This window comes from Collinsella sp. AM10-26 (assembly GCF_003472525.1).
GTDB lineage: Bacteria > Actinomycetota > Coriobacteriia > Coriobacteriales > Coriobacteriaceae > Collinsella.
Window position 1 is genome coordinate 1 of the sequence record NZ_QRMC01000010.1, and the last position, 50,711, is coordinate 50,711.

Here is a 50,711-nt window from a genome sequence, read left to right on the forward strand (position 1 = left end):
ATCGCAAGAAGATGACGGGGCGGAATGTCAATCCTGGTCTAACAGAGCCTTTTCTATTAATCAAGTTGCACGTAATCTTGCTCTCTAGCTAATCAAGAATCGGTATAATTTTGATTAGCTAGAGAGCAAGATTGGAGAATCATGGCATTCAACGACTTGATCGCCCAGAAAATAAAGGACTTTGAACAGCAGGGGGTTCCACAGGTCTTTGAGCGAGACCTTGATCTGGGAAACCCACAGGAGCCAAAGCGCGACAACATCGTAAATGTGGTTGTGGGGGCCCGCCGTTGTGGAAAGACGTATCGCCTGTATCAGGAGATGCTGCGGCTTCGGGGCCGGGGCGTCGAGCTTGACCGGATGCTTTACTTTAATTTTGAGGACGAGCGCTTGCGCCCGTATGAGCCATCGCTGCTGGCGGACGTGCTCGACACGTTCTATGCGCTGCATCCTGCTGCTCGAACCGAGGGCGCTTACATTTTCTTTGACGAGATCCAGGAAATTCCCGAATGGGGTGCGTTTTTGCGGCGTGTAGTCGATACGGAGAAAGCGACCGTCTATGTGACGGGATCTTCTTCTAAGATGCTGTCCTCAGAACTTAAGAGTGAGTTCAGGGGTCGTTCTCTTATACGAGAGCTTTTTCCGTTGAGCTTTTCGGAATACGTTCGATATAAGACGGGGAGCGTTTTCGAGCCAGATGCGACCTTTTCCCCAAGCGATGCAGCGCTGCTTCGACATCATCTGATCGGATATCTTGAACGAGGGGGATTCATCGCGACGCTTGAGCAGACGCCCGCAGACGCGATTCAGCTGCTACAGGAATATGCTTCGCGAACGGTCGCTATGGACGTCGTTGAGCGTTACGACGTCAAGAACCCTCGCCTGGCATCGCTGTTCCTAACGCGGTGTATGGCATCTTCGGGACGAGAGCTGTCGGTGAACAAAGTGTACAACGAGTTCAAGAGCAGGCAGATACCCGTCAGTCGTAATTCGCTCAGCGACTTACTTGAGTATTATGAGGATGCCTACCTGCTGTTCTCCGTGCCGGAGTTCACGCGTTCACTGGCAAATAACATGCGGTCTGCGTCTAAGGTCTACGCTGTCGATCCCGCGATGTTTGGAGCATTCTCTCCCGCATCGGCATTGGACCAGGGCCAGAGGCTCGAGACCGCAGTGTTCAACGCGCTAAGAAGAAGGACTCCCGCGGTGAGGATCGGATCGGTCTGCCGCCTGCTGATCAAAGAGAAGAGCAAAAGCCATGAGGTGGACTTTGTGGCTGGGGACGCACTTCTCATGCGGGCTTATAGCCTGATCCAGGTTAGCGTGGAGATGGCAAGTGAGAAAACGCGCGAGCGCGAAATTGCCGCGCTTGATGCCTCGATGGCCCAGTTCGATCTTGGTGAGTCGGCAATCGTTACCATGGATGAGCAGGCCGATATTCCATGCGAGCACGGTGTGGTACACGTTGTTCCCGCATGGAAGTGGCTCCTTGCCTAATCATCTACGGATCTGTGGGGCCAGGACCTCCTGGCCCCTTCATCACGGTTGGGGAGCACCATGATGCGCCCGGCTAGTCCTGGGCCTTGATGCTCGGCAGCAGAATCTGGGCGAGGTAGTCGCACTCGAGCTTGGTGGCAGCGTCGGCCTTGCCGTCTTTGCCGACCAGCATGTTCTTAATCTGGCTGTAGGTGTAGCGGTTGCCGGTCGTGAGCTCGACAAGCTCAATGGCCGTGTCCATGGGGTAGGTCGACACGGGATTCTGCGTCCGCCCGTTGATGGTCTGGGGCACCACATACGGATAGACGGGGCCGCTGGCGTAGACCGTGTAGCCGTTACCAAGGTTTGCCGTGCCCAAAACCGTATCGCCCTCATCGGGCGTAAAGCTCTCGCCGTCGCGCACCGCGACGAGCGTCACGATCGGCGTATCGCTGTCGCCGGCAAGATAGATGCATAGCGTGCTGCCATTCTGCCAAGTCTCGACCTTGCCGTACCACTCAACGGGAATATCGAGCTGATACAGGTTCGTTGCCTTATGCCGAGCATCGGCGTCGCGGGCTGCCTGCGCCTCGCTTGCGCTCACGGCGTTGGCGGCGGCATCACGGCGAGCGGTTGCCGCCTGCTGAAGTATCTTGGCGGCCGCGGCAGAGCTACAACCGCCCTCCTCGGCATATTTGGCGGCGGCATCGATCTGGTCGTCGGTTACCGTGTCGGCCGAAGGCACCTTGAGCTTAAAGGTAGCCTGGGCACTTAAATCCTGTCCATCGCTCTTAACGGTGACCTGCGTCTTGGTGGTCGGGACGGTATAGATGGTGCCGTCGGCCGCGATGGGGGAGGCAGCGATGGAGAGCGTGTAATCGCCGGGCAGCAGTTTGATGCCGCGGCCGTGCTCGTCAACATAGAGCGTTTCGCTCACGGAGGAGGCGTCAGAATCCTGCCCACTCACCTGTACGGGAATCTTGGAGCCAGTGGAACAGTCGAGGCCAGCGGCATGCACGCCAATCTGCACTGACATCATCGTGTGGGCATTGGCGGCGACAGCGGCAGCCTGCTCTTGTTGATATCCGTTCCAGGCAGCATAGCCTGCACCGCCGGCGACGAGCGCGACGGCCACAACGCCGGCAACCATTAGGTTGCGGCGCTTGGGCGACATCTTGCGATGACGAACCTCGGCTTCGCGTGCCGAGGGAACGGACGGCAGGGGAATATCGCCCATGGCGATGGTCTCGTCCACGGCTGGTGCGGAACCTAGGCCAGGAAGCTCACGGGTCAGCGAATCCTCGGCCGGCAAGCTGTTGAGCAAGACGGTTTCCTCGCCCGTGTCGGATTCGGGCTGGTTGCCGGCCTCGCTTTCGGTGTCTTCGTGATCTGCCTCATCTTCGGCAGGCTCAACATCGTCTGCATCCTGATCATCGAACTGCGCCTCGGCTTCCGGCTCATCCTGCACGTCAACGCCCGAATCGTCAAACGCAATCTCGCCAAGCAAAACTCGGTCTAGGCTCTCCAGGGCCTCGGCACATGCCTCTGCATCTTGGGCCGAGTCCTCTTGGCCCCTCGTCTCATCTTTCATATATCCCCCAAGCTCAATATCGGGACAACAATGTACCCAAAAACAGGGTCATATAGAGCTGCCAGGCAATTGGAAATCTGATTTTATCTGTGCGAGAGGTTTTGAATATGTGCGTGAATGCACGCGCGGCAGCAAAAAGCCCCCGGAAAGCGGACGAATCGCTTTCCGGGGGCATGCAATACGTTGCATTGCGCGGAGTCGGCCAGGCGACTTCACATTCAAGCGGCGTTTGCGTCAGGCACGTTACTCGGCGTGCGCGTAATCGACCTTGGCGCGGCGGGCGGTAGCCTTCTCCCAGTCGCTGGTGCCCTCAAAGACATCCTGCTTGTAGGGATTGCGGCCGAGCTTCTTGGCGCGGTAGGCGATGTAGATGATCGCGGCGATGTTGGCGATCAGCGCGACGACCGAGACCGCGGTGGCGACGCCTGCGTCGAGCGTGGAGTGGGTCACAAAGATGGACTCCTCCTGGAAGTAGGGGAACACCTGGGCAAACATGCACCAAATAGCCAGCGTAAAGGCGCGGTTCTGAATCCAGCCACCCTTGTTCCAGATAAAGGCGGCGACGGTGGGCGCCAGCAGCAGCGCAAAGCCGCAGAACCAGGAGTGGGTGGGCAGGCAGTTGTAGGTGTAGCAGAAGTTCCAGATATCGTAGGCGATGATGTAGACCCAGGTCATGTCGGGCCACAGCATGTCGGTCTGGTCTTCGGAGGCGTAGACGCTCCACCAGCCGGTCATGCAGAAGATGTTGATGATGCCGGCGATGCCGTTGAACACGTTGTTCCAGCCGGCAAGCTGCGTGGCACCTTCGGAGGTGACCCAGGTGGACTCGCCCAGGACAAAGAAGTGATAGGCGCTCTCAAAGTCGGACACGACGGCGATCATGATGTTGATGGCGACAATCACAAACGGCCATGCGCGGAACCAGTGCGCCTTGCCGATCTTGCCCCACTGGTACTTAATGGCAATGAAGCCCCAGCAGCCGGCGAGCGCTGCGTACACCTTGGCGTAGTGGAACCAGCTGTTCTGGTACACATGAGTGGGGTTGGTGAGCGCCCACTCGGCACCCTGCGAAACGCCGATGGCGATGGCGACGCAGTAGATGGTCATGGCCAGCGGAGCCACGCCAAAGATGATGGCCGCGCCGAGCTTGGTGCGGCGGCCGACCTCGTTGAGCACGATGAGGCCAATAAAGACCATGGCCCAGCCGGCCCAGTGGATAAGGGTATTGCTACCCCAAACATCGAACAGCATGCTGCTCTCCTTTCACACGCCCGCGGCCCTTCTTCTGATCGCGGGCAGTTTGGCCAAATGTCGTCAGTTCTGGGGCTTGCGCTCCGGATACTTGGCGGTATAGCCCTCGATATGGAGTGTCGAGGCGATGATTTCCTTGACCGTCTCGTCGGGCACATCGGGGTGCGTGCGGATATACATCAACAACCCCATGATGAGGGTGTAGAACGTCTCGTAGACATGGTCAATGCGGAGCTCATGATGGGCGACAAAATCCACCACGGTGGTGTCGCAGATGTATTGCGCCACGCGCTGGACCACGTTGTGCAGAAAGCCGCCGTAGAGCGCGCCGCTGCTGGAGGTCAGGGTGCTCGGCAACTCGTGGCCGCTCACGACCAGGCGTTTAAAGAGCGGAGCGACGGTGTCGAGTGCGCCTTCGATGTCGCCAACCGTGCGGCTGGCGTTCCACTGTTCGAGCTCGGCGATAAAGCCGTCGATTGCCTCGTCCATAACGGCGGTGACGGCGGCGTCCATATCGGCAAAGTAGTGGTAGAACAGTGAGCGCGTGCAGCCAGCCCGCTTGGTCACGGCCGATACCGAAAGATGGGACACGCCCAGCTCAGCGCTCACGGCGCTCACGGCGGCGAGAATCTCGCGTCGGCGCTCGTCACCCGTCAGGCGCTTTGCCGTGCTGTCGGACGCGAGGACGGCATCAGCGACAGAGATGTTTGCCGTGTTATCGCTCATACGTTTGCCGCCTTTCATCCGTTTGGGCCCGACCGTTCGCCTAACAGTCTTGATTATTGTTGACGGTTCGTCAATACTGTTTTTGACACAATGTCAACAATAGCGGGTGAACGGCATGGGGGCATGTCGAGCCCGTACAAAGAGGGGCGCCGCGGTCTCGCCGGGCTGTGGCAAGAGAAGGGACGACTATGATTCTCAACGGACCGGGGATTAGCTATACCGAGCCCGATATCGGAGCGGAGTTTGTGCCGCCGCTGCCGGAGCATCCGCGCGAGGCTATCGTCAAACTGTGCGAGCACTGCACCAACCGCCTGTTGCACCGCGACGAGCTGCTGGGCTACGAGTACTGGTCGTTTGCCGAGGCCGCAACCGACGAGCAGGCCGAAGTGCTCTGCAAGATGAAGATGCGCCGTCCCTATACGCTGCCCGAGATGGTCAAGCTCACCGGCATGCCCGAAGCCGATATCGAGAAGATGCTCGACGACATGAGCTACACGGGTCTGCTCGAGTACAACTGGGAAAATCCCGAGCGCGCCAAGCAGTGGGTGCTGCCCATGCTGGTGCCGGGTTCTGCCGAGTTCCTCAACATGCGCATGGGCCAGCTCGAGGAGCATCCGGTCTATGCCAAGTTCTTTGAGCAGGCGTCCAAGGGTCCGCTGTCCCGTGCTACGCCGATGGTGCCGCCCGGAGGCGCCGGCATCGGCATGCACGTGATTCCCGTCGAGAAGGCCATCGACGCCACGAGCACCTCGGTGCCGATTGAGCATATCGAGCACTGGCTCGATAAATACGACGGCAAGTATGCCGCGAGCACCTGCAGCTGCCGCGCGAGCCGTCGCGTGATGGGCGAGGGCTGCGCCGACGATCCGCGCGACTGGTGCATTGCCGTGGGCGATATGGCCGACTACGTGGTCGAGACCGACCGCGGCCACTATGTGACGCGCGAGGAGGTCTACGACATCCTGCGCCAGGCCGAGGACAACGGCTTTGTGCACCAGATCACCAACATCGACGGCGAGAACAAGATCTTCGCCATCTGCAACTGCAACGTTAACGTGTGCTACGCCCTGCGCACCTCGCAGCTGTTCAACACGCCCAACCTGTCGCGCTCTGCCTATGTCGCCAAGGTCGAGAAAGACAAGTGCGTGGCCTGCGGTCGCTGCGTCGAGGTATGCCCGGCCGGGGCCGCCAAGCTCGGCCAGAAGCTCTGCAGCAAAAAGGCGGGCGGACAGGTGCCCGAGTATCCGCGCCAGGAGCTGCCCGATGCCACCAAGTGGGACCACACCAAGTGGTCGCCCAACTACCGCAACGACAACCGCATCGAGACGCATGAGTCCGGCACGGCGCCCTGCAAGACGGCCTGCCCCGCGCATGTCGCTGTTCAGGGCTATCTGAAGCTTGCGGCGCAGGGTCGCTATGACGAGGCGCTGGCGCTCATCAAGCGCGAGAACCCGCTGCCCGCAATCTGCGGCCGCGTGTGCAACCGCCGCTGCGAGGACGCCTGCACCCGTGGCCGCGTGGATGCCGCCGTGGCGATCGACGAGGTCAAGAAGTTTATCGCCCAGCGCGACTTGGATGCCGCGACCCGTTATGTCCCGCCCGTGGTGACGCCGACGCGCGCCGGCGGCTTCGATCAGAAGATCGCCATCATCGGTGCCGGTCCGGCCGGTCTGTCCTGCGCCTTCTATCTGGCCGAGAAGGGCTACAAGCCCGTCGTGTTCGAGAAGAACGAGCGCCCGGGTGGCATGCTCACCTACGGTATTCCCAGCTTTAAGCTGGAGAAGGACGTTATCGAGGCCGAGGTCGAGGTTATTCGCCTGATGGGTGCCGAGTTCCGCTATGGCGTGGAGGTCGGTCGCGATGTGACGCTCGACGAGTTGCGCGAGCAAGGCTTTAAGGCCTTTTATGTGGCCATCGGCTGCCAGGGCGGCCGCCTAGCCGGTATTCCGGGCGAGGACGCCGAGGATGTGACGGTGGCCGTCGACTTTTTGCGCGAGCTCAACAGTGGCAAGATCGACGCACTACTCGGTCGCACCATCGTGGTGGGCGGCGGTAACGTGGCCATCGATGTCGCGCGCAACGCCTGCCGTCTGGGATCCGAGCATGTTGAGATGTTCTGCCTGGAGAGCGAGGCTCAGATGCCCGCCAGCGAGGAGGAGCGTCGCGAAGCCATCGAGGATGGTGCTCACATCAGCTGCGGCTGGGGTCCCAAGGAGGTTCACCTGGACGATACGGGTCGTGTGTGCGGCATCACCTTCAAGCGCTGCACGCGCGTCTTTGACGACGAGGGCCGTTTTGCGCCCGAGTACGACGAGAACGACCTGCGCCGCGTCGATGCCGACCGCGTCGTCATGTCGATTGGCCAGTCCATTGTGTGGGGCGACCTGCTGGCTGGCTCCAAGGTGGAGCTTGGCCGCGGCCAGGGTGCTCTTGCCGATCCGCAGACGTACCAGACCGCTGAGCCCGACATCTTTGTGGGCGGCGACGTCTACACCGGCCCCAGCTTTGCCATCGACGCCATCGCCGCCGGTCACGAGGCCGCTGTGTCCATCCATCGCTTTGTGCAGCCGGGCTCCACGCTCACCATCGGCCGCAACCAGCGCCGCTACACCGCGCTCGACCGCGACGATGTTGTGATTGAGAGCTATGACAACGCGAGCCGCGAGGTGGCACGTGTCGACCGCGAGCGCGAGAAGGCTGCGCCCTTTAGCGAGTACGTCGAGACCTTTACCGAGGAGCAGGTGCGCGCCGAGACCGCTCGCTGCCTGGGCTGCGGTGCCTCGATCGTCGACCCCAATAAGTGCATCGGCTGTGGTCTGTGCACCACCAAGTGCGCGTTCGATGCCATCCATCTGGATCGCGACCGCCCCGAGTGCTCCACGATGGTCAAATACGAGCAAAAGCTCCCCAGCCTCGGCAAGTACGCTTTGAAACGCGCGATCAAGATTAAATTTGGGAAGAAGTAAAAGAAACTAACAAGTTAGTGAGCGGCGCGGAGCGTCGCTCACTGACGTTTAGTTGACATTGCATCAACCGTTGTTGAAAGGTTTCTACCTTGCACGAATTGGGAATCGTTTATCACATCATTCGCGATGTCGAGAATGTGGCGCGCGCCAATGGTGTGAGTCGCGTTTCGAGCGTGACGCTGCTCCTGGGCGAGGTCTCGGGCGTCGTTCCCGATCTGCTGCTTGACGCTTGGCGTTGGGCGGCAGATAAAAAGCCCATCGCGCAGGGCGCGGAGCTTATCGTGGAGCCCGTCGAGGCCGTGACGCATTGCGACGCGTGCGGCTGCGACTACGCGACGGTCGAGCACGGCAAGACCTGCCCCCATTGCGGTAGCGGCGAGACCTATCTGCTGCAGGGCCAGGAGGTCATGATCAAGCAGATCGAGACCCCCGACGAGGACCCAACAGACGCTGCCCCCGACGGCCTCTCCGATGCCCCCGATGCCGTCGACGCCGCCAACCCCCTTCACATCGCCTAACTTAGTCGTTGGGGACGTTCTTAAACGACTAGTCATTAAAGAACGTCCCCAACGACTACTTTGCTAAAGCATATTTCTTACCATTAGTCAAGCACCATCTGTTTAAACGAAATGGCCTCAACCCGAGCACATTTATGTCTGTTTAAAACCGGCAATAATGAACAGCGTGCTCAATTCGGTCATGTAAATAGATCAGCTATCAATCCTCAGCAGCAAATCAGTCAAAATACTGGAATGTAATCAGCTTGTAACAAAACAAGACGTTTAAACAAATAATGCTAGCTTTTGCAGTTTTTCATATAATTCTGCTGTATTTGCAGCTATACTCTTTTTTGTCGTGTAGGAATTACGTAGACAAAAAGGAGGTTATGTGATGGTAAGTATTGTTCTTGCTAGCCATGGTGACTTGGCGGCTGGAATCAAGCAGACGGGCTCGATGGTCTTTGGCGATCAGCCGTCTGTAGCCGTGGTCTCGCTCGAGCCGAGCATGGGCCCCGACGACTTCCGCGCCAAGGTCGAGGAGGCAATCGCTTCCTTAGAGGACCAGGAGCAGGTGCTCTTCCTCGTCGATCTGTGGGGCGGCACGCCCTTCAACCAGATCAGCGGGCTCATCGAGGGCCACGATTCCTGGGCTATCGTCACCGGTGTCAACCTGCCTATGCTCATCGAGGCATATTCGCAGCGCTTTGACGCAAAGAACACTGCACATGCGATCGCAAAACATCTCGTGACTGAGGCTAAGGCCGGCGTGCGCGTCAAGCCCGAGTCTCTGGAGCCCGAGGAGAAGAAGCCGGCTGCGGCCGCTGCTGCTCCTGCAGGCGCCATCCCTCCGGGAACGGTCATCGGCGACGGGCACATCAAGATCGCCCACGTCCGTATCGACACCCGTCTGCTTCATGGTCAGGTGGCCACCACGTGGACCAAGCAGATCAACCCCAACCGCATCATCGTGGTTTCCGACGGCGTTGCTCACGACGAGCTCCGAAAGACCATGATCGAGCAGGCTGCCCCTCCGGGAGTCCATGCCAACGTCGTGCCCATTAAGAAGATGGCCGAGGTCGTCAAGGACACGCGCTTTGGTGACACCAAGGCCATGCTGCTCTTTGAGAACCCGCAGGATCTGCTCAAGGCCATCGAGGCCGGCGTCGATATCAAGGAAGTCAACATCGGTTCCATGGCTCACTCCAAGGGCAAGGTCGTCGTCACCAACGCTGTCGCTATGGGCGATGACGATGTCAAGACCATCGAGGCTCTCAAGGCCAAGGGCGTCAAGTTCGAGGTCCGCAAGGTTCCTTCGGATTCCTCCGAGGATCTCGACGCCATGTTGAAGAAAGCTAAGGCCGAACTGGCCGCTCAAGCATAGTAAAGGAGGGTCCGATACATGTCCGCGCTTACTATTGTTCTAATCGCGATTATCGCGCTGCTTGCCGGTATGGAAGGCGTTCTGGATCAGTTCCAGTTCCATCAGCCGCTCGTTGCGTGCACGCTTATCGGTCTCGTAACCGGTCACCTTCAGGAGGGCATCCTCCTGGGCGGTTCGCTTCAGATGATGGCCCTTGGTTGGGCTAACGTCGGCGCCGCCGTCGCACCTGACGCCGCCCTGGCTTCTGTCGCATCTGCCATCATCATGACACTTGCCCTCAACGGTGGTGTTACTGATTCCGGCAAGGCCGTTACCGCCGCCATCGCCGTCGCCGTGCCTCTGTCCGTCGCCGGCCTGTTCCTGACCATGATCTGCCGTACCCTTGCCACCGCTATGGTCCACGGCATGGACGCCTGCGCCGAGAAGGGCGACTTCGCCGGTATCGAGCGTTGGCAGTACGCTGGCATCCTCATGCAGGGTGTTCGTATCGCCATCCCGGCAGTGCTTTTGTGCATCATCCCGGCGGAGGCCGTTACCAACGCGCTTAACGCTATGCCCGACTGGCTGTCCGGCGGCATGGCTGTCGGCGGCGGCATGGTCGCTTCCGTCGGTTACGCCATGGTCATCAACATGATGGCCACCAAGGAGACCTGGCCGTTCTTCATCCTCGGCTTCGTCCTGGCTGCCATCCCTCAGCTCACGCTGATCGCCCTGGGCCTCATCGGCATCTCCCTCGCCCTCATCTACCTTGGCCTTAAGGACCTGGCCAAGCAGGGTGGCGGCATGGGCGGTGGCTCCGGCGACCCGCTCGGCGACATTCTGAATGACTACGAGTAGGAAGGGAGTGATACATATGGCAGAGAACAAGATTCAGCTTTCTAAGTCCGATCGTCAGAAGGTTTGCTTCCGTCATCAGTTCCTTCAGGGTTCGTGGAACTACGAGCGTATGCAGAACGGTGGCTGGTGCTACTCGATGATCCCTGCGATCAAGAAGCTCTACACCAGCAAGGACGACCAGATTGCCGCGCTTAAGCGCCATCTGGAGTTCTATAACACTCACCCCTATGTTTCCGCCCCCGTCATTGGCGTTACCCTCGCCCTCGAGGAGGAGCGCGCCAACGGTGCTCCGATCGACGACGTCGCCATCCAGGGCGTCAAGGTCGGTATGATGGGCCCGCTCGCCGGCGTCGGCGACCCCGCCTTCTGGTTCACCCTTCGCCCGATTCTGGGCGCTCTGGGCGCTTCCCTGGCCCTGTCCGGCAGCATCGCCGGTCCGCTGCTGTTCTTCTTCGCGTGGAACATCATTCGTTACGCCTTCCTGTGGTACACGCAGGAGTTTGGCTACAAGGTCGGCTCTTCCATCGCCAAGGATCTCTCCGGCGGTCTGATGGGCAAGGTCACCGAGGGTGCTTCCATCCTGGGTATGTTCATCATCGGCGCCCTGGTCGAGCGCTGGGTGTCCATCTCCTTCACCCCGGTCGTCTCCAAGGTCACGCAGTCTGCTGGCGCCTTTATCGACTGGGCTAACCTGCCCTCCGGTTCTGAGGGTGTCAAGGAAGCACTGACGATGTATAACTCCATCGGTGCTAACGCCCTTGATCAGGTGAAGGTCACCACGCTTCAGGCTAACCTCGATCAGCTCATCCCCGGCCTTGCTGCCGTGTGCCTGACCCTTTTTGTCTGCAAGCTCCTCAAGAAGAAGGTCAGCCCGATCATCATCATCCTGGCTCTCTTCGCCGTCGGCATCATCGGTCGCGTCTGCGGCTTCATGTAAGCACGCTTCGGCTTAAGACCGAGAGTTGCTAGGCAAGGGCTTTTAAGCCATTGAAACGGACCGCACCCGGTGGGTACACTGGATGCGGTCCGATTGTTTTATTTGGAGGGCGAGGCGCGCATGGCGCAATCTCAGAACAGCACGGTCGATCTAGCAACGCCGGCAACCTGCCTGATGGGTCTTACCAGTCACGGTAACGTAATGGTGGGCAATAAGGCGTTTGAGTACTATAACGAGCGCAATCCCGAGGACTTTATTCAGATCCCGTGGGACGAGATCGACTATATCGCCGCCGAGGTTTTGCGCGGCACCAAGAAGATCACGCGTTTTGCGATCTTTACCAAAGAGAACGGCCACTTTACGTTTTCGACGCGCAATGACAAGGAAACGCTACGCGCGGTGCGTAAGTACATTGACGAGGACAAGCTCGTTCGTTCGCCCGATTTTATCGACGTGACCGCTAAAGGCGCCAAGAGCATCCCCTCCGTCATCAAAAACCTCTTCCACAAAGGCAACTAGTCATTGGGGACGTTCTTAAACGACTAGTCATTAAAGAACGTCGCAGATGACTATCTCGAAGAGCGGCTATGCGCTGCATGGTAGTGGCGCAAATCTGCTACACTAATACAACATGCCTCCGTAGCTCAGGGGATAGAGCACCGCTCTCCTAAAGCGGGTGTCGACGGTTCGAATCCGCCCGGGGGCACCAGAAGTAAATGCAGGTCAGACGGTATAAATCGTCTGACCTGCTTTCTTATATAAGGGCATCGTTAACGTCAGTTGGGTAGAATTTGGGTAGAAAGTTTTTTGTGAAGGGCTATGCCCAAAGTCCGGTTTCCAACCCTTCCCACAGCCTACGGGCTTATAAGAAGCCCTTCGGCCATGGAAAGCGTTGAAAACCTAGGATGACGTTGCTGTGAGATGGGCGAGTTTCCAACAGCCCCCGGCGTCTTCGGGTTTCGCCTGGGACCCTGCGACACCGTGGACCGTCGAAAACTCGCCCTTCCGCTTGGAAGAGGGCTTTTACCCCTTAAAATTGTCCGAAAGTGACAACGACGCAGGAGGTCCGGTATGCCTGCCAGCAAGAAAGAGGCAAAAGAGTTCGTCAAGCGGTGGCAGAAGCGCCTTGCCGCCATCCCCGCGGGCTCCAACAACGAGTAGCAGGACACGCAAAAGTTCTGGGTCGACCTGCTCATCAACGTCCTGGGCATCCCGTCCAACACCATAGACAGCTTCGTTGACTTCGAGCGGAAGGTGAGAGGCCGTCGCATCGACGTGTTCGTCTCTGACCACAACTTTCTCTGCGAGCAGAAGTCGTGGGGCATCGACCTCGATAAGCCCGAACCCAGGAACGGCGGCATGGAGACGCCGCTCCAGCAGGCCATGTGGTACGCGCGGCACCTGCCGTACTCCGAGCGCCCCCGCTGGGTGATGACATGCAACTTCGAGACCTTCCGTCTCTACGACCTCGACAACGAGAGGCCCGAGGACACCGTGCAAGAGTTTTCCCTCGAAGAGCTCCAGGACAGTCTGTATCTCTTGTCCTTCCTGACCTCCAACGAGACGAGCCGCCTGCACAAGGAGCAGCAGCTCTCCATCGAGGCCGGGGCCTACGTCTCCAGGCTCTACGATGCCCTCGCCAAGCAGTACCACTACATCGAGGAGAAGGACGAGCGCGCGCAGGAGGAGCAGCGCTCGCTCAACGTGCTCATCACCCGAATCATCTTCTTGCTCTACGCCGAGGACGCCGACCTCCTGCAATCGCACCAGGCGTTCGGTAGGTACTGCGAGGGTGACCCTGCCAAGCTCCGCCGCAAGCTGGTGGACCTGTTCGAGGCGATCGACACGCCCCTGGATAAGCGGGACGAGTACATGGACGAGGACCTCGCGGCCTTCCCGTACGTGAACGGCGGTCTGTTCGCCGACTCCTCCATCATCGTCCCGCAGATGACCCCGGAGATCCTCGAGGCCATCACCGACGCGTCCCAGGACTTCGACTGGCGCGAGATCTCGGGCGTAATCTTCGGCGGCGTGTTCGAGGGAACGCTGAACCCCGAGACCCGCCATGCCGGGGGCATGCACTACACGAGCGTGGAGAACATCGAGCGCTGCCTCAGGCCGCTCTTCCTCGACGAGCTGTGGGATGAGCTGCACGAGGCCGAGGGCGAGAGGACGGCGGCGAAACGCAAGCAGGCCCTGGCGAGGCTGCACGACAAGGTTGCCTCCATCACCATCGGCGACCCCGCGTGCGGCTCGGGCAACTTCCTTACCGAGGCGTACCGGCAACTGCGCACCATCGAGAACCGAATCATCGAGGACGAGCTCAGCGAGGAGACCGGCAACGCGGGGCAGACGTCCCTCGTCATTGCGCAGGACAGCCCTGTCCGCGTGTCCCTGGACCAGCTGTACGGCATCGAGATAAACGACTTCGCCGTCTCGGTCGCTAAGACCGCCCTTTGGATCACCGAGGAGCAGATGCTCCGAAAGACGCAGGAGATATACGTCGACTATGACTTCGACTTCCTGCCGCTCAGGAGCCTCAGCAACCTTCATGAGGGCAACGCCCTCAAGACCGATTGGTCCGAGGTGTTTCCCGATGACCTCACGTACCTCGTGGGCAATCCGCCCTTCCTTGGGGCCCGTAACCAGTCCAAGGAGCAGAAGGCAGAGCTCCTTGAGGTCTTCGATGGTGCGAAGAACGCAGGCAACATCGACTACTGCGGGGCCTGGTACATGAAGGCTGCGAGGTTCACGCAGGGAAAGCGCACGCGCTGCGCCCTGGTTTCTACCAACTCGATATGTCAGGGCGAGCAGGTCGCCAACCTCTGGAAACCCCTGCACGACCTGGGTATCCACATCGACTTCGCGCACAACACCTTCCGCTGGGACAACGAGGCAGCAGACAAGGCACACGTGTTCTGCGTCATCGTGGGCTTCTCGCGCGAGGTTGGGGCCAAGACGCTCTTCTATCACGCAACGCCCGATTCTGACGAAGAGCAGATTTCCGTGGCCCGAATCAATGCTTATCTTAAAGACGCTCCGGACGTTTTTGTCTACAGCAGAAGTAAGCCATTATCAGATGTTCCAGAAATGGGAATAGGCTCCCAGCCTATAGACGACGGCAATTACCTTTTCACTGATGAGCAGAAAATCGAATTCTTGCAAATTGAACCTGGTGCAGAGAAATTCTTTCACAAGTGGCTTGGATCACAAGAATTTATCCGTGGCAAAAGCCGTTGGTGTTTATGGCTTGGGAACGCAAATTGGGATGAGCTAAAGAATCTGCCTAAATGCAGGGAAAGGGTTGAAGCGGTGCGCCGGTAACGGCTCAAGAGCAAGAGAAGTCAGACCGTTAAGGCTGCAGAGTGCCCTGCCCATTTTGGAACTGAAATCCTGTCGGATACAGATTCAATCTTGATACCAGAGGTTTCATCAAGCCGAAGGCGATACATCCCAATGGGGTTCGTCGATGCTGAGGTCTTTTGTAGCAATAAAGTTCGTCTTATCCCAAATGCAACTCTCTATCAATATGGGGTGTTGCAGTCCCAATTTCATAATGCATGGGTTAGGGTCGTGACCGGAAGACTGAAAGATGATTATCAGTACTCGGCTGGTATTGACTACAACAACTTCGTCTGGCCCGAGCCCACGGAATCCCAACGCGAAGAAGTTGAGCGTTGCGCCCAAGCCGTGCTCGACGCCCGGGATGCCCAAGAAGGTGCGACGCTCGCGGACATGTACGATCCCAAGAACGAAACGTTCTTCCCCGAGCTGATGTCTGCGCATAAGGCGCTCGACGCTGCTGTCGAAGCTGCCTATGGCGTCGACTTCGGTGGGGATGAGGAGAAGATAGTCGTCCATCTTTTCAACCTGTACGCCAAGAAGGTCGGTGAACTATAGTGCCAAATTCCATCTATAACCCCATATCGCTGGAGGTTGGTAACATCCTGAAGGACGTTCAGACGGGCAAGATCGGTCTGCCCGACCTGCAACGACCCTTCGTGTGGGGCAACGAAAAGGTCCGCGACCTGCTTGATTCCATGCTCCGCGGATACCCTATCGGCTATGTGATGCTGTGGGACTCTCCGAGCGACAACGCGGGCAAGAAGTCTGCCATAGGCTCGAACCAAAAGGTGTATGCCGTCCCCAAGTCCCTTGTCATCGACGGACAGCAGAGACTCACCGCTCTCCTGAGCTCGCTGTACGGCGTGTCCGTGCGAGACAAGAACTTCAGGGAGCGTACGGTGAAGGTCGCCTACGACCCCATCGCACGCTCATTCAAGAATGCCGACGCCTCGACCGAGAAGGATTCGCGCTATGTGCCGGACGTATCCGAGGCCTTCGCGGCGAACCACGACAACAAGCTGAGCGCCTATCGCAGGGCGTTCATCAAGCGCCTTAACGAGGCGAATGCCAAAAAGGGAGAACCCGAACTCGACGATGACGGCGAGGATGCCGTCGAGAGCGGGCTCAACGCATTACTCGGGCTTGAGCGTTATCTTCTGCCGACGCTGGAGATTTCCGAATCGGCTGACGAGGAGACCGTATCGGACATCTTCGTGCGTGTGAACTCGCAAGGGCAGGCGCTTAAGCAGGATGACTTCATCATGACCCTGCTTTCGGTCTACGAACCTGCCATGAGGGAGCGTATAGAGGAGTTCTGCGCCATGAGCCATGCGCCCGCAAAGGGCACCTCGTACAACCCGCTCATGACCGTCTCGCCGACGCATATCATTCGCGCCACGGTGGGCGTGGGGTTCAAGAGGGGTCGCCTGCGTTATGCCTACCAGATTCTTCGCGGGCGAGATCTCAAGACAAAGGAAACGACGCCCGAGACGCGGGCCGAGAACTTTGCCACGTTTGGTCGCGCCCTCGATCTCGTGCTCGACTTGAACAACTGGCATGCCTTCATCAACACGCTGGCGGAGGCGGGCTACGTCTGCTCTGACCAGGTGGGGTCGGGCAACGCGCTCATGTTCTGCTATGCGTTCTACCTTATCGGGCGCTATGAGTTCGACATGGAGCCACTGGCTGTGCGCGGGCTCGTGCGGCGCTGGTATTTCGCCGCAGCCATAACGGGGCTCTATGTGGGGTCCTTCGAATCCGAGTTCGAGCAGCAGCTTAACGACGTCTCGCGCCTTGAGACCGCCGATGAGTTCCGGGCGTACTTCGACCGTAGACTCGCTGCCATCATGACGGACGATTATTTCTCCATCACGCTGCCCAGCTCCCTCGACGCAAACGAGGCGACGGGCCCGACCTGGTGGGGCTTCGTCGCGGCTCAGGTCGTGCTCGGTGCCAAGGCGCTGTTCAGCACGGCCCCTCTTTCTCAACTGCTGCTTACCGGCTCATCAGGTTCCAAAAAGGCTCTGGACAAGCATCATCTGTTCCCAGATAACTACCTGAAGGCCAAGGGCTACCTTTCACAGCGCAGCAACCGAGGCAACTTCACCCTTGTTGACTACCAGAACAACATCTACATCTCGGATGATGCCCCGAATGAGTACGTCAGGAGGTACCGTGAAGCCCTGGGCGAGGACGAATACCGCCGCAACTGCGAGGAACACGCCCTGCCCCTCGGATTCGAAGAGCTTGATTACGAGGACTTCCTCGGTCAGCGCAGGAGGCTAATGGGTGAGCTCGTGAAGAGGGCATATGAGCGACTGTAGATTTCGGACTAGTCTTTGGGGGTCATGTTGACTAAGGTTTTCATATCCTACGCATGGGAAAGCGAAGAACACCGCGAATGGGTAAAGGCGCTGGCCGACCGCCTTCTGTCGGACGGGATCGATGCAGTCCTGGACCAATATGATCTCGAGCTGGGTGACAGGTTGCCGCAGTTCATGGAGCAGTCGGTCAGGTCGTCGGACTATGTTCTTATCGTCTGCACCCCAGCATATAAGCAGAAGGCCGATGCGAGAATCGGCGGGGTTGGATACGAGGGCCATATCATCAGCGGAGAACTGTTCTCTGGGCATAATGAGAGGAAGTTTATCCCGGTAATAAAGGAAGGGGGCGTTGAGGAAAGCCTCCCGACCTTCCTCAAGGGGAAATTGGCGGTCGACTTGGGCGATGGGGTCGAGTCTCGTGGCTATAACGATTTGCTTGCGACTCTTTATGGGGTCAAGAAGAAGCCGTCGGTTGCGCCCAAGCGCCGCATCGCTCAGACGTCTTCGAAAAAACGCGAAGAAGAGGGCGAGGGCTCTGAGCCCATCAGAATCGTCGGTATTGTGGTCGATGAGGTGGGAGAACCGAGGAACGACGGAACGAGGGGGAGTGCCCTGTACGAAGTGCCGTTCCGATTGTCGAGACGCCCCAGCTCTCTGTGGTGCGAGCTCTTCTTGAAGTCCTGGGACTTGCCGCCAAGATTTACCACCATGCATAGGCCACATATCGCATCGGTTGCCGGTGACGAAATAGTCCTCAACGGGACCACCATCGAAGAGGTGAGGGACTACCACCGCGACACCCTCATCCTGTGCGTGGAAGAAGCCAACAGGCTTGAGGCCGAATACCTTGAGAGGGAACAAAAGCGTCGAGCGCGTGAAGATGCCTCCCGGGCAGCCTATAGGAAGAACGTTGAGAACGTCGCCGGGACGATTGATTTCTAGCTCGGCCGCTTGCGCGAGGGCGTAGCCATCGGCCTCGCGGCCGATGGGTCCCGCTTATGGGCGGCCCCTGCGACGCGCGGAATCGCTCTCGTTGTGGCTCTCTGTAACGCTCCCATGGGTCGCATTTCGTCTAGCTCCGCTCGCGCCACCCTTCCCGTCGCCCGCATCATCAGGGCTGCATCGGTTAGAATCGTGTGTGCGACGCATTCCGTGCGCGGGCGGCCGAAGACTTGATCGGAGGTCCCCAATTGCTGAAATTCCTTAACGCGCTCGCCGCCCTTGCGACGGTCGGCACGTTCATCATTGCGTTTCTTGATTCGTATGAGGTTCGGTTTAAGGTCCGTAGGCGCACGCGCGGTGCGGACGGTTCTCGGCGTTTGCGCCGCAAGCGCAAATAAAAACGGCCGGGGTTGCAGCCCGGCCGTTTAACACGTTAGAAAACTAGGCCGCCCGCGCTCCTTAACACTTACGCGGGATGCGTCGTTTTCTAAAAACATTCTACCCGTCCGGCTGCGGGTTCGTCTACATTTTCCAAATCAAATCACCAGATGCCTACTGAGAAACGCAAAGCGCCCGCTTGCTGGGGGAGCAAGCGGGCGCCTGTGAGCGAATATGTTTGCGGCGAGAGCCGTAATGAGCGGTTGGGTGGCGACTAGTTGGTCGTACCGGAATCGTCGCCCGTGCTCGTGCCCGAACCCGAGCCCGAGCCAGAAAGTGCAACCGTCAGCGTAATCGTGCTGTCGGTGGACTGCTTGCCGGTGGGGGAGACGCCCGTAACGGTGGCATCCTCGTTACCGCTCACGGGATTGCCGTTCTGGTCACAGAAGCCAATGTTATAGAAACCGGCGTTGTTGAGCGCGGTGACGGCGGCAGAGATGCTCTTGCCGTACAGGTTGCCCGGAACGCTGGCCTTGCCGGACTTCTTGGCAATGACGACGGTAATCGTGGCACCGGGCTTCTGCTTGCCGCTGGGGTTCCAGCTGATCACGGTGCCCTCGGTAACCGAGTCGTTCTCCTGGTAGCTCACGTCGACGCCAAAGCCTGCCATATCGAGGGCGTTTCGCGCCTGGGCCTCGGTCATGTCGGTCAGGTCGGGGACGGACGTGGTATCCGGGCCGCTCGAGACCTTGTACGAGATGGTCGTGCCCTTCTCGACTTCCTTACCGGCTTCGGTGCCCTGCTCAAAGACCTGGCCCTCATCGGCCTCGTTGGCCTCCTCGGTGGCGTTGCCCTTTAGGCCAACGCTTGCCAGTGCCGCCTCTGCCTGGTCCTTGGTTAGACCGACAAGCTGGGGAACCTCAACCTTCTCGGAGGGCTTGGGGCCCTTGGAGATCACCAGGTTCACCTTGGTGCCTTTGGGCTTCTTGGTGTTGCCGTTGGGGGTCTGCTCGGCAACCTTGCCCTCGTCGACATCGTCGTTATAGCTCTGGTCGATGGTGCCGACCTCAAGGCCTTCCTCCTTGATCAGCTCGACGGCAGTCTGCTGGTCCTTGCCCAGCACGTCGGGCACGGTGACCTGTTCGTCGCCAAAGAGTCCTGTGGCAAAGGCCACCACGATGCCGATGACGGCAACAGCTGCCACCACGGCGGCGATGATCTTGTTTTTGTTGGACTTGGGCTTTTCGACCTCGTAGGAGCCGGTGGAGCCCGAAACCGAGCTACGGGCGGTATTCTGGCCGCTCACGCCCGAGACGGGACGCACCATGGCGCGCGTCTGATCGGAAAGCTCGCGAGTCTTGGTGGCGCCAAGCTCACCGGGGGCACCGATGATGCGCGTGGGCTCTGAAATGTTGACGGCACGACCGGACAGGTAGCTGTTGAGCACCTGACGCAGCTCGTCGGCGGTCTGGAAGCGGTTTGCCGGGTCCTTCTCCATGCACTTAAGGATGATGCGCTCAAGGTCGGCATCGACACCGGAGTTGATCTGGCTCGGCGGAATAGGCAGCTCGTTGACCTGCTTGAGTGCGACCGAGATAGCGTCGTCACCGTCAAAGGGAACGCGGCCGGTGGCGCACTCATACATCACGACGCCCAGCGAGTAGATATCCGAGGTGGGGCCGAGGTCCTGACCGCGGGTCTGCTCGGGGCTGACGTAGTGGGCGGTTCCCAGCACGTTGTTGTCTTGCGTGAGGTGGCTGTTCTTGGCGCGCGCGATGCCAAAGTCCATGACCTTGATGTTGCCGTCGGGCAGCACCATGATGTTCTGCGGCTTGATGTCGCGGTGGATGATCTCGTGCTTGTGGGCGACCGAGAGTGCAGAGCTGATCTGCGATCCGATCTGGGCGACCTTCTTGGGGTCGAGGGCACCGTGGCTCTTGATTCCGCTCTTAAGGTCGGTACCGCGCAGGTACTCCATGACGATGTAATAGGTGTCGCCGTCCTTGCCCCAATCGTAGACGCCCACGATATAGGGGGAGGAGAGACCGGCTGCTGCCTGGGCCTCCTGCTTAAAGCGTGCGGCGAAGGTTGCGTCGCCAGCATACTGCGGCAGCATGATCTTGACGGCTACCGTGCGGTCGAGGACCTGGTCCTGTGCACGGTAGACGGTCGCCATACCGCCTGTCCCCACCTTATCCTTGAGGAGGTATCTTCCCCCGAGGACCCTCTGTTCCATTCCTGCTCCTAACATAACTATTCGCTCAACGATGTGTGTAGTACCTACGATGTGGCCGCTGGGGCCGTGTGGCGCGTTGCCGCTAACTCTTCGGCCGCGGTGCGCCTCGGGTGTCCGATTCGATCATGGGCATCACGCTCCCTGTGCGGCGAGCGCCGCGGTCAGGACGATGCCGGCAATCTTGGCCGCCTTGACGTCGTGTTTGTCGTAATCCTCCAAGGCCACCGAGATGGCGACCGTGGGTGAATCGTAAGGTGCAAAGCCAACGAACATCGAGTTGACGTTGGTGCCGCCGATCTCGGCCGAGCCGGTCTTGCCGGCGACCTTGACGCCGGGGATCTGGGCATCGGTGCCGCTACCGGACTGGACGACGGCGAGCATGGCCTGCTTGACCTGGTCGGCCGTGGCAGAGCTGACAGCCTGGCCCAGCGAGCGGGACTGCGTGGTCTTAACCACGGTTCCGTCCGGGGCGAGTACCTGGGCTACAAAGTACGGGTCCATGACCACGCCACTGTTAGCGATGGCAGCGGCAATCACGGCGTTTTGCATGACGGTGGTCTGCGGGCCGGGCGTGTGGTCCATGCCGACAGGCTGGCCGGCGCCGGCCCAGGCGGTCTCCCACTCGGTCATGAGCGACGGGTCGGCCATGATGGAGGCCGTGGAGGTCAGGTCCTGGCCGAGCTCTTGGCCGTAGCCAAAGGCGTTGGTAAACTGCACGAGCGTGTTTGCACCAACTTCGTTTGCCACCTGGCCAAAGACGACGTTGGAGGACACGGCAAAGGCCTGCTGCAGGCTGATGGTGCCGTAGTTCTCGTTGGCATAGTTGATGACCGGTGCGTTGCCGATGTCCATGGAGCCGGGCGCCTGGTAGGTGCTGGTAAGGCTGGCGGTACCGGTCTCGAGTGCCGCGGAAAGCGTAACGACCTTAAACGTGGAGCCCGGCGTGTACAGCGCGTCCATGGCGCGATTGTACATGGAGCCGTCCTCGCCGCCGCCCGCCTGCAGCAGGGCGTCGATGTTGGTGTTGTCGTAGGTGGGCGAGCTGGCACATGCGAGTACCGCGCCGGTACGCGGGTCGATGACCACTACAGCGCCCTTAAAGCCCTTGAGTGCCTGCTCGGCAGCTGTCTGGATACGCGAGTCGATGGTGAGCTTGGCGGTGTTGCCCGGCTGGGTCTGGCCCGCGAGCGACGCGATGGCGTTGTTCCAGCTGGAGTAATCCTTGGAGCCGGTGAGCGTGTCGTTCATGACACTCTCGATGGCGGTGGTGCCAAACTGCTGGCTCACGTAGCCAACCACGTGCGCTGCCAGGTTGCCGTTGGGGTAGGAGCGTACGTAGGTGCCGTCCTCCTGCTGCAGCGACTCGGCCAGCGTCACGCCGTCGGACGTGATGATGGAGCCGCGCTGGATGTACTTGGAGCGGGCGATGGTGTGGTTGTTGGTCGGCATATCCTGATAGTCCTTGGCCTTGATGACCTGGACATAGGTGAGGTTGCCGATAAGGATGGCAAACAGCGCCGTAAAGGCTAGCACCGCACGGGTTAGACGGTTGGCGAGCGCAACGCGGCCGAGCACACCGGATTCAGGCGTGTCGAGCAGGCGGCGGCGCATGCGCGAGCCGACGGAATGGCTGCCACTGCCGTAGGAAGACGAGGTGGCAAAGCGCGTGCCCGTCGGGGCGGCGGCAGATGCGACCTGATCATCGGTGATGGCGGCCATGGTGCCGGTGCCGGTAAGCTCGGCCTCGCGTCCGGTTGCCTCGTCACCGGCGCGCAGCAGAAGCGCGACGATGATAAAGCTCGCCAGCAGCGAGGAGCCGCCCTGGCTCATAAAAGGCAGGGTGACGCCGGTCAGCGGGATCAGGCGGGTTACGCCGCCAACGATCAAGAAGGCCTGGAAGCTGATGGCGGCCGTAAGGCCCGTGGCACTAAAGGCTGCGAGGTCGGATTTAGCGCGGGCAGCCGTGGTGAGGCCACGCACGGCAAAGAGCATAAACAGGATGAGCACGGCGCCGCCGCCCAAAAGGCCCATCTCCTCGCCGATAGCCGAGAAGATAAAGTCGGACTCGACGACGGGGATGTTGTTGGCCATGCCGTTGCCGATGCCAACACCGACCAGACCGCCATCGGCAAGCGAGAAGAGCGACTGGACGATCTGGTAGCCCTGGCCCTGGGCGTCCTTAAAAGGATCGACCCAAACCTGGAAACGTACCTGAACGTGAGACAGGAACTTGTAGGCGCCCACGGCTCCAACGGCTAAGAGCGCGAGGCCGATAACGACATACGAGAATCGTCCCGTGGCAACGTAGAGCATCAGCAAGAAGATGGTGTAGAACAGCACGGCCGAACCCAGGTCGCGTTCGAAGACGACGACGAGCAGGCACACACCCCACACGGCAAACAGCGGCAGCAGCAGTCGCAGGCGAGGGATCTTAAAGCCCAGGATCTTGCGGTTGGAGATGGAGAGCAGCTCGCGGTTCTCGGCCAAGTAGCCGGCCAGGAACAGCACGATAAAGACCTTGGCGAACTCGCCGGGCTGGATGGTAAAGCCCGCGATGCGAATCCACAGCTTGGAGCCCGAGATCGTGGTGCCGATAAAGATGGGCAGCATCAGCAGAATGATGCCGATAATGCCAAAGGTGTACTTGTAGCGCATGACCACGTCGAGGTTTTTGACCAGTGCAAGCGTTCCCACCATGAGCGCCACCGAGACAAACAGGATGATGAGCTGTGAGATGGCGAGAGCGGGGGCGAGGCGTGTCACGAACGTGATGCCGATGCCCGAAAGTATAAATACGATGGGCAGGATGGCGGGGTCGGCGCCAGGCGCCAAGATGCGCACGGCGATATGTGCTGCGGCGAAGGCGGCGAAGAGGCCGATCGGTACGGCGAGCGTCTCAAAGGAGATGGCAGCGCCCGCGGTGAGGACGTACATCGCATACAGCAGGATGACGGGGAACGCCGAGGCGATGAGCAAGAGCAGTTCGGTGTTGCGGCGACTCATAAGCGGCACTCCCTTTCTAATTCTTATCGGAGGCTTCGGCCTCGGCGGACTGTTCGGCGGTTTTCTCGGAATCTGATTCGGAGGTCGATCCCTGGTCGGTGTTGTCGCGAATCGTTTGCGCGTCGATCACCTGGCGGGTCTGCTCCTCGTCAATCTGGTGGCGGTACTTGGATATCGTGTCCTGCGCATCGTCGACACTTGTTTGCGGAATGCCCGCCTTGAGGCGGTTTTGCGTGTCTTCGGGCAGGTCGGACAGCTTGATACTGGTTTCGCTTTCGAGCCAGTGGAGCTTGAGTCCGAGTGGCTTGCCGGGCAGGCCGCGCCAGACGGCGACATTGCCCTGGTAGGTACCCAGGTAGTACGAGCCGGTGACACCCGTGTAGGCCCAGATGGCAGCCGCCAGCACCAAGACGAGACCTAAGACGACGCCGATGGTGACGTTGCGGCGACGCACGCGTTGCGCCTCGCGCATAACGCCATCGTCAACCAGGTCAACGACTACTACGGTCACGTTGTCGTGGCCGCCGGCGGCAAGCGCCGCGTCCACTAGGTTGTCGACGCAGATTTGCGCGGTTGAGGACTGCGTGGCGATGTTCTCGATATCGCTATCGGGAATCATGCTCGAAAGGCCGTCAGAGCACAGGATCAGGCGGTCGCCTTCCTCGATATGCAGAGTGAAGTGGTCGGCATACATGGCGGGGTCTGAGCCCAGCGCACGGGTGATGACCGAACGGTTGGGGTGGACGCGAGCCTCGTCTGCCGTTATCTCGCCGGCGTCCACGAGCTCCTCCACGTAGGAGTGGTCGCGGGTCACGCGGATGAGCGTGCCCTCGTGGAGCAGGTAGGCGCGAGAGTCGCCCACGTGGGCGATGGCGAGCGTGTCGTTTTCGATATAGGCGCAAGTGGCTGTGCAGCCCATGCCGGGCTTGCCTAGGCCGTTCAGGGCGGCCTCGATTACGGCGGCGTTGGCTGCCTCGACGGCTGCGGCCAGGCGTGCTGCGTCGGCGGACTGCGGGGCCGTCTTGGCAATAGTCTCGACGGCGATGGAAGAGGCTACCTCGCCGGCGGCGTGACCGCCCATGCCGTCGCATACGCAAAAGAGCGGCGACTGCACCAGGTAGGAATCCTCATTGTGCGGGCGCACACAGCCAACGTCGGAGCGGGCACCCCACATGAGTTGCGTGGTGGTGCCGGCATCATAGGTCGAGTCGGTCTCGATGCGCTCCTCGGTCAGGGGCTCAAAGCTCATGGTCGAGCCGGGGTCTTTGAGCTTGGCTTCAACGGCGGCTACGTCGATCTCGGCTGTGTCACCGGGAGAGACGGTGTCGGTCTCGGCGTTTGATTCGGAATCGCCGGTGTCCGGAGAGTCGGGCTCCTCGGGCACGCGGGCGGTCGACTCGTCGTCTTGCGGGCTGACGTCTATAGGCTCGGGTGTCGCAAAGTGCGACGGCGCGGGCGTGCTTTGCGACTGGGCGGCGGGCTCGGCCACGGCATCGGACTCGCTTGCGGGCGCAGGCTGCGGGGTCTTGGGCGCAGGGCCGTCCTCGGGGGATGGCCCTGCCTCGGGCGCCGGCGTAGACGCGGGCGCAACCTCGGATGACGGGGCTATGGGAAACGCCGGCGCGGCGGGCTCGGGTGCCGCAAACACCGCAGCGCTCTCGTTGATTGCCGCGGCGACGGGCTCTGCAAAGTGAGCTGGCGTCGGGGTTGCTTCGGGCGCTGTGGGCTGATCCGCAGCATGTGCGCCGATGGGCGCCGCTACGGCATTCTCTTCGTCCTCGTTATCGGCGAGATCCGAAATATCATGCGTTACATGCGAAAGAGGCAGGGAGAATACGGTGTCCTCGGGTTCCACGGGTGCGGAGCCCGCCGGAGCGGCGTGGGCCGGCGCAGCTGTGGCGGCAGCCGGTGCCTCGGTCATAGTTGCGGACTTGTTCTCCTCGTCGATCATCGACGGTTCACCTTCATGACCACGTCGCCAATCTGGACTTCGTCGCCCTCACGCAGCGTTGCAGGCTCCACAAGCTGGCGGCCGTTGACGAGCGTGCCGTTAAGCGAGTTGAGGTCCTCGATGATGAGCGCCGGGCCCTGCAGCGAAAAGCGCGCATGCGAGGCCGAGACGAACGGTTCGTTGATGCAGATGTCCGAAGATGGCGAGCGACCGACGATGACGGGGCCGAGCATGTCTACGTGGATGCCACGGATGCCGCGCGGGCCCTTGTCCACATCGATCGTCCAGATAGCCGAGTCGCGGCGCTGTCCGCGCACAAGTCCCACGCCGGTCTTCATGACGGCGAACAGGAAGATATAGAGCAGGGCGACCAGGACGATGCGGCCTGCAAAAAGGACGATATCGATGTTCATAAGCGACTATCCCCTAAATTCAAAGGTGCTCAGGCCAAACGTCAGCAGATCGCCGTTGCGCAGCGGGCAGCGCGTAATGCGGCGGTTGTTGACGAGCGTGCCGTTGGTGGAATTGAGGTCCTCGATCGACCAATCCGAGCCCGTAAAGGTGAGCTGGGCGTGGCGGCGCGACACGTTGGGGTCGCGCAGGGCAATATCGGAAACTGAGCGCTCGCGACCGATAGTCACCTGTGCGGAGGTGATGCTATGGCTCTCGCCGCTCACGACGTCGACGAGCTGGGCGAGCGGGCGCTGCGGGGCGCGAGTGCTCGCCATGTTGGAGGCGATGCCGGCTGCGGCGCCTAGGCCCACGGCGGCACCGGTCGCGGCGGCTCCGCCCATGCCGGCAAGCGCGTCGCGCGAGACGGTCTGCGGCACCGGGATAGGAGCGGCGGGGTCGGGGACGCTAGGCGCGAAGGGATCTGCTACGGCAAGCGGGTCGGGAGCGGCGGCGCGAGGCGTCGGCTGCTGCTGGGGCATGGCGGCGGGGCGCTGCTGCTGCGGGGCAGCAAACTGCTGCTGGCCGGCGCGCGGGGCGCTGGCGGCACGGCTTGCGGCGGAGTTGTTTTGGCCCAGACCGTTTTGATAGGCGCGCTCTTCTTCGTACAGGCGGCCGAGCGTGGGGGCATCGACGTTCTCGGCAAAGACCGAGAACTTGCCGGCACGCAGCTGCGGATCGATCATAAAGCGCACGAGGGGCTCGCCGACAAAGACATAACGGCGCTTTTCGGCCTGCGCCTTCACGAACTCGCGGACCTCACGCGAAAGCTCGGGGTAGTACGGGGCGAGCATGGGGTCGTCGTCGGCGGCGATCAGGATGGTATAGAGTGCCGGCGCCGTGTTGACGCCATTGATCACCAGAGTCTGATCCTCCATGTCGCGAGCGGCCTGCTTGGCAAGCTTCTTAAAGGAGAACGGGGCACGGGTGGCACCGAAGATGCCGGCCACGTGGTCCTCGAAGATGTTCAGGAAGTTCACGAAAGATCACTCTCCGTATAGGTTCTTTGGTATCCGAGCAAATATAGGCATATCCCAACGATTATAGAGGATAGGGTTCCCGCAACCGCCGCCTTGGCGACGACCGCGGCTGCAAGGCTGGCAATTTCCATATGGTGTGCAAGACAGGACGCCGCTGCGCAGCCGATGCCGGTGAAAGCGATGGCGGCGATTGCGGCAAGGTTTGAGCCCTGATCGGCACGCTTGGCATGGGCATTGAGCAGCGCAGATGACGCCGCGGCAGTTGCCGCTACCAGCACAAAGGCAGCCCAAAGGAGTGGGTCTCCCAGCGCTGCGGCAACGTTACCGAGCCCCAGCACGCCTCCGGCTGAAAGCGCGACCGTGGCCAGACGGGCAAAAAGTGCGCCCATGCCCGTTGCCGCGGCGGCGCTTGCCGGGCCGAGCCAAAATGACGCGACGCCGGCGGTGACCGCAGCTGCCAGGAAGGTATTGCCGGTCAGACAGCCAAGCGCGAGTGCACAGGTGAGTGCGGCGCTCGCGGCAGCCTCGGTGCGACCCCAGGCGATCCACCAACCGGACATAGCGGCGGCAAAGATCACCGCGACGGGCAACATCGACAGGATACCCTGTGCCTGCATGGTGGCGTTTGCCATGAGCACCAAAAAGCCCACAGCCGAGATGGCCGAGCCAATCTGGGGGGCCAGGCCGGCCGCCGCTCCGATCGCGATAGCCGCAATGACCAGGCCGGGAAGCGCCGCGACCCCAGCCGTTTGCATCAGCAAAAAGCTAAAGGTGCCGCACGCTAGCGCCGAGATAGCGCGCATGGTGTAGTCGCGCGCATGGTTCCAGCGCGTGCCCGCCCAGCCGAGTGCGGGGTCGACCTCGATGGCGTCGTCCTCGTAGTACGACGGCTCGATATCGTCGAGCTCCTGCTCGTCATCCGAAAGCTCGCCAACCATTTGCTCCAAGCTGCGACGGCCCTCGCGTACGCTGCCCAGACCGGCAAGGAGCTGGTCGCAAAATGCCTCGATGCTGCTGGGGCGGTCCTGCGGCATGGGGGAGAGCGCGCTCATGAGCGTGGCCTCGGCTCCCGGGGGGAAGTGTGGTATCAGCTCGCTGGGATAGGTGGCGCCGCCGATGATACGGTCGAGCGAGTCGGCGGGCGTGGCCGCCATAAAGGGAGCGCTGCCGCACAAGCCCTCATAGATAACGCAGGCAAGGGCAAAGACATCAGCGCGTTCGTCGACCGTGCCGGTCTCGATATCGAGCTGCTCGGGCGGCATGTAGCCGATGGTGCCGCCGCGCGAGCCGCCAAAGCCACCGGCGGACGACAGCCGCGCCATGCCAAAGTCGGTGAGCTTTACATTGCCCGAGTGGTCGATGAGCACGTTAGCGGGCTTAATGTCTAGGTGGAGCACGCCATTGCTATGGGCGAAGGTAAGCGCCTGGCCCAGCGCGTCGGCAATTGCCGCGGCCTCGTCAAAGGTGAGCGAATGGCCGTCAACTCGATGCAAAAACTCGGCCAGCGACATGCCGTCGACATACTCCATAACCAGGTAGGCATAGGCTGTATCGTGCGTAAAGTCGATAACCTGCACGATATTGGGATGTTGAAGCATAGCGGCAGTGTGCGCCTCGCGCAGGACATCCATGATGTCGCTGGCGGGCATGCCGGAACCGTTGATAAGGGGGATGCGCTTAATGGCGACGCGGCGGCGCAGGTGCGTGTCGCGGCAGATCTCGATGGAGCCAAAACCGCCGGTCGCAAGCGTCTCGAGCGGCTGGTACCGCTTGAGCAGCTCGCGAGAGCTGGTGCCCTCCAAAGGAACGTCCGGCGAGAACCGGGCGGTATGTTGCGAGAAAAGCGGCATGGCCAACCCTCGTGCGTTTAAAGTTCGTTTGCGAGCGGCGGGCGCGGGGCCAAGCCGTTCGCGGTGGCATAGATGCTGCTAGTGTAGCACGCTCGGGCAGATGGCGAGGAAACGGGGATGAGGTGGCCCGATCGGTTCGGGTCGTTTCGGCTCGTTCGGAAAGTGGGGGACCGGTTTTCAACCAAATAATGGGATGCGCTTTCCAAAGGGGGCAGCTTGCGGAAGCTGCATCCCAGAATAATGGCCTGGAACGGGACGGACTTTCCGAACCGGCGCTCAAAAGGAAACCGCATCCCATTTTGGAGCGGGGGCTGCGGACAAAAGCTGGACCGTGATCTGGCTCGGATTGGAGTTCGCCTGAATCGTTGATGCTGGCTGGTGTGGGAACAGAGATAAACGAGCGGCTCGAGCGATATAATGACACGCTATGGAGGCCATATGCTTTTTTCCCGCCGTTCTGCTACATCTGCCTGCGCCATTGCGCTTGTCGTAATGGCGGTCACCCCTTATCACCGGTTTTCATCTTCAATCGGCCTGGCGTCAGGTGCAATGACCTGGCTCGTTATCCTGGGCGCATGCCTCGCGGCGTTTGTTCATGGTGCTGCGCTATGCAAGGGGGGAATGAGACGGCCGAGGCATCTCGGTGCTATCGGTGTTTTCCTTGGTGTTATTGCAACGGTTCCCGAGTGGGTTGACTTGGCCTTCTATGCTCGCGGAGATTCTATTCCATTCGTGTTTGCACCGATCTGGCTGTTGCATGGCGTTTCGTGCGTCTCGTGCTTTGCTGGGGCGTTGCTCCTCTCATATGTTATTTGGGACACGGCGGGCTCTCCTTTGACGCAGGGGGCGACGCCGACCGACGAAAGAGAGAATCGTCGCCTGCAGAACGCGATTTTTACAGAAACAATAGCCGTCCTGTCTTGCCTGCTGTTTTGCTGTCGAGTTTCATGGAGAATTGTCCCCGAGCCATGGGGGATACCCTCTGTTTCGGCCGCATCAATTGGCCTTGCGCTTTTAATTCCGTTGGTCTATCTCGCATTGGCTGTGGCCCCGCTGTTTCGCTGCTCCCGCGCCTTTGGTCGGGGGCAGAGCGACGTGTTTGCCCGTTCTGTGCTCGTGGCAGTCCCTATTGGCCTTGTTCCGGCTGTTGAGGCGGCATACTTCGCAAGCGATGCCGCGATCATTGCATTGCTTGCGATGGGGTCTGCTATCGCCGCTGCTTTCGTATGCATGTTACTAAGGAGAAAACGGGACAACAATTCGGATATCGCCCACGCGTCTGACCCATTCGATGCGGAGGCGTTTTCCCCTGCCCTGTCGCCTAGAGAAGAGCAGTTTGTTCGACTGCTGCTCAAAGGGAAAACGCCGGCGGAAATTGCCAAGGAGACGGATACGAAGCCATCGACGGTGCGAACAACGCTTCACCGAGCATACGGGAAGGCGTCAGTTGCGGGCTCACGCGAGCTCGTGGCGTTGTTTGCGGGTGAGGGTGATACTGTAGGGCCTGAGCTGCCGCAGCGGCATGCTGACGATATGTTGGCATCAGCTCGAACGCGCCGGCTGTTTCGATACCTGCTCACATTATTTTTTATCCTCCTTGCGGCTGGACCGTTGGTAATGGCGGATAGCGATTGGGGATCCGGTGTTTCGTGGGCTGTCGCTTTTTCTCTCTCAAGCTATGCATTGGGTCTCGGACTGCTTCTGTCGCTACGCTACGCGGGTGGAAAACCGAATCGTGAAGCTGCGCTGGATAGAGCAGGTGAGGCGATTGAGCTCGGAGGTCCGTGCATGTGGGCGATACTGTCTGCTGCGGAATGGTCTTTTATCTATATCTCGGCATGGAGGTGCATACGCGTTCCGTTGATGGCTGTGCCGGTCCTGTTTTGCGGCGTGGCGTCTACAGCTTCGCTCGCTGTTGGGCTGCGTCCGTTTAAGGTGCATGCCCGTGCTCGGGCTATCGTGCCATTGGTGTCAATAGGTGTCGCTGCTTCAATCTATGCGGCCAGTAGGGGGCGAATTCATGGGTTCGTGGTGCTGGCGGGGATGCTGCTCACATATGTAGTGCTGCGAAGCTGTCCGCAGCGCAAAATGCTTGGGGTATGGATGCTTTGCTTTGGGGCGACGGCTCCTGTCTGGGCCGTCTTGCTCAACATGGCGCAGGATCTGATGGTTTTCGAGCCGCTGTTCCTTGCGTCGCTGTTGGGGCATAGTTCGGCTGTCAATGTCGTCGTGGCAACGGTGGTCGTCTGCTGGTCTGTGCCCATGTTCGTCACGCACATCGCGCTCGCCCACTCGGTTGAGAACGAGAGGGCCGTCTTGGAGTACCGTGCGAATGGGTTCGCCGAAACGGCTCGCGTGCGCCAGCTGGCTTTGCTTACATCGCGCTCCCTTTCTGATGTTCAGTCGCAAATTTTGCTGATGACGGCAGAGGGCGCAACGACAAAGACCATTGCGGAGGACGTAGGTTATGCTGCATCTACGGTGCAAGCGTTGCGATCCGCATCTTATCGCCAGTTGAAGATCAAGAACAAAGCGGAGCTTATTTCATTGTTATCGCAGGTGGATAACGTGTAAACGCCTGGATTATCAACTCAATAGCGAGTGTTTACAGACATCTTTCTCCATTCATGCAAAGGTTGCCGTGCGTCGACGCATTGTTAACCGCTTTTGATTGGAGAAGGCCATGATTAAGTTAAAGAACGCCATTGGCCGCATCGGAGTGAGCCTTGCGATTATTGCGGGGCTTTCCCTGGGGGCTCCTATCGTATCGTTTGCTCAGGAGGAGTTTGACACTTCTCAGGTTTCAAGCGTTACGCAGAATGCCGACAGCGGAATAGCGACTTGTGTTAACAACGCGGATACGGGATTTAGTTTCCAATGTTCCGGGACAAGCGCGACGGGCTATCGCCGGAAAGACAATTCTTCCTCGCTCTATATCAACATCTTGGGGTATTCGGGCAAGCCACTTCGTTTGTATGTGGATGGAGCTTACAACACAAACGGTAGCGGTGGCGCAAATTGCACCGAGGGCGTATATCGTTCCAACCATTATGGAAAGTGGGAGATGTACAACCAGGTTCGCGAGAGCGGGCGTTCAGCGGCTCGTCTGACGGCTTGGGCTGAGTCTGGCTATGGCACCGTTAATGGAGTCTGGAGTCCTGATTGCGTTGGGCGCTTCTCGAAGTTGCCGGCGTAGTTTGAATGGATACCCGCCCGGGCCAGCGGGCCTGGGCGGGAAGGAGGATTCATGATTAACAATAAGGGAGTCCTGCGGCACGAGCTGCACAAGACGTTCCGCTGCCCGCTGTTTGCTGCCTCCCTCGTCATGGGCGTTTTGATCGCGTTGGCGGCTGCTGTTGAGTCGTGGTGTTACCTGAATCAAGAGCGGAATAATCTACTCTCTTTCGGTTATGGGCTTGGCCTGCAAGCGCAGCACTATCTTGGACAAACGCGCGAGAGTAGTTTCGGCAACTGGATAGTCGTGAGCGCAAATGCGCCACTATCGGCGACTATTTTTTTCTACATCTTGCCGCTGCTCGCTCTCTTGGCGGGATCCTGGTCATGTCTGGCTGAGCGGTTGAACGGTTACGACGCCCAACTATGTACGCGCGTGTCGAGGAGGCTTTATATCAACGTGAAGCTCATCTCGTCATTCCTCTCGGCATTTGTTGTAACTGCCGTACCGCTCGCCGTTAATTTTCTCATCGTATCGATGTTGTTTCCCGCGTATATGCCCCGGGTCGATGAAACGACATACGTTGGCCTTTACTTGCACAGCTATTTTTCTCTTCTTTTTTATACTCAGCCCTTGCTCTACGTATTGGTTTATACGCTGTTCGATGCAGTGACGCTGGGGGTTTTATCCATGGCCGTGACCGGTCTGTCGGTTGTGTTTCGCAGCAGAGTCAAGGCTGTGATCGTTCCGTATCTACTCATGGTTGCGTGGCACTTTGTTAATGACTGGATTTTTAGCGTCTTGCAGTGTATTGGATTCAACTGCAACATTCTCAACAGCATTAGATCGGAATCGCTCAATAACTGGCCCGACATTCGAGCGGGGATTGTAGAGATCGTAGCCCTGCTTATTGTTTCGCTGTTTTTTGCGAAGGTGTTGGAGAGGCGCGAGGTGATTTGATGTTGTTTCGATTGCTCGCGGCGGATTTGAGAACCGTATTGAAGAGGAATGCTGTTGCTTTTATTGCAATGGCGGTCATGTCGATTGCGAACTTGGTCTATGCGTATGGACTGTCCGTGATATATGGTACTAAAACGGAAATATTGGGGTTTGCAGATAATTTCGCGCTGGTTTTTGCCGGGTCGACTCCGTTTGAGTTTAGGCCGGGGGCCATGTTCGTTCCTCCACTTGGCTGGCTGTTTCTCACCCTGCTCATTCTCTATACAACCCTCGATTATTCAGTCGAATCATTGCGGGGGTTCGGCTTGCAGACGCTTGTCCGGTGCCGTACGAGGTGGCTGTGGTGGGTGTCGCGGTTTGTTTTGGTTACGGTGGTAACGACAATCTCACTGCTCGTGGTGGTCTGCTCTGTTGTGCTTTGGAGTTTGGCAACGGGCGCCTCTTTTAGCACGGTTATACATAGCGAGTCGCTTCAACTTGTAAGCTTAGGCAAGGATTTTCTTACATCGAGCGAAGCGGATGGACTGCCGTTTTTCGCGGGTCTATTTCTTGCTTTTGAATCGCTTGCCTTTATGCAGCTTGCAGTTGGATTTGCATTTGGGCCATCGGTCGCGTTTGTGACGCTCGTGAGTTATTTGATTTGCTCGGCATATACAAGTCATTGCGCGTTGTTGGGAAACGCATTGATGCTTCTGCGCTGGGACGGAATGGTGAAAGGGGGCGTCTCGGTGGCTTCGAGTGCGCTGGTCTCACTTGCGATCATGGCGGCTTGTTTATTGATGGGCGGATTTTGGTTTTGGCGAGCCGATTTTATAGAAAGGAAGGGCACGGTATGGCTGTAAACGTTAAAAACGTATCGAAGCGAATCGGTAAAATTGACGTTTTGCGCAATGTGTCTATCGAGATAAATCCGGGCACCGTTGTCGGGCTTCAGGGCATTAACGGCTCGGGCAAAACCATGCTCATGCGAGCGGTTTGTGGACTAATTAAGCCAACTAAAGGCGAGATTATTATCGATGGACAAAGGCTTGGAATGGATATTTCGTTTCCGCCAAGTCTGGGAATGCTGATCGAAGCGCCTTCTTTTATGGGCTACCTATCCGGCTATGACAACTTGGAGCTCATCGCCAAGATCAAAGGTGTTGCTGCCGATGAGGATATCCGTTCTGCTCTGCGACTTGTGGGGCTTGATGCTGACGAGAAGAAGAAGTTCCGGACTTACTCGCTCGGCATGAAACAACGTCTGGGGATAGCTGCGGCAATTATGGAAAAGCCGAAGCTGCTTGTTCTCGATGAGCCAACGAATGCCCTCGATGAAGCGGGCGTTGAAATGCTCAAGCGCGTCGTCTCGCTGGCAGCTTCAGCGGGCCGTGAGGTTCTTTTGTCTAGCCATGACGGGGAAGTGCTCGCGGAACTTGCCGATAGGGTTTATTGCATGCGCGATGGCGCCATCGCCGAAGTGCGGGAAAGGCTGTGAGTGAGATGGAATCGGCTCTTTTGACGAGGAGATCCGCGCTCGCGCTCTGCGGTTGCGCTGTAATTGGTGCGGTTGGTGCAAGGATAAGCGCTGTTAACGCCAATAGAACGGTGATTCCTGAGAAGTATTATCCTGCGGGGAAATGGCTTTCGATGGATGGTGCATACTTTGGTTCGAAGGACAGCCCAACTTCGGGATATTCATTCTGCGTGGATGATGCGGCGTTGATGACGCCACGGGAATATCTTAGACGGTCTCATGACGACTATTCAAAATACGGAGACGTGAATGTTGAGACGAGCCTGAAGGACGCTAATTGTAAGTGCGTCATTGCGGTTAAAATGCGCGTGCGGAACAGGGATAACGAAGACGGTGGAATCAAAACGTACCTTTGGCATCTTGTGCCAGAGTCTTCTCCAAATTACGACTTTGTGGTCAATACGGATTTAATTTGTCAGGCGATGCCGGTTTTAGGCGGGTCTCCAGCATTTGCCGTGCAGGTGGGGGCAGAGAACGAGTTGCTTGTCCCGTTTATGATGCAAAATACCAACGACTACTTTGAAGATTACGAAACCGTCCGTTTTGAGAAGGCGTTTCCTGGGACTTATACGATGAAGATGACCGATCTGCCGGAGCGAAGGCTCTTTAGGTTTGATGTGAAATAGCTCGAGAGCTCGGCGAGATGGGTCCATCGGCGGTGCTCGCGCTCGGTTCCGCGCGCGTTGTCCCGGAATGACGCGGGACGGGCGCCTTCGGTGTCGGCCGACCCTACCGCTTCTTCTTGCTCTTCTTCTGCTTGCGCTGCTTGCCCTTGTTGTCCTGAGGCTTGTCGGCCTTGTCGCCCTGCTTGGCCTCGGCTGCGGCCCTCTCGGTCTTCATTTTCTTCTTTTTGGTCTCGATGCGGAGCTTTTTGTTGATGCGCGCCTTCAGGAAGGGGCCAAACTGCTCGGCATCGCCGCGAACAAAGGTGTCCTTGGGGATCGTCACGCCCTGGTCGGCGAACATGGCCACAAAGATGCGCTCGCCGTCGAGCACGTGGTCGAGCTTCTCAAACGGGAAGAACTGCGATTTGCCGCTCTTGCCCCAGACCATCAGGCCGGTCTCGTTGGCGGCGACGCGGCGATAGCGGCCGCCCATGGACTCGTCGGCCTCGACGGCATCGATAAAGTCGCGGGCGAGCGTGTGGTGCAGGTTTTTGCTCCACCAGGCCAAAAAGGCGCCGAACACGATCAGGACGACGCCAAACTTGATCCAGTTGCCGCCGGCCACCAGCATGCCAACGCCCAGCAGCGCGGCAATTGCCGCGGCGACATACAGCGAGCCGCGACGCCTGGGCGAGGCGACCAGACGGGCGAAGTCGGTGACGAGGTCGTTTTCGTACTGGTACTCGTTGAGGTACAGGATGCCGTCATCGGCTGCTGCCTGCTCCTCGAGCGCGACCTCGATCTGGTCGGCTGCTTCGGAGGGAACGAGGTTACTCTCTGCGTCTGCCATGCTCTTTGGACTCCTATCGCGGCGGGCTCGCCGTACGGGTTATTATGAATGCAGTATGCCGTGCGACCGTATGGCCGTCGCGGCAACAAGACTCAGTATACCCGGGGGAGCACCCATGGAATCGTTGTACCGAAAGTATCGCCCGCTCACCTTCGACTCCGTGGTGGGCCAGCAGCATATCGTCTCGACGCTCGAGCACGCCATCACCGAGGGGCGCCTGTCCCACGCCTACCTGTTCTGCGGACCGCGCGGCACGGGCAAGACCACCATGGCGCGCATCCTTGCCAAGGCACTGCTGTGCCGCAATGCCGAGGCAGCGCGCGCCGAGGGTGCAAGCGGCTGCATGCCCGACGGCACCTGTGAGGAGTGCGAGCTCATTGCCGAGGGTAACCACCCGGATGTCTACGAGCTCGATGCCGCAAGCCGTACCGGCGTGGACAACGTGCGCGAGGAGATCATCAACTCCGTCAACTTTGCCCCGGTGCGTGGCAGGTACAAGATTTATATCATCGACGAGGTCCACATGCTCACGACGGCGGCGTTCAACGCGCTGCTCAAGACGCTCGAGGAGCCGCCGGCACACGTGATCTTTGTGCTGTGCACTACCGACCCGCAAAAGATTCTGGAGACCATCCTCTCGCGCTGCCAGCGTTTCGATTTCCATCGCATCGGCAACGAGGATATTGAGCATCGCCTGGCATACGTGTGCGAGCAGGAGGGCTTCGATTACGACGATGAGGCGCTGGCTATCGTGGCGCGCCATGCCAAGGGCGGCATGCGCGACGCGTTGTCCACGCTGGAGCAGCTGAGCGTCTTTGGCAACGGTTCTGTGCATGCGGACGACGCCCGCTCGCTTTTAGGCGAGGTTTCGGACCAGATTCTGGGCGAGTTTTCCCGCGCCATTGCCGATCGCAACGTTGCCGAGCTCTATGGACTGATTCGTGCGCAGGTCGAGGAGGGCAATGACCTGCTGGAGCTGACGCGCGACCTGGTGGCGCATGTGCGCGACGTGTACGTGGCATGCGTTGCCGGCGCCCGTGCCGAGCTGTTTGAGGGCGGCTCCGAGCAGGCCGAGGCGCTTGCTGCCGAGGCCGCTGCCTTTGGCGAGCATCCTGCCGACCGCCTGGCCCGTGTGCTGACGGTGCTCGACGATGCTGCGCTGGAGATGAGGGGCGCGAGCGACGTACGCCTGGTGCTCGAGATTGCCTGCACGCGTCTGGCACGTCCCGAGGCTGATTTAACGATTGAGGCATTGGCCGAGCGCATGGCGCGTTTGGAGGCCATGGTTGCCAACGGCGCCGTGCCGGCGAGCGTGGCTGCTGCTCAGGCCGCCGCGCCTGCAGCATCCGTACCCGCTGCTGCCCAACAGCCGACGCTCATTTCGGGCGCCCGTGCTGCCGCTCCGGCGGCATCCGCTGCCCCTGCTGCTACGTCCGCGCGCCAGGGTGGCATGCCTTGGGACCGCGGAGCTGCTGTTCCGACTGCCCAGCCTGCGCCCCGTTCTGCGTCCGTGTCAGTCTCCAAGCCTGCAGCGCCTGCGCCTCAGCCCGTTGCGGCCCCCGCGCCTGCCACCGCTCCGGCACCTAAGCCCCAGTCCAACAATGCCGCCCAGGTTGCCGCCGCCGGTGCTGCCGAGACGCCCGCGGTCGAGGATGCCGGAGAGCTGCAGCGCAAATGGGCCGAGGTTGTCGAGCGTGTCAAGGCGCGTCAGGCTTCCTACGCAGGGCTTTTGCTCAACGCCCGCGCCACGGCCGACGACGGCTCCAAGCTCACGGTCTCGTTCCCCGCGGGCTCGACTTTTGCCATTAAGATGCTCGGTCGCGCCGATACGCAGTCGGTGGTTCTGCCGACGGTCTGCGCGGTCTTCGGTCGTCGTACCGTCGACTATGTCCTGGATGGGGGTGGCACGCCGGCTCCTCAACATGAGGAGCATTCTCCATCTGCACGGGCTGCGGCATCTGCGGACCCGCAACCCGTGTCCTCGGCGGCCCCTGCATCCTCGAGCGCCAGCGCAACGCAGCCAAAAGCAGCACCGGTAGCGGCACCGACCCCGTCGGCGCCTAAACCCGTCACGGCCAAACCGGCTGCTCCGACACCCGCGCCCAAGCCCGCCTCGCCCGCGCCCAAGTCATCCGACCTGGGCAAGGCCCCCTGGCTGCGCTCGGACAATCCCGCCGGCGCTCCTGCCACGGGCATGCTCCCGACCGAGCCTGCGCCCCGCGCTCCCGAGCGCGCGTCCGCTCCCAAGGCTCAGCCGTCCGTGCCGTCTGCACCGTGGGAATCCGAACAGGTACCCTACGACGACGCCATGGTTGGCGGTTTTGCCGCCGACACGGGCGGGGACGATCTGCCCCCGTTCGACGTGCCGGGTGCGGCGTCCGCGCCCAAGTCCGCTGCAACTGCCCCCAAAGAGGAGGACGCTCCTGCAGCTCCCTGGGAGTCCAACCCCGGCGCCGGCAGCCCCTTCGGCCATCAGGGTGCAGCCCCGAGCATCCCGCAGACCGAGGACGAGGCCAAAGCCCTCATCCGCAGCGTCTTCGGCCAGTCCACCATCTTCAAGCCGGTGGAGTAGCTGCGCAGGCGGGTATACTGCTCAAGAAGAGAACCCCTTGCCCGGGCGCATCTGTATTTCGGACATGTGTAGTGTGGTGCCGCGCATCTCGCATTCGAGCAGACAGGTACGCGACGGTCGTCCTAGGGTGCTGAGGTCGACACGATACGTCGCACGACTGTCTGTGTACTCGACTTGCATGTCGTTGGCAACTGCTCCGATTGTCAAAAAAGAGCCTGGCTCGGCATCAACAATCTTGGAATCTTTTATCTTGACCTTGAGCTCTTGGTAAAGGGACGGGCTGTTGTAGTAAACGGTCCGGGTCCCGTCGGTGCACTCATCGGTCGCTTCCCATTTGACGACGGGCTGGTCCGAGCTGGCTATCAGCAGTTCTGCTCCAAAGGCTATAGCATGGGTGATGACAACCAGTAATGCCCAGCCGACAAAGAGATAGAGAACCACATATGCAACGGGGTGTTTTGAGCGGATGTTTTGGAGCGCGTCGGGGGCATTCATGGGGGCACCTCCAAATTGCTGTCTGTGACAATCAAATTATACCCTGCCATCATGAGCGCCGCCTCGAGCAGCGGTTCGGCATTTAGCCATTTAGTGGTACGCAGAAAATGTCGGATTCCGGCTCTACAAGATTTAGCTTTCAATAATATGCAGATGCGAATTATTCAACTTCGCATAATCTTTGGGTGCGGCTTGCACTCCAGGACATGTATATCGACTGAGGGAACACGTCCGCCCCGCTCGCTGGCCCCGCGCCGTGGTACGATTTTTGAGTTTGAAAGTCCCGCCGTGCTCCGGCTGCCCTTGCAGCTCGGCGTGCGGCCGCACGTAAAGGAGCCATCATGGCCGGTATGAACATGCAGCAGATGATGAAGCAGGCTCGCAAGATGCAGGAGCAGCTTGCCGCCGCGCAGGAGAACCTCAAGTCCCAGACCGTCGACGCCTCTGCCGGTGGCGGCATGGTCAAGGTGACCGTTAACGGCGAGATGGAGCTCGTCAACCTCACCATCGATCCCGATGCCCTCGATCCCGAGGACGTCGATATGCTGCAGGATATGATCATGGCTGCCGTCAACGAGGCCGTTCGCGGCGTCAACGAGCTCGCCAACAAGCAGATGGGCGCCATCACCGGCGGTCTCAACATCCCGGGCATGCCGTTCTAAGACGCGCATATATATGAGTGCCAACCATAGCCTGCAAAAATTGCTCGATGAGCTGGGTCGCCTGCCGGGCATTGGCCCCAAGTCGGCTCAGCGCATCGCCTATTACCTGCTCGAGGCCGATGCCGAGGAGGCGCGCCGCTTGGCCGAGGCCATCCTGGAGGTTAAGCAGGAGGTTCATTTTTGCAGCCGCTGCTTTAACTACGCCACGGCCGACGAGTGCTCCATCTGCCAGGATTCGATGCGCGATACCACTCGCATTTGCGTGGTGGGCGAGCCGCGCGATGTCCAGGCGATTGAGCGCACGGGCAGCTACCATGGTCTCTACCACGTATTGGGCGGCGTGATTAGTCCCATGGACAAGATCGGCCCCGAGCAGCTGCACATTCGTGAGCTGCTGGCACGCTTGGGCCACGAGGACATCCACGAGGTCATCATCGCCACCAACCCCAATATTGAGGGCGAGACCACGGCGAGCTACCTGGCCCGCACTATCAAGCCGCTGGGCGTCGAGGTGTCGCGTCTGGCAAGCGGCCTTCCCGTGGGCGGCGACCTGGAGTATGCCGACGAGCTTACGCTTGGGCGCGCCATTGAGGCCCGTCGCACGATTTAGGTGGCGAGCCTGCTCCTGCCGTATGTTATCCTCGCGACGCACGGGGTAGCCATAATTTCCCCGTGCGACTGTAAGTTTGTTGTGCAACAAAGATGCTTTGTATCCGCTTATCGCATGGATGCTTTCATTCGCATCCTTAATTTGCCCATTCGTTTCGCAACCTTTTGGGTTCGCTGATACACTCAAATATGGATTCGAATGAATGCGCCGCTCCCGAGCGGCGTGTTTTTGTTGGAGGAGAACGCATGCGGCCCGGTGGCACTCAGACAAAGCGCGGCGCCGCGGTGCGCATGCGACGCCGACTGGGCTTGGCGCCGCGGGCGTACGCACTGCTGTCTTGCTCGCTGGTGCTGGTCATAGCTGGCGTTTCTGTCTATGGCATGACCGTGCCGTCCATGATGCAGGCGCATGCCGCACGCGAACCGCGCGTGGGGCATGAGGTCAAAAGTGACCTGGGCACCACGACTGGATATGCTTGGGTAAGTGTGGTCGCGCATATTGTGTTTGGCACCGACGATGCGGACGGCGCCGAGGCCCCGGACAACGAAGTCACGCTTGCCAATGGCAAAACCATCGTGCTCACCAACACCAAGATCATCGATCGGTTGTCCAACAATAGCGTGGCGGCAACGGTGAGTAAGGTCGAGCAGCAGAAGGAGCAGGACGCCCAGCAGTCCGGAAAGCCCGGTAGCTCGGATACTTCTGGCTCCGGCTCGGATTCGTCGAGTTCGGGCGGCGGCTCAGGATCGGGTTCCTCTGCCGGAGGGTCTGGAAACGGCGGCTCGACGGGCGGCAACACTGACAACGATGCAAACTCCGGTGGCCTTTCCGCTGCTGAGGAAGAGAGCATTCACAGTTGGCTTGTGACCAAGTACAACATGCTCGACGGCTATGTTTCTCGTGCCAATGACGTGGTCTCGACCTATAACTCTACGGGAGATCCCAGGCCGTGCGACAGCCTGGTCGGGGAGATGTTTGTCATTCGAGCCGAGTTCGGTCGTCAGACATTCTCGCCCCGGTCAAAGTGGTATCAGCAGTACGCCAATCTGTGGGGCTGTTACACCAACCTATGTCAATGGGTCGGCCATTACGGCGATGATGACGTCGCGCTCGGTAACTTCAACAATAACGTGGCGGCGCTTGCCCTATGATGACCGATCTTGCATCCACCACACCACAATCGCTCGGTCGCGATCCGATGGTCGGCCTGCGCCTGGCGCGTGTCGACGGGTTTGAGCCGGCCATTGCGCTCGGTCAGGACGAACTGCCTGCCTATCTGCGTCGTTTTACGATGCTGTTTGCCGACGATGCCACCATACGCCGTGGCGGTATCGGCCGCGTGACGCGTGCCGTCAACGCCCAAGGCGAGGCCGTGGCGCTCAAGCAGCTCATCTTGCCGACGCGCGATGAGTTTGACGACGATGCAACTCACGAGGCGCTGGTCGCCAAGTTCAAGGCGGCGTTTCGCGAGGAATACGAATGCCATCGCGCCCTTTCGGGCCTTAAGGGCTTTCCCCGCCTCTATGGCTGGGGCGAGGTCGACGGTGTGCCTGCAATTGTCATGGAATGGGTCGAGGGCGAGACGCTCGCCCGCTTGCGTTCGCGACTCGCCGTGGACGATGCCGGACGCCTGTCGCCGCTTGTGGCGGCGCGTTTGGGTCGCGACCTGTTCGATCTGCTCTGCCGTATGAGCCTGGTGGGTGAGGGCTTTGTCCATCGCGATATCTCGCCCGCTAATATTATGGTGCGTACGGCGCGTCTACCGCTTGACCGGCAGCTTGCCGAGGGCACCTTTGACCTGTGCCTGATCGACTTTGGCTCGTCGCTGGCGCTTGAGCCTGCGTCGGCCGTGGCCGGTGCCGGCGGCAAGGCGTCGTTTACGGAGCGCTATGCCACGCTGCGTCGCGCGACGGTTGCCTATGCCCCGCCTGAGATGCTCACCGACGATATTCCCGACCTGCGCGCTTTGCGTATGTCGCCGGCGATTGACGTCTATGCCGCGGCAAGCACGGTTTACGAGCTTATTGCCGGCGTCGCGCCATACGGAGCCGCGCCGAGCACTTCGGGCGCCTCGGGTTCGCGCAAAAAGACGCGCGACATCGCCAGCCCCTACCGTCTCAAGATGGACACGCGGCCCGACTATCCCATTGGTGCCCATGCGCCCGGTTGCGATTTGACTCAGCTGCTTCGTCGTGAGCCCGATGTGGCGCTCGCCGCGGCCGAGCAGGCCCAGCAACTGGGGCTTGAGCCGGATTCCGAGGAGCTACGCGATGCGCTGGCGTTTGTCGATGCCCAGCTGTTCGACGTGGTGATGGCCTGTCTGTCCAGCTCTCAAAAAGATCGTCCCGAGCCGGCGGCGGTCGAGGCGGCACTCTCGGCGTTTTGTGACCACTATGCGCAAAATGTCGGTCGTTCGCTCCGTGGCGAGCCGCTCACGCCGTGCCCCATGGATGCGTCCGGCCGCGCGGTTCGTCGCGCGCTGATGGTCGGCGCGGCGGTCGTCTGCGGCGTGGTTTGGGCTGTGGTCGTGGTTTCGGCCGCGCTGCTGGCATCGGGCACTCGCGTGACGGCGACTTTGGGATCGCTCGTGTGGTCTGGGTCGCTACCGGGTATTATTGCCGCACTGGCGTTGGCGCTGCCAGGCATAGCCGGCGTTGCCGCGGGGGCACTTGCGCGCGATCGGCGCTCGGGGTTCCTGCAGGGTGTGCTTGCGCTTTCTGCCTGCGAGGTTCCGGTATTGGCTGTGGCTGCATGTAGCGTATTTTCTCAACGCGCCGTGATGGGCGGCCTTGTTGCCGCTCTGATTGCAACCTATACGCTTACGTGGTTTTTGCTTGCGATGGGCTTTGCCTTTGAACTTCCCGTTTCGGCACCGCGACGCACAAAAGCCCAGATGGCGACTCCGCTTGCTGGTGGCGCCGCAGCTGCCCGCACTTTTGGCGGACCTGTCGAAGTATCGTCCGATTCTATTTCTACGACCAAGGAGGCCTAGGTCATGGCATCTCAAGTTGGGCTCACCCCATGCGGCGCCATGTTTGATATCTTTAAGCGCGCGGCGCATCTGAGCCATATCGAGCTGTGTGGCTTGGTGCTTTCGTCCCGTCCGCTCGCCGATGGCCGCAGCCCGCAGAGCCGAGCCGCCGATCGCTCTTGGGTTTCCCGCTTTATCGTTCGCGCGCCGGTCGGCACGCTTCAGCAGCGCTACTTTGCCGAATACGGTACCTCGGCTGCGCGTATTATGTCGCAACTGGCCCTGCGCCAGCGCAATCCCATGGACTCCACGGCTGTAATCAATATGGTCTGCGGTCCTGCAGGTGAACCGATGGTACGCGCGCTCGAAGAGTGCCACCAGGACACGAATCTCTATCGCAACGCGCTCGATCGCCTGTCCCAGGCGGCGGAACTCATGCCCGCCGAGCGCGCCGAGGCCGTGCTGGTGCTGTTTGTCGCCGTCGGTTGTTCGGCGGATGTGCGGTCCTCGGTGAACTATGCCATCGACTACGCGCACGCGACCTGTGGCGGAGGCACATCCACGCCGCGTTCGCTTGGCATGTCGATGACCGCGGGCGAACGCGAACCCGCCCCGGCGCACCCTTTGGGCTTGCTGCGCATACAAAACAGTTTTGTCGTGAGCGCCCCGCGCTGGATTCAGCCGAGTGAGCAGGGTGTTGAGATTGGCGCGCTGGCCACTGGTGAGGGCGATATTACCGACGTCGGCGACGATGTCTCGGCCCGCCATGCCCATATCTGGTGCGATGCTCAAAATATCTGGCACGTCGAGGACTTGTCGTCCACCAACGGAACCGTGGTGGTAAACGGGGCCACGCGTGTCTGCATTCAGGTCGAGCCCGGTCGTTCCGCCCAACTCAATCCCGGCGACGAGCTCAAGCTCGGCGAATCCACTACCTACGCCATCCTCTTCGGTGCCCTCTAGCCGGCAGATAGGGACGCTCCTTTTCTGCCGGCACTTGGGGACACTCCTTGTCGCGCCAGAGCCAGTCGCCCGGGGATGGAGGGGCCATTTTGGCCCTTGGCGGTCACCCAAGGCAAACCTTTACCGCCCACCTATATTTGACGAAATATAGCTTGGCGGCGGGGTACAATAAACCCGCATGCGGATTTCCGTTGCGGGCGCTTCCCATCGCCGGGGCGTGCCCGGGAGCATCCGGCATGCGGCCTTTGCGGCGCTCGGTCATGTGCAAGACGGGCGGTCGAGTCTGTGGGGTGCATCAGCTGCCCCTCGCCTCGGCATGCCTTCTCTCCACGCCATGTACCTGCTGCTCAGTCTGCCTGCCAGATGATGGAAGCAACAGCGAAAATCCCATCACGCCAACATCCCGGCGATCGCCGGGGCCTGTATACCTATATGAGAGGAGAGGGGTATATGGCGCGTAAGTTTAAGTCTATGGACGGCAACGAGGCGGCCGCATATGTTTCGTATGCGTACACCGAGGTAGCGGGAATCTATCCCATTACGCCGTCCAGCCCGATGGCCGACCATGTCGACCAGTGGGCGGCCCAGGGTCGCAAGAACATCTTCGGCACCCCGGTCAAGGTCGTCGAGATGGAGTCCGAGGCAGGTGCAGCCGGTACCGTTCACGGTTCGCTGGGTGCCGGTGCTCTGACCACCACCTACACGGCTTCTCAGGGTCTGCTCCTGATGATCCCGAACATGTACAAGATCGCGGGCGAGCAGCTCCCGGGCGTCTTCCACGTCTCCGCGCGTTGCGTCGCTTCCCACGCCCTGAACATTTTTGGCGATCACTCCGACGTCATGGCCTGTCGTCAGACCGGTTTCGCCATGCTCGCCGAGGGCAACGTCCAGGAGGTCATGGACCTCTCGCCGGTGGCTCACCTTGCCGCCATCGAGGGTAAGACCCCGTTCCTTAACTTCTTTGACGGCTTCCGCACCAGCCACGAGATCCAGAAGGTCGCCATGTGGGACTACAAGGATCTGGCCGAGATGTGCGACATGGACGCCGTCCAGGCTTTCCGCGACCACGCGCTCAACCCTGAGCACCCGCACACCCGCGGCAGCCACGAGAACGGCGATATCTTCTTCCAGAACCGCGAGGCCTGCAACAAGGTCTACGACGAGCTCCCTGCCGTCGTCGAGGGCTACATGAAGAAGATCAACGAGAAGCTCGGCACCGATTACGGCCTGTTCAACTACTACGGCGCTCCCGATGCCGACCGCGTCGTCGTGTGCATGGGCTCCTTCTGCGACGTGCTCGAGGAAGTCATCGACTACCTCAACGCTCACGGCGAGAAGGTTGGCCTGGTCAAGGTTCGCCTGTTCCGTCCGTTCTCTATCAAGCACTTCGTCGACGTTCTCCCCGAGACCGTCCAGAAGATCGCCGTCATGGACCGCACCAAGGAGCCGGGTTCCATCGGCGAGCCGCTCTACCAGGACGTCGTCTCCGCTCTCTACGAGGCTGGCAAGACGGGCATCAAGGTCGTCGGCGGCCGTTACGGCCTGGGCAGCAAGGACACGCCTCCCGCGTCCGCATTTGCTGTCTTTGAGGAGCTCAAGAAGGACGAGCCCAAGCGCGAGTTCACCATCGGCATTGTCGACGACGTGACCAACCTGAGCCTGCCTGAGGCCGAGGATGCGCCCAACACCGCAGCCCCTGGCACCATCGAGTGCAAGTTCTGGGGTCTGGGTGGCGACGGTACCGTCGGCGCCAACAAGAACTCGATCAAGATCATCGGCGACCACACCGACAAGTACGTCCAGGCCTACTTCCAGTACGACTCCAAGAAGACCGGCGGCGTCACCGTCTCGCACCTGCGCTTTGGTGATTCCCCGATCCGTTCGCCGTACTACGTGACCAAGGCCGACTTTGTCGCCTGCCATAACCCCAGCTACATCGTCAAGGGCTTCAAGATGGTCCGCGACGTCAAGCCGGGTGGAACCTTCCTGGTCAACTGCCAGTGGAGCGACGAGGAGTTCGCCGAGCACATGCCCGCCGTGGCCAAGCGCTACATCGCGAACAACAACGTCAACGTCTACCTGATCGACGCTATCGACCTGGCGGCCAAGGTCGGTATGGGCAAGCGCACCAACACGGTGCTCCAGTCCGCCTTCTTCGCGCTGGCCAAGGTCCTGCCCGCCGAGGACGCCCTGCAGTACATGAAGGACGCGGCTACCAAGTCCTACATGAAGAAGGGCCAGGCCATCGTCGACGCCAACCATAAGGCCATCGATGCTGGCGCTACCGCCTTCCGTAAGTTCGAGGTTCCGGCCGACTGGGCTACCGCCGAGGATGCCGCTCCCGTCGAGCTCTCCGAGGAGACCAAGTCCGCCATCGCTCAGCAGGTCAAGAACCTGCTCGAGCCCATCGATCGCATGGATGGCGACAGCCTGCCCGTTTCCGCCTTTGTCGATTGCGCCGACGGCCAGTTTGAGCTGGGCGCCTCCGCATACGAGAAGCGCGGCGTCGCCGTGGTCGTTCCCCACTGGGACGAGACCAAGTGCATCCAGTGTAACCAGTGCGCCTATGTGTGCCCGCATGCCACCATCCGTCCGTTCGCGATGACCGAGGACGAGGCTGCCGCCGCGCCCGAGGCTACCCGCACGCTCGACGCTATGGGCCCCAAGGCCAAGGGCATGAAGTTCACCATGGCCGTGTCCCCGCTCGACTGCATGGGCTGCACCAACTGCGTCAAGGTCTGCCCCAAGGGCGCCCTCGAGATGGTTCCCACCGAGCAGGAGATGGACCAGCAGCCCGTTTGGGACTACATGGTCGAGAACGTCTCCGAGAAGAAGGAGCTCATCGCGGCCAACGTCAAGGGCAGCCAGTTTAAGCAGCCTTACCTGGAGTTCTCCGGCTCCTGCGCCGGCTGCGCCGAGACCGCCTATGCACGTCTGGTGACCCAGGTCGCCGGCGACCGCATGTTCATCTCCAACGCCACCGGTTGCTCCTCCATTTGGGGCAACCCCGCTGCCACCGCTCCTTACTGCAAGGACAAGGACGGTCACGGCCCGGCGTGGAACAACTCCCTGTTCGAGGACAATGCCGAGCACGGTCTGGGCATGGCTGTCGGTTACGAGGCCGTCCAGAACAAGCTGATCGCCGCCACCCAGGACATCATCGCTGCCGATGGTCCGTCCGACGAGCTCAAGGCCGCTGGCCAGGCTTGGATCGACTCCGTCAACGATGCCGAGGCCTCCAAGACCGCTGCCGCTGCCTACGTTGCCGAGCTCGAGAAGTGCGGCTGCGACGCTTCCAAGGCGATTCTCGCCGACAAGGCTTACCTCACCAAGAAGTCCTTCTGGATCTTCGGCGGCGACGGCTGGGCCTACGACATCGGCTTCGGTGGCCTGGACCACGTCCTGGCTTCCGGCCACAATGTCAACGTCTTCGTCTTCGATACCGAGGTCTACTCCAACACCGGTGGTCAGGCCTCCAAGGCCTCGAACCTGGGCCAGGTCGCTCAGTTCGCCGCTGCCGGTAAGGTGACCAAGAAGAAGTCTCTGGCCGAGATTGCCATGAGCTACGGCTACGTCTACGTGGCACAGGTTGCCATGGGCGCCAACCCGGCTCAGACCCTCAAGGCCATCCATGAGGCCGAGGCCTACGACGGCCCGTCCCTCATCATCGGCTACAGCCCCTGCGAGATGCACTCCATCAAGAAGGGCGGCATGCAGAACTGCCAGGCCGAGATGAAGAAGGCTGTCGAGTGCGGTTACTGGAACCTCTTCCGCTTCAACCCCGAGGCTGCTGCCGGCAAGAAGTTCTCGCTCGATTCCAAGGAGCCCGCGGGCGGTTATCAGGAGTTCCTGATGAACGAGGCCCGTTACGCTTCGCTGACGCGTTCCTTCCCCGAGCGCGCCGAGGAGCTCTTCAAGGAGAACGAGCAGGCCGCCATGGATCGCTACCAGCACCTGCTGAAGCTCAAGACGGTGTACAACGAGGCCTAGGTCTCTCACCGCAGGATCTGAGGGCTGACCTTCGCGGACGTCCTCGGACATGAAAGAACCCCCGCTGCGCACTGAACTGCGGCGGGGGTTCTTTCGTCCTGCGGAATGTCCGCGAAGGGCAGCCCTCAGATCCTGCTACGACTACGTCCTCGGATTGTGGGGCTGAACGGGGGGCGTGGTTGGCAGGGCCTTTTGTCCCGGTTGCTGTTTCGCGGCATTGCCGCGAAACCACGCGCTTCTCTGGGTATAGAGGGGGAGCTGATAACAAGCAACGCCTTATTGGAGTTGTTTTGCCAGTTCAAAAGCCCATCAATGATCTTACTGGGTGGCATTAAAACTCCTAAATGACAAAAATTGGTAGATAGGATTGCCCCTATAAGTACAAAAATTGGCAGTCAGAAATGACCCAAATCATACAGAAATTGGCAGATAGCGAAGATTCGCTTAGGTCTCAAAGCCATCGAACCGGCGCGGTACCATGCAAAAAGGCTGGGGACGCTGTTGCTTGCGTCTCCAGCCTCTTGATTACTACTTTGGGCCCCGTGATGGGGTGTGGTTGGTGCTGCTAGTCCGGTTTACCTTGTCTCGCCGGTTTCGGTGCGCAGACGGTAGCCGTGGACCAGGTCGCTGATGGCCGGCCAGGGAATCTGGCGATCGACCCAAAATTGCAGCTGGACCAGATAGCGCTCGGTGGCGCGGGTGAGGGCGGCAAACTGCTCATGGGTCTCGACCTGGGCGTAGAGGTCGCGGCTGCGGGCGAGGACGGCGGTCGTATCGTCCATCTTGCCGGTGACGTCAAAGGCGCCCGAGAACCAGTCGCACAGGCGCGCGGCGCTGTTGTTGAGGGTGGCCAAGTCGGCGGTGTTACCGTTGACGTTCTCGGCTGCCTGGGCGCGCAGGAGCGAAAGGGCGTCGGCAGCGTTCATGCAGTAGCCGACGGTAAAGTTCCATACTGCGAACTCGCGGCCAGTGTCGAGCTTGCGGCGACGCATATAGTCGATATCGCGCGGCTCCTCAAGCATCATTTGGTCGGCAAGGGCTTCTAGCGAAGTGGTGTACTCTGCAAGGTCGAGTACAAGCAGGGTGTCGATATTCATTATCTTTAGGCCTCCGCTTCGATCTCGACGATTTCGTTTTTGATGTACATGCCCTGATTGTCCCAAATGTTGCGACAAGCGGTGGCAAAGCGCTCGCGGTCGGCCTCGCAGATGCGGGCAAACATGTTGCAGGTGCCAAAAGGCTCGCAAACATCAAAGAAGATACAGACCGAAGACCAGCCGCCGTACCAGCTCACCGCACCCGCCGGCTCGTTAAAGACGGGATTCTCGATGTGCTCGTAGTTGGCGATGGGGCCCGATACGGGATAGGTCACCTCGGTATCGCAAATCTTTGCCGAGAAGATGCGCGACTCGACCGGACAGGACGCTTCGAACAATCTGCATGCTTCGGGCGCTTTGTCCCAGAGCATGTCGGCGAGAAACGTCTCACCATTCAGCGTAATCTTGAGCATTTTTGTCATAGTAAGGACCTCCTCAATCCGTCGCTCAAGGGGCTCGCTGGCGGATAAAGGAGAAGACAGCCACGGGGTCGCCGAACCCAAACTTCACGACAGATGCCTGCCGCCCCAGCCCGTGCTGTACTTGGCTAAAGTATCACGCCTTGGGAGCCGAAGCAATATCCCTGTTTAGATTTTTTTGGACGCTTGGGCACAGCGCAACTTGTTCACAGTCGCTTACCGCAGGGTGAAGCACGATCGACTATCCTTTTTGTTGGATGAAAAGCCCCATGTTTTTGCAGGGATGCATACTCGTCCTATAAGTGCATAGAATCTCGTATAGTGCGAGTAAGATATTATGCTGTCTGTTTTGTGTTTAGCAGAGATATAGTTTGTATAATCTGCTCTAATCTCTGCTCTATTTAAATAAAGTTGCACGTAAATGGCTTAGATATGCCTGAGCTGGGCTTCTGTACGCTGAGCGGGTAAAAACGACCGTTCGCCGCTCCACTATTTTCAAAATGAATAAAATGAGCGATAAAGAGAATATAAACCTTAATAAACTCGCGTATCGCACGGACGCGGGTTATTAATGGGTTGTAGGCCTTTTACAGAAAGGATTCCAGCAATGTCTAAGCCTCTTGGCAAGCCCGATCGTATTGTCGTCGCCCTTGGCGGCAACGCCCTCGGCAACAACCCCGTCGAGCAGATCGAGGCCGTGAGCAA

General features: G+C 59.9%; 35 protein-coding genes, 1 tRNA gene and 2 pseudogenes. 25 read left to right on the top strand and 13 right to left on the bottom strand.

Annotated features, from left to right (window positions below; genetic code table 11):
• Positions 1-141 precede the first annotated feature (141 nt).
• Entirely contained in the window at positions 142-1,494 is a 1,353-nt protein-coding gene (locus tag DW123_RS08785; RefSeq protein WP_117735389.1) for an ATP-binding protein, read from the top strand.
• A 73-nt stretch (positions 1,495-1,567) separates the two neighbouring features.
• Here the strand turns inward: DW123_RS08785 and DW123_RS08790 are convergent, their stop codons facing one another.
• From DW123_RS08790 to DW123_RS08800, 3 genes are all read right to left on the bottom strand, one after another.
• On the bottom strand, positions 1,568-3,064 hold the full coding sequence (locus DW123_RS08790; protein ID WP_118273699.1) for a hypothetical protein: 1,497 nt from the start codon (positions 3,062-3,064) through the stop codon (positions 1,568-1,570).
• Between the two features lie 243 nt (positions 3,065-3,307).
• Positions 3,308-4,315 carry a DUF5692 family protein gene (locus tag DW123_RS08795; protein WP_118273698.1) on the bottom strand — a complete coding sequence of 336 codons (1,008 nt, stop codon included), beginning with the start codon at positions 4,313-4,315 and terminating at the stop codon, positions 3,308-3,310.
• Between the two features lie 63 nt (positions 4,316-4,378).
• The gene (locus DW123_RS08800; protein WP_117735392.1) at positions 4,379-5,041 is read right to left on the bottom strand and encodes a TetR/AcrR family transcriptional regulator; all 663 of its coding nucleotides are present in this window, start codon (positions 5,039-5,041) and stop codon (positions 4,379-4,381) included.
• Between the two features lie 188 nt (positions 5,042-5,229).
• Between DW123_RS08800 and DW123_RS08805 the strand changes: the two genes are divergently transcribed.
• The 10 genes and pseudogenes from DW123_RS08805 (at position 5,230) to DW123_RS08850 (ending at position 18,273) form a co-directional block, all read left to right on the top strand.
• Positions 5,230-8,007 carry an FAD-dependent oxidoreductase gene (locus DW123_RS08805; RefSeq protein WP_199570215.1) on the top strand — a complete coding sequence of 926 codons (2,778 nt, stop codon included), beginning with the start codon at positions 5,230-5,232 and terminating at the stop codon, positions 8,005-8,007.
• 89 nt (positions 8,008-8,096) lie between these two features.
• A complete protein-coding gene (locus DW123_RS08810) occupies positions 8,097-8,525 on the top strand; it encodes a hydrogenase maturation nickel metallochaperone HypA (RefSeq protein WP_117735393.1) in 429 nt (142 codons plus the stop codon).
• A gap of 373 nt (positions 8,526-8,898) precedes the next feature.
• Positions 8,899-9,888 carry a PTS sugar transporter subunit IIB gene (locus tag DW123_RS08815; protein WP_118273697.1) on the top strand — a complete coding sequence of 330 codons (990 nt, stop codon included), beginning with the start codon at positions 8,899-8,901 and terminating at the stop codon, positions 9,886-9,888.
• Between the two features lie 18 nt (positions 9,889-9,906).
• On the top strand, positions 9,907-10,725 hold the full coding sequence (locus tag DW123_RS08820) for a PTS mannose/fructose/sorbose transporter subunit IIC (protein WP_117735395.1): 819 nt from the start codon (positions 9,907-9,909) through the stop codon (positions 10,723-10,725).
• A gap of 16 nt (positions 10,726-10,741) precedes the next feature.
• Positions 10,742-11,662 (top strand): PTS system mannose/fructose/sorbose family transporter subunit IID, encoded by a 921-nt coding sequence (locus tag DW123_RS08825; RefSeq protein WP_117735396.1) that lies wholly within the window; start codon positions 10,742-10,744, stop codon positions 11,660-11,662.
• 120 nt (positions 11,663-11,782) lie between these two features.
• Positions 11,783-12,181, top strand: a complete 399-nt coding sequence (locus tag DW123_RS08830; RefSeq protein ID WP_117735463.1) for a DUF956 family protein — start codon at positions 11,783-11,785, stop codon at positions 12,179-12,181.
• A 114-nt stretch (positions 12,182-12,295) separates the two neighbouring features.
• Positions 12,296-12,371, top strand: a tRNA-Arg gene (locus DW123_RS08835).
• Positions 12,372-12,838: 467 nt separating this feature from the next.
• Positions 12,839-15,562: pseudogene (locus DW123_RS09790) on the top strand (class I SAM-dependent DNA methyltransferase); the annotation flags it as partial.
• Positions 15,562-17,331: a DUF262 domain-containing protein gene (locus DW123_RS08845; RefSeq protein ID WP_158570750.1), complete on the top strand. Its 1,770-nt coding sequence runs from the start codon at positions 15,562-15,564 to the stop codon at positions 17,329-17,331. The pseudogene DW123_RS09790 and the gene DW123_RS08845, both read left to right, overlap by 1 nt.
• A gap of 24 nt (positions 17,332-17,355) precedes the next feature.
• Positions 17,356-18,273 carry a toll/interleukin-1 receptor domain-containing protein gene (locus tag DW123_RS08850; RefSeq protein ID WP_118273696.1) on the top strand — a complete coding sequence of 306 codons (918 nt, stop codon included), beginning with the start codon at positions 17,356-17,358 and terminating at the stop codon, positions 18,271-18,273.
• Positions 18,274-18,925: 652 nt separating this feature from the next.
• On the opposite strand, the gene pknB is transcribed toward DW123_RS08850, so the two are convergent.
• The 6 genes from pknB to DW123_RS08885 form a co-directional block, all read right to left on the bottom strand.
• Positions 18,926-20,887, bottom strand: coding sequence for a Stk1 family PASTA domain-containing Ser/Thr kinase (pknB, locus tag DW123_RS08860; protein ID WP_118273694.1), 1,962 nt, complete (start codon positions 20,885-20,887; stop codon positions 18,926-18,928).
• 132 nt (positions 20,888-21,019) lie between these two features.
• The gene (locus DW123_RS08865) at positions 21,020-23,890 is read right to left on the bottom strand and encodes an FtsW/RodA/SpoVE family cell cycle protein (protein ID WP_118273693.1); all 2,871 of its coding nucleotides are present in this window, start codon (positions 23,888-23,890) and stop codon (positions 21,020-21,022) included.
• Between the two features lie 16 nt (positions 23,891-23,906).
• A complete protein-coding gene (locus tag DW123_RS08870; RefSeq protein WP_118273692.1) occupies positions 23,907-25,841 on the bottom strand; it encodes a Stp1/IreP family PP2C-type Ser/Thr phosphatase in 1,935 nt (644 codons plus the stop codon).
• Complete coding sequence (locus DW123_RS08875) at positions 25,838-26,254, bottom strand: FHA domain-containing protein (protein ID WP_006235180.1); 417 nt, start codon at positions 26,252-26,254, stop codon at positions 25,838-25,840. Before DW123_RS08875 ends, DW123_RS08870 begins: the two co-directional genes overlap by 4 nt.
• Positions 26,255-26,260: 6 nt before the next feature.
• Positions 26,261-27,271 carry a DUF3662 and FHA domain-containing protein gene (locus tag DW123_RS08880; protein ID WP_118273691.1) on the bottom strand — a complete coding sequence of 337 codons (1,011 nt, stop codon included), beginning with the start codon at positions 27,269-27,271 and terminating at the stop codon, positions 26,261-26,263.
• On the bottom strand, positions 27,268-29,121 hold the full coding sequence (locus DW123_RS08885) for a serine/threonine-protein kinase (RefSeq protein ID WP_118273690.1): 1,854 nt from the start codon (positions 29,119-29,121) through the stop codon (positions 27,268-27,270). Before DW123_RS08885 ends, DW123_RS08880 begins: the two co-directional genes overlap by 4 nt.
• A gap of 438 nt (positions 29,122-29,559) precedes the next feature.
• On the opposite strand from DW123_RS08885, the gene DW123_RS08890 reads away from it, so the two are divergent.
• The 6 genes from DW123_RS08890 (at position 29,560) to DW123_RS08915 (ending at position 35,398) form a co-directional block, all read left to right on the top strand.
• Positions 29,560-31,695 carry a LuxR C-terminal-related transcriptional regulator gene (locus DW123_RS08890; RefSeq protein WP_158570749.1) on the top strand — a complete coding sequence of 712 codons (2,136 nt, stop codon included), beginning with the start codon at positions 29,560-29,562 and terminating at the stop codon, positions 31,693-31,695.
• Between the two features lie 109 nt (positions 31,696-31,804).
• On the top strand, positions 31,805-32,317 hold the full coding sequence (locus tag DW123_RS08895) for a hypothetical protein (RefSeq protein ID WP_117742892.1): 513 nt from the start codon (positions 31,805-31,807) through the stop codon (positions 32,315-32,317).
• 51 nt (positions 32,318-32,368) lie between these two features.
• The gene (locus DW123_RS08900; RefSeq protein ID WP_117742891.1) at positions 32,369-33,256 is read left to right on the top strand and encodes an ABC transporter permease subunit; all 888 of its coding nucleotides are present in this window, start codon (positions 32,369-32,371) and stop codon (positions 33,254-33,256) included.
• Positions 33,256-34,098, top strand: coding sequence for a hypothetical protein (locus DW123_RS08905; protein ID WP_117742890.1), 843 nt, complete (start codon positions 33,256-33,258; stop codon positions 34,096-34,098). Before DW123_RS08900 ends, DW123_RS08905 begins: the two co-directional genes overlap by 1 nt.
• Complete coding sequence (locus DW123_RS08910) at positions 34,089-34,733, top strand: ABC transporter ATP-binding protein (protein WP_117742889.1); 645 nt, start codon at positions 34,089-34,091, stop codon at positions 34,731-34,733. The genes DW123_RS08905 and DW123_RS08910 overlap by 10 nt, the downstream gene beginning before the upstream one ends.
• 5 nt (positions 34,734-34,738) lie before the next feature.
• Entirely contained in the window at positions 34,739-35,398 is a 660-nt protein-coding gene (locus tag DW123_RS08915; RefSeq protein WP_117763377.1) for a DUF5028 domain-containing protein, read from the top strand.
• Positions 35,399-35,501: 103 nt separating this feature from the next.
• Here DW123_RS08915 and DW123_RS09610 read toward each other — a convergent pair whose 3' ends face one another.
• Positions 35,502-36,227: a hypothetical protein gene (locus tag DW123_RS09610; RefSeq protein WP_158570748.1), complete on the bottom strand. Its 726-nt coding sequence runs from the start codon at positions 36,225-36,227 to the stop codon at positions 35,502-35,504.
• A 115-nt stretch (positions 36,228-36,342) separates the two neighbouring features.
• On the opposite strand from DW123_RS09610, the gene dnaX reads away from it, so the two are divergent.
• The gene (dnaX, locus tag DW123_RS08925; protein ID WP_158570747.1) at positions 36,343-38,799 is read left to right on the top strand and encodes a DNA polymerase III subunit gamma/tau; all 2,457 of its coding nucleotides are present in this window, start codon (positions 36,343-36,345) and stop codon (positions 38,797-38,799) included.
• A 21-nt stretch (positions 38,800-38,820) separates the two neighbouring features.
• Here dnaX and DW123_RS08930 read toward each other — a convergent pair whose 3' ends face one another.
• Positions 38,821-39,294 (bottom strand): hypothetical protein, encoded by a 474-nt coding sequence (locus DW123_RS08930; RefSeq protein WP_117735409.1) that lies wholly within the window; start codon positions 39,292-39,294, stop codon positions 38,821-38,823.
• 341 nt (positions 39,295-39,635) lie between these two features.
• Between DW123_RS08930 and DW123_RS08935 the strand changes: the two genes are divergently transcribed.
• From DW123_RS08935 to nifJ, 6 genes are all read left to right on the top strand, one after another.
• Positions 39,636-39,956, top strand: coding sequence for a YbaB/EbfC family nucleoid-associated protein (locus tag DW123_RS08935; protein WP_006235174.1), 321 nt, complete (start codon positions 39,636-39,638; stop codon positions 39,954-39,956).
• A gap of 13 nt (positions 39,957-39,969) precedes the next feature.
• Positions 39,970-40,566, top strand: a complete 597-nt coding sequence (recR, locus tag DW123_RS08940) for a recombination mediator RecR (protein WP_089573257.1) — start codon at positions 39,970-39,972, stop codon at positions 40,564-40,566.
• A gap of 245 nt (positions 40,567-40,811) precedes the next feature.
• Positions 40,812-41,717, top strand: coding sequence for a hypothetical protein (locus DW123_RS08945; RefSeq protein ID WP_117735410.1), 906 nt, complete (start codon positions 40,812-40,814; stop codon positions 41,715-41,717).
• Positions 41,714-43,558 (top strand): hypothetical protein, encoded by a 1,845-nt coding sequence (locus DW123_RS08950; RefSeq protein ID WP_118273687.1) that lies wholly within the window; start codon positions 41,714-41,716, stop codon positions 43,556-43,558. The genes DW123_RS08945 and DW123_RS08950 overlap by 4 nt, the downstream gene beginning before the upstream one ends.
• 3 nt (positions 43,559-43,561) lie before the next feature.
• Positions 43,562-44,500 carry an FHA domain-containing protein gene (locus tag DW123_RS08955; RefSeq protein ID WP_117793959.1) on the top strand — a complete coding sequence of 313 codons (939 nt, stop codon included), beginning with the start codon at positions 43,562-43,564 and terminating at the stop codon, positions 44,498-44,500.
• Positions 44,501-44,950: 450 nt separating this feature from the next.
• Positions 44,951-48,490: a pyruvate:ferredoxin (flavodoxin) oxidoreductase gene (nifJ, locus tag DW123_RS08960; protein ID WP_117743978.1), complete on the top strand. Its 3,540-nt coding sequence runs from the start codon at positions 44,951-44,953 to the stop codon at positions 48,488-48,490.
• 575 nt (positions 48,491-49,065) lie between these two features.
• On the opposite strand, the gene DW123_RS08965 is transcribed toward nifJ, so the two are convergent.
• Entirely contained in the window at positions 49,066-49,587 is a 522-nt protein-coding gene (locus DW123_RS08965) for a hypothetical protein (protein ID WP_118098124.1), read from the bottom strand.
• A gap of 5 nt (positions 49,588-49,592) precedes the next feature.
• Positions 49,593-50,009, bottom strand: coding sequence for a DUF3830 family protein (locus DW123_RS08970; protein WP_117763384.1), 417 nt, complete (start codon positions 50,007-50,009; stop codon positions 49,593-49,595).
• 604 nt (positions 50,010-50,613) lie between these two features.
• On the opposite strand from DW123_RS08970, the pseudogene DW123_RS08975 reads away from it, so the two are divergent.
• Positions 50,614-50,711, top strand: a pseudogene (locus DW123_RS08975) (carbamate kinase); the annotation flags it as partial.

What these genes read in the sequence shown, in the direction of transcription:
- DW123_RS08905 (WP_117742890.1), top strand. Translation starts at nt 33,256, where the DNA reads ATGTTGTTTCGATTGCTCGCGGCGGATTTGAGAACCGTATTGAAGAGG.
- DW123_RS08825 (WP_117735396.1), top strand. Translation starts at nt 10,742, where the DNA reads ATGGCAGAGAACAAGATTCAGCTTTCTAAGTCCGATCGTCAGAAGGTT.
- dnaX (WP_158570747.1), top strand. Translation starts at nt 36,343, where the DNA reads ATGGAATCGTTGTACCGAAAGTATCGCCCGCTCACCTTCGACTCCGTG.
- DW123_RS08865 (WP_118273693.1), bottom strand. Translation starts at nt 23,890, where the DNA reads ATGAGTCGCCGCAACACCGAACTGCTCTTGCTCATCGCCTCGGCGTTC.
- DW123_RS08870 (WP_118273692.1), bottom strand. Translation starts at nt 25,841, where the DNA reads ATGATCGACGAGGAGAACAAGTCCGCAACTATGACCGAGGCACCGGCT.
- DW123_RS08950 (WP_118273687.1), top strand. Translation starts at nt 41,714, where the DNA reads ATGATGACCGATCTTGCATCCACCACACCACAATCGCTCGGTCGCGAT.
- DW123_RS08805 (WP_199570215.1), top strand. Translation starts at nt 5,230, where the DNA reads ATGATTCTCAACGGACCGGGGATTAGCTATACCGAGCCCGATATCGGA.
- DW123_RS08900 (WP_117742891.1), top strand. Translation starts at nt 32,369, where the DNA reads ATGATTAACAATAAGGGAGTCCTGCGGCACGAGCTGCACAAGACGTTC.
- DW123_RS08850 (WP_118273696.1), top strand. Translation starts at nt 17,356, where the DNA reads ATGTTGACTAAGGTTTTCATATCCTACGCATGGGAAAGCGAAGAACAC.
- DW123_RS08790 (WP_118273699.1), bottom strand. Translation starts at nt 3,064, where the DNA reads ATGAAAGATGAGACGAGGGGCCAAGAGGACTCGGCCCAAGATGCAGAG.
- DW123_RS08820 (WP_117735395.1), top strand. Translation starts at nt 9,907, where the DNA reads ATGTCCGCGCTTACTATTGTTCTAATCGCGATTATCGCGCTGCTTGCC.
- DW123_RS08785 (WP_117735389.1), top strand. Translation starts at nt 142, where the DNA reads ATGGCATTCAACGACTTGATCGCCCAGAAAATAAAGGACTTTGAACAG.
- DW123_RS08945 (WP_117735410.1), top strand. Translation starts at nt 40,812, where the DNA reads ATGCGGCCCGGTGGCACTCAGACAAAGCGCGGCGCCGCGGTGCGCATG.
- recR (WP_089573257.1), top strand. Translation starts at nt 39,970, where the DNA reads ATGAGTGCCAACCATAGCCTGCAAAAATTGCTCGATGAGCTGGGTCGC.
- DW123_RS08895 (WP_117742892.1), top strand. Translation starts at nt 31,805, where the DNA reads ATGATTAAGTTAAAGAACGCCATTGGCCGCATCGGAGTGAGCCTTGCG.
- DW123_RS08915 (WP_117763377.1), top strand. Translation starts at nt 34,739, where the DNA reads ATGGAATCGGCTCTTTTGACGAGGAGATCCGCGCTCGCGCTCTGCGGT.
- nifJ (WP_117743978.1), top strand. Translation starts at nt 44,951, where the DNA reads ATGGCGCGTAAGTTTAAGTCTATGGACGGCAACGAGGCGGCCGCATAT.
- DW123_RS08800 (WP_117735392.1), bottom strand. Translation starts at nt 5,041, where the DNA reads ATGAGCGATAACACGGCAAACATCTCTGTCGCTGATGCCGTCCTCGCG.
- DW123_RS08955 (WP_117793959.1), top strand. Translation starts at nt 43,562, where the DNA reads ATGGCATCTCAAGTTGGGCTCACCCCATGCGGCGCCATGTTTGATATC.
- DW123_RS08815 (WP_118273697.1), top strand. Translation starts at nt 8,899, where the DNA reads ATGGTAAGTATTGTTCTTGCTAGCCATGGTGACTTGGCGGCTGGAATC.
- pknB (WP_118273694.1), bottom strand. Translation starts at nt 20,887, where the DNA reads ATGGAACAGAGGGTCCTCGGGGGAAGATACCTCCTCAAGGATAAGGTG.
- DW123_RS08830 (WP_117735463.1), top strand. Translation starts at nt 11,783, where the DNA reads ATGGCGCAATCTCAGAACAGCACGGTCGATCTAGCAACGCCGGCAACC.
- DW123_RS08910 (WP_117742889.1), top strand. Translation starts at nt 34,089, where the DNA reads ATGGCTGTAAACGTTAAAAACGTATCGAAGCGAATCGGTAAAATTGAC.
- DW123_RS08885 (WP_118273690.1), bottom strand. Translation starts at nt 29,121, where the DNA reads ATGCCGCTTTTCTCGCAACATACCGCCCGGTTCTCGCCGGACGTTCCT.
- DW123_RS08930 (WP_117735409.1), bottom strand. Translation starts at nt 39,294, where the DNA reads ATGAATGCCCCCGACGCGCTCCAAAACATCCGCTCAAAACACCCCGTT.
- DW123_RS08875 (WP_006235180.1), bottom strand. Translation starts at nt 26,254, where the DNA reads ATGAACATCGATATCGTCCTTTTTGCAGGCCGCATCGTCCTGGTCGCC.
- DW123_RS08795 (WP_118273698.1), bottom strand. Translation starts at nt 4,315, where the DNA reads ATGCTGTTCGATGTTTGGGGTAGCAATACCCTTATCCACTGGGCCGGC.
- DW123_RS08970 (WP_117763384.1), bottom strand. Translation starts at nt 50,009, where the DNA reads ATGACAAAAATGCTCAAGATTACGCTGAATGGTGAGACGTTTCTCGCC.
- DW123_RS08965 (WP_118098124.1), bottom strand. Translation starts at nt 49,587, where the DNA reads ATGAATATCGACACCCTGCTTGTACTCGACCTTGCAGAGTACACCACT.
- DW123_RS08890 (WP_158570749.1), top strand. Translation starts at nt 29,560, where the DNA reads ATGCTTTTTTCCCGCCGTTCTGCTACATCTGCCTGCGCCATTGCGCTT.
- DW123_RS09610 (WP_158570748.1), bottom strand. Translation starts at nt 36,227, where the DNA reads ATGGCAGACGCAGAGAGTAACCTCGTTCCCTCCGAAGCAGCCGACCAG.
- DW123_RS08935 (WP_006235174.1), top strand. Translation starts at nt 39,636, where the DNA reads ATGGCCGGTATGAACATGCAGCAGATGATGAAGCAGGCTCGCAAGATG.